Below are 56388 nucleotides of genomic sequence, written 5' to 3'. Positions count from 1 at the left end.
GTATTCGTCAGCCCGAGCGCGACTTTCTCAAGCCCATCGGCGAGGAGGAAGCGGACGCCTTGGTCTTTCGCATAGGCGACCATCTCGGCCTCCGTCGCTTGGTTCATGATCAGGCGGCGCAACCCTTCATCGATTGGCACGACCTCATGGATGGCGAGCCGTCCGCGGTAACCTGTGAAGTTACATGACGCACAGCCGTTGCCGCGCATGATCCGGTCGACCGGGACGCCTTCAGCGGCAAACAGTTCCTGTTCCCGTTTCGAGACCGGCTGTTCATGACCGCAGTCCCGACAGACGCGACGGACGAGCCGCTGGGCGACAAGTCCAGACGTCGATGCGGCGACGAGGAACGGTTCGACCCCCATGTCAATCAAGCGGGTGATCGAGCTGATGGCCGAATTCGTATGTAACGTCGACAATACCAAGTGACCGGTCAACGATGCCCGGATGGCAATCTCGGCTGTCTCGGTGTCCCGAATCTCCCCGACCATGACGATGTTCGGGTCTTGTCGCAAAATCGAACGCAGACCCGACGCGAACGTCAAGCCGACTTTCGAATTGACTTGGACTTGGTTGATGCCGTCGAGTTGATACTCGACCGGGTCCTCGACCGTGATGATGTTTTTCGATTCATCGTTCAGTTCGCGCAGCGACGCATAGAGCGTCGACGATTTCCCTGACCCGGTCGGCCCGGTGATGAGGATAATCCCGTTCGGCCGTTTCAGCATGTCGCGATACACTGCCTCGTTCTTGTCGCCGAAGTCGAGTTTCGTCAAATCGGTCAACCCTTCCGACGAGTCGAGCACCCGGATGACGATTTTCTCGCCATACATCGTCGGGAGCGTCGAGACGCGGAAGTCGTACGGGCGGCCCCGGAGCGTATATTTGATACGTCCGTCCTGTGGCAAGCGGCTCTCGGTGATATCTAGGTTACTCATGACCTTGAGGCGCGTCAGCATGACGCTTTGAATCTTCTTCGGATAGATGGCTTCGGTTCGTAAATCACCGTCGACTCGAAGACGGACATGCAGCTGCTTCTCGTGCGGATCGAAGTGGATATCTGAGGCGCGCTGATCGATCGCGCTCAAGAAGAGCTGATTGACGAGCCGGATGACCGGAGCGTCATCACGCGATGCGGTCTCTTCCCGGTCAAGTTCAGGCGCTTCTTCTTTTAAAATCTCGATGAGTGACGCGTCCATCTCGTAAAAGCGGCTAATCGTCTTACGAATCTGTTCGCGCGTGGCGATCCCGACCTCGATGTTCATCCCCGTCTGCAGACGCACGTCATCGATGGCGATCAAATCGAGCGGGTCCGCCGTCGCGATGAACAGTGTATTACCTTGTAACGAAATCGGCATGATGTCATGTTTTTGGGCGATGACTTTCGGGACGAGTTTCGTCACGGTGACATTGATGTCTTCTGAATATAATGAAATGACCGGCACGTTCAACTGCTCGTGCAACACTTGAATCAGTTGCGTCTCGGTCAAATAGTTCAATCGCATGAGCGCGTCCCCGAGTTTCTCTCCGGTCCGCTTTTGAGTAAGTGCTTCGTCTAGCTGTGTTTGCGTGATCATCCCCGCCTCGACGAGCATCTCGCCGAGCCGTTTCTTCATTCGTCTCAACTTACTTCACCATCCTCTGTGGTACCTCCTGTGCGACGTCTCGCTGTTCGATGAACGCACTGAGTGCCGCACCGCCGGCCAAACCGAGGGCGAGGAGGACCCACGCCCACCACGTCCGCTCGAGCCCTTCGACATACAGGCTATACACGCCGAGCGAGAGCACGGCGACGAGTAACGAGATGACTCCTTTCGTCTCCCGCTTCCGAATGTATGGAATCGACAAGGCGAACACGGTCAATGTGGCAAGTACCCAAAAGGCGATCAAAATCAAATAACCGATCATCCGACTGCCCCCTCACTTGGCACCGGGTCCTGTTCATACACCGGTGGCTGTTCTTCAAACTCATTCAATCCGTCATCCTCTACATCGTCATCGAACGGGTCATCTTCCAGTGATTCGTCCGGGAAAGTTGGAATCACCGGTTCGACCGGTTCAGGAGGCGGGAGCGGGACGGAACTTTTCGTCACGATCTCCGGGATCGGCTCGTAAAAATCAAATCCGAGCAGTTCGAGCGACTCGCCCGTATCCGTGATGCGGACACGATACAATTTGCCCGACTCGCCGGTCTGACCGGACTGGGTCACAGAGGAACTGCCGGCCGTGAGCGACGGCGAGAAACGGACGATGTTTTGATATGGGACGCTCGTCACGTCTTCGACGCGCGACTCGTACGCTCCAACGAATACTTTACCGAGCAATTGGACCGTCATCGCGTTCCCTTCTTCTAAGACGATGAGCGCGTATGGTGTCTGTTCCGTGTTCTGTACGGCGAAGTTCGAGCGCTCGTCGACTTTGACATCATAGCCGAGCTCGATGCCGGTCGGGAGCGTCTCATGTTGAACCCGTTCTAGGATTTGGAACGGTGTCGCCGCGAACAATTGATACATCGAGGAACCGAGCGTGCTGAGCGCCTCAAAATCTTCCCCGAACGCTTTCAAGCTGAAGATGTCCCCGGCTTCCATCTCGAAGCCATTCATCCGCTCGAGTGCCGAGCGCATCGCTGGCGTCGGACTGACCGTGATCGAAGCGACGACTTCACTCTCCGTCGCCGTCATCTCGAGGACGACGTCTGAGTTCAAATTCGAGGCGGATTCGACGAGCGGCGGTGTCACCATCGAGAGCGTCACCGGTTGGTTCTCTAAGTACGGTGTCAATCGCTCTTCGTCGACCGTCGTGACGAGCGGATATGTACCCGATTCAGTGACCGCCTTGAGTGTCGCGTCGACGTTGAACGAGACGACATCTTTGCCGACCTCGATCGCCGTCCCATCGACGAGCGTCACCGTGAACGGCGTGTTGTTGAAGTCTTTGATGGCGTTATCGATTCGGACGATCGCTTCTTCTTTCGTCATCCCCGACACGTCGATGCCGGCCACGGTCGTCTCTTTATATGTAGCAGTCGTCTTCGCCGAGGCATCGAGATAGTTCACGAGCCCGATCGTCGGCAACGACACGAGCAGGACTAGCCCCGCCAGGATGAACAGGTGCATCCCATATCGCTTCATTCCATTTCCCCCTCTATTTCAAGTCAAATGAGACTTTTGAATTACTATCCGTTCCCACTGTAACTTTAGTATAATATGCATTGTACAGAAAATAACAATTATTTCAGGTTAAAAGTCTCTTTTTTCCTATCATTAAATGAATTTTGAAAAGGAGGTCAATGCGGTGGACCGTTCCGAACAAGGTTTCACGCTCGTCGAAGTGCTCGTCTCGATTGTCGTCGTCTCGATCCTGGCATTATCGCTCATGAATATCTTCTCCCAAAGCTTGCGAATCACCTCCTCGGATCTTGACCGGACCGTGGCAAACCAAGTCGCCCAAAATACGCTCAACACGTTGAAGCGTCGGGCGGCCGAAACGCGAGACCCGATCGACATCTCGATCCTCCAGAAGACGCCGGCCAACGTCTGCGATTTGTGTGACGTTACCATCAACGGGCGCGCCTTCGATGTGACCATCCTCTCTCCAGGCAACGAATTACCCGCTGACCTCGTCAACGTCGAGATTACCGTCGCCTCGGAGACGTTGCTCAAACCCATCACATTGAAAGGAGTGGTGACGAATGCGACGCTTCAAGATAAATTCCCTGAGACGGACGTTCCAGAGCTTCCGTGACCGTGAGGACGGCGTCACGCTCGTCGAATTGTTGCTCGCGCTCGTCATCTCCGCCATCTTTGCCGGAATCGTGATCACCGTTTTCTTGACCGGCTCGCTCGGTTTCCGTCTGACGAACGACACGAGCTCGCTCCGGAGTGAGGCCGACTACTTGATTACGAGCGTCCTCCAGGACATCAACCAGACCGAGTTCGACGCCTTGACCGTCAACGGGGATACATATTCGTTCCACCGTCTCCATGCCCCGCGCATCTCGACGGAAGGCATTTTGTACCGTCAAGGCGACTATATGGAAGACGCCGTGTTCGAGCTCGCCCCGTTAAGTTTCGTGACGGACAACCCTGACGTCACCGTCCAAGCCGTCACCATCGACATTCAGGACGAAGTGACGGACGCAAGGAGCGGACGCGAGGCTTACATCGTGTCCGGACTGATGGAGATTCAAGTGACGCTCGCCTCGCGCGACGATGCCACGCTCACCAAGACGTTTACGAGTACCATCCCGTTATGAAAAGAGGGATCCAGATGAAACAAGATGAACGAGGCTACGTCCTCATCCTCGTCCTCGTGACGATGGCGGCGCTCGCCGTCCTCTCGCTCGCTGCGATTCAAGTCAACTTGGCGACGAACAAGCAGACGAATATCCGCGTCGACGAGACGCAACTCGATACAGATGTCAAAGGCGTGCTCGACGTGCTCGTCGCCGATTTGCGGACGACGTTCCCGCTCCACGATGCAGATGTTGTTCAACCGTATATGGAGAACCAAGCAGCATTTCAAGCAAAAGTCGCGACGGTGCTCCAAGCGAACACGCTCTATACGGGTGATTTGCAATCGGGCGACAACGACATCCGTTACTCCATCACCCGCTCGACGGCGGACCAGGCGAATGCGCCGTTCACGACGGTGTTGACGCTGACGGCGACCGGGACGACGAAAGCGAAACCGGAACAGCCGATGCAGACGAGCACGTATAGCCAGGAAGTATACGTGACGGCGTTACCGTCGTTCCTCTATTACGTGCTCGGGTCCGATGACACGTTGACGGTCAACGGTCCGCCGAAGATTGAAGGGAACTTGTTCGCCGGGACGAAACTTTCGCTCGACCGCGATGCGAAGTATCAACTGAAAGATCGAGTCAACACGTTGAACAATAGTGCCTCGAGCCGCTTCTATCTCGACGGTCGCATCGACCTCGGGAACGGGGCGACGTGCGACGGCTGTGACTCGCCGAACTATTTCACGAACTCAGTCACGCCAGGTGTGGACCATCAGCCTGAGGTTGGGCCGGTCGAGAGCAGTTTTTCGAATTTCAATTATGATTATTCGGTCGTCCAATACGTGAATCGGTTCATGGGTTCTTTAACGGACATCACGTATAATGATAAACCGGGTGATGAAATCTTTTTCAAATCAGGTATCACTCGAACGGACGAGCCATTCATCAAACAATATTACCGACCCGTTAATTCAACCAAACCCGAACTGTTGAAAACCAACTTGATTGATCAAGGACAGTTAGATGCCATCACCGGTATGCAAATTGTAGAGTTAGCGACTGAAACAATCGATAACTATGTGAGTAAGGACGATATCTCGATTGTCATCTCTCGATCGATTGCCAGCAATACAACCCCACTTCTATTGGATGGCGACGTGACCATCGATGCGATTGACACAATTACGATCAGCCGTCCGCTCATCATTAACGGCGATTTGACGATTCGTGGGAAAGTCGCATTCAATACGACGGTGTATACGCTCGGTGACACGTATATCGACGGGGCTGACTTGTTGCCGGCTACCGCCGGGGGGAATGACAGTTCACTTGTTCTCCTGTCCAAAGGGAAAATTTTGTTGAACCGAATCAATGAGTTCCAGAACACATCTTCCACGCTACAAGCGTTCATGTACAGTGCCTCGACAGAACCGACACGTCTCTATTCTGTTGGATCAATCGTCAACATGAAAGGTGGCCTGTATAGCAAAGGACCGCTTGAAGTGAACACGTTCCGTGGAACATTCAAATCGTTGCCGGAACAAGCAGATAAACAAGCCTCTTTCGCCCCTGGAAACGTCGATGCTTCTCCTGCAGTCGATAAGTCCCGGCTCGTCATGGAATACAACGAAGGCGTCTTCCGACAAATCGACACGCTACCGGTCACGAACCAGTTGCAACTGTTCGTCGGTCAACAATTAAAGAAATAAGAAAAGAAGCTACTCGCGCGAGTAGCTTCTTTTTGTAGCGTCATCAATAGAAATCAATTGCTGGTTCAGCCGTACCTGGGTTCGGATCAATTCCTTCTTTAACTCGGACATAGAAAGTCTGGCTGATGACTTCGGGGCCATCACCTTTCGGGAAGAAACGATCAACATTCTCAGTTACTAAACCGATTTTAGCAATACCTGGTTTCAAGAGCGTCAATACGCCATCTTTAACTTTGAGTACATCCGTACCCTCTAAAACCGTCAATCCGTACTCAGTGACGTTCGATGTCTCTGGCCAGAACTTGACCGGGTATTCGTAAGGACTGTTTGACATGTATAAGACGACGTTTGGTGTCGCGACGCGTTGCGGATATTCTTTCACTTCAATCAAAGAGGTATTAGTCTGTCCCGGATATTTTACTAGTGAAGCAATTACCGAGACGTTACCCGTGCTTCCATGCTCAGCCTGTACTGTGGCCGATGAGTTTTGACTCGACACGAGACTGAGCGCCGTTGACTTCACTTCCCACGTGGCGTCGAATGGGTTGTTGACAACTTTATCGTCCTCTACTAATTGCGTAAGATTCAACACCGCTTGTTGTTTCACTAAGCTGCCACTCTTATCTTGATAGACCCATAACACTTTATCCGTAGAATCGATTGCGAGATTAGGCAATTTGACTTTTACCGTCATCGGTTGGGATTTAGATTCATAATTATTGTTGTGGACATACACGGCTTGAATCGTCGTCGTCCCGACTTCCAACGCTTCAACGGACAAGCTTTGGTTAGCGGCACTCGTCTTTTTCACAATATCGGTGTTAACGATTTCCCAATCCAGTTCGATATTTGGCGGAATCGTTGCTTTAGCCGTCGACAACTCCGCATTTAAGTTACCTGTATCATTTAAATACAATTCCAACTCAGATGGAAGTTGAATGTTTAATTCTTCTACCAATAAAAGCGAGTCACCAATTTGATCAGATGTTAAATTGATGGACCGATTATGTTTTACAGATCCGTGACCGTTCCCAGAATGGTCGGCTGTGAGTGAGTAGTTGATGGCTCCACTATTGAATTTGTAAGTACCAGGTTTTTCAGCTATCAATTTCACGGTCACTTTCTCATAAAACGTTTCGGTAAAATGATTGTTACAAGATGGCAAACTATCTTTGCCACAGATTACATTTACTTTCCCTGCTAGCGTTCGTGACGAAGAATTATACTTCAGAGTATGAGACACCGTTGATTCATTGTTGATTGAGATACTCTCTACTTTCAAGCCATCAGGAATTTTTTCATTAAAATCTAACGACCATTGGACAGTTTTATACGAATTGATATTGGGACCTTTTCCAAAATCGATAATATTGTTTAAAGATAAACGATACTCGACGGTGACCGTGTCTCCTACTAAAACCGCTTCAGAGGAGATTTCGCGAATCACTTCGTTAGTGATGTCTTCCTTCGTTTTTATGTCTTTATCATCGTTTTTCGCCCACGTTGTCGTATACGCGAACAACAATAAGACCATCCCTACCACTATGAGGAACCCGTACTTGGATCTTAGCTGCCTCTTCATCGTTGTGCCTCCAGTCGGTTTGTCGTCACACTTCTTCAGTTAATTCATACCCCTTTTTCTTCCTGTTCACAAGCGGTTTTTTTCAAACTTTGGAAATAGGTTCTGACTTCACTGATAAAGTAGAGCGACCCGGTCACAACGAGCGTCTCGGATTTCGGTGTCTCCAGCCATGCGGCCAACCACCCCTGCCAGTCCACGTAACGGGCCCCGTCGGCAATTAGACTTTCTTTCGTCCGGGTACGTGGGAAATCGAACGTCGTCTCATAGACATCTGCCACCATCTGGAGCGACGCGATCATCGCTTCCCGGTCCTTGTCGGCAAGAATGGCCGCGAGGACGGTCACGTCACGCTCAATCTTCACTTGTTCGACGAGCGCGGCGATACCTTCCGGGTTATGCGCCCCATCGAGCACGATGCGGGGCTGTCTCGAGATGAGCTCATAGCGACCCGGGTGTTGTGCCGCCTCGAGCCCCGCTCGAATGGCTTCCGCCTTCCAGCCGAGGTGGCGCGCGACGGCGACGGCACACGCCCCGTTATACGCTTGATGGTGTCCGGTCAATCCGAGCGTCACTGGATCCAATCCATCATATGTGACGACCGTGTCGGTCCCGTCCTCGATTGATGTGACGAGTGGAGTGACGTCGTGAATCGATGCGTCCATCGCCTCTCCTTGTCGCTTGAGCAACGCGATCAGCCGTTCATCCGTCAAACTATGAAACATCGGCACGCCCGGCTTCATGATGCCGAACTTCTCGAGCGCGATCTCTTCGAGCGTGTCGCCGAGAATCCCTTGATGGTCGTGCCCGATTGACGTCACGACCGTCGCGAGCGGTCGCGTCAACACGTTCGTCGAATCAAGGCGGCCACCGAGACCGACTTCCCAAATGACGAGGTCAGGTTGTTGTTCATGGAAATAGAGCCACGCCATGACCGTCAGCAGTTCGAACTCCGTCAACGTCTCCGGTGACGCACTCGCACAGTCACGGACCCGATTGGCGATTCGAACGAGATCGTCTTCTCGGATCGCTTCCCCGTTCAACATGATCCGCTCCTCGAACTGGATGATGTACGGTGAGATGAACGTCCCGACGTTCAACCCCTCCGCGAGCGCCATCGCCCGCAAGAAAGCGACCGTCGACCCTTTTCCATTCGTCCCTGACACGTGAATCGACGGCAACTCCTCGATTTGTAGTGCGTTCAACATCCACTCGATACGTTCGAGCCCGGGCTTGATCCCGAACCGCAGCTGCCCGTTCAGCCATTCCAATACGTCTTGTCTCGTCTCCATCTTCCATCACTCCTGTTTTCACACTTCCCTCCTATCTTACCAAAATTCGCGAAGCGCTACGCAAGGAATCGGCTGTGCTATACTCGAGGCGAAGAAGGGGGAATTACTATGACCAACAGTTGGAACTTCGAGGCGACCTACCTCGATCTCCGTGACATCTTTTACGACCGGGGACCGGTCCATCCGGTCGACAAGCCCGAACTCGTCCTGTGGAACGAAGCACTCGCCAAGACGCTCGGTCTCGACGCCGAAACGTCTCAAGACGTCGCACTCTTCGCCGGTAATCGCCAGACCGACACGTCGTTCTCGCAAGCGTATGCCGGTCATCAATTCGGCCATTTCACGATGCTCGGTGACGGACGGGCGCTCGTGCTCGGAGAACACGTCGCCCCGAACGGAAAGCGTGTCGACGTTCAATTGAAAGGCTCGGGCCCGACCGATTACTCGCGTGGCGGTGATGGACGAGCTGCCGTCGGCCCGATGGTGCGTGAATTCCTCATCAGTGAGGCGATGCACGCCCTCGGCATCCCGACGAACCGGGCGCTCGCCGTCGTCACGACCGGTGAGCCGATCATGCGCCAAGGACCGAAGCATGGTGCCATCTTGACGCGCGTCGCGGCGAGCCACTTACGCGTCGGTACGTTCCAATATGCCGCTGCGGCCGGTTCGATTGATGACGTCATCGCTCTCGCCGATTATACGATTCAGCGCCACGACCCTGACCTTGCAGGACAACCGGACCGCTATGAACAGTTCCTCGGCCGCGTCATTACCCGGCAGGCGAAACTGATCGCGGATTGGCAGCTCGTCGGGTTCATCCACGGCGTCATGAACACGGACAATACGTTTATCAGCGGTGAAGGGCTCGATTATGGCCCGTGTGCGTTCATGGATACGTATCACCCGAATACCGTCTTCAGCTCGATCGACCGCGAGGGACGCTACGCCTATGCGAATCAGCCGTATATCGGGTCATGGAACTTGGCCCGCCTCGCCGAGACGTTGCTCCCGCTCCTCGCTGACACACAAGAAAAGGCCGTCGATATCGCCAACAAGCTGTTGAACGACTACACGGAAACGTATAAAGAGGCGTATTTCACTGGGCTCGCCCATAAAATCGGACTCTACGTGCGAAAAGACGGAGACGACGCACTGACGGACGAACTGCTCCGGCTCATGATGGAAACCGAGGCCGACTTCACGAACACGTTCCGCGCCCTCACGCTCGGCGACACCGAAGCACTCGCCTTCGCCAACCAGGACGATGGTAAGGCGTGGCTCGCCGCTTGGCGGAAACGCCTCGGGGAACAAGGTCTTCCTGATGAGGACGTCATCCGCCTCATGCGTCAGCACAACCCGGCCGTCATCCCGCGCAACCATCACGTCGAGGCCGCCCTCATGGCAGCCGAACGCGGTGACTTCAAGCCGACGCATGCACTGCTCGACGTATTGCGGAAGCCATACGACTACGAAGCCGACTACGGACGCTACGTCTCACCCGGACCGCCGCGGACGTATCCGTATCAGACTTTCTGCGGCACATGAACCATCTCGCTTTCGCGGGATGGTTTTTTTGGAACCTTTTGGCTATTCGCCACGTAGAATAGACAAAGTCCGTTTGGAGGTTTTATAATGCGACTACTCGCTTCACTTATTTCGTTAGGCTTTGCCTGCATGATTTCGCTCGAGCTCTGGCAAGGTCCGTTTCTAAGCAATTGGGTCTGGACGATGCCGGCTTTCTTCCTAGGTGTCTCGTTTGTCCAGTTCATGAAGCATTTGAACGAGCTCGAATGGAGTGAAACAAAATGAAAATGACACTCTTGCTCATGACAATCATCGTAAGTTCAACTTCATACCTCGTCTACAGTTTTTATCTGTCGTTGACAAGTCAGCCGATTCAGTCGCAATTGACTGGCCTTGCGATTGGTGTCCTGCTCACGTCATCTTATTTCGTGACAACCGGTCGCCTTCCGTTTTGGACAGAACCGGAGGAAGAGGACGTATGAAGGTTCTTTATTCCATCTTGCTAGGATTCGGCAGCATCCTTTATGTCGTCTATGCGATTCATCTACTCCGCATTGGACATACTCAACCGCTCATCTTTCACACCTTGATTGCCATCGCCCTATTTGGCATCATCCACATTGGACGCAAACGAACCCCCGAACATCGATGATGATGCTCGGGGTTGTTCTTCTTTATAAACTCAAAGCCCAAAATGAATCATGTCCTTCTTGTCGACTTGGGCTTGCGTGATGTTAGCAATGAGTCGATTCAGTTGTACCGACTCATTCGTGTACATCGTCGCTTTGACGACTTGATAGAACAGCGCCAGTGACTCATGTGGAATGAGCGTGATCCCACATTCTTCTAATCCGAATCCGGGACGGTCGTAGGAGTGGGAATACGTGCGCATCTGGTTCAGCTCATCGACAAAACCATCCACTAGTTCCCCATCCACCGAGACACAGTCAAATCGTTCCGGCGTATACGTATCATATGATGATTGACGGTTTGTTGAATCTAATACACCAAATTCGTGAGTGTAAGGCATGGCACTCCCTCCTCCTTTTTTTGAACTAGAAATACGTTCACTTCAGCGGAAAATCCACCGTCGACGCCTCCGGTAATGAGTCAGAGAGTTTGAGCAACACTTCTTCTGACACATCACCCGTCAAAACGATGAGCTTGCCTTGATTCAGATAAAACAAGCCTCTTCCTTCCGGTTGATCCAAGCGATACCGCTCATTTGAAACGTCTCGCCGCTCAATCAACTCTCCGTCGGCCACGCTGAACGCATCGGTCGACAAAATCGTGATGCGCTGCGTCTCATCATACAACGTCCACATCTCCACCGGTCGCTCCAGCTGATCCATCTTGAGGTGGGCGACAAAGAGCTCCTCTTCGGACAGATCCAACCCGTGACGGACTTTTACGGCCGTCTCGGGAATCGTAATATTTTGGATGCCATGCAACACCCATTCCTCGCCCCGCGAATAGTTGAACACGCCAAACGCATCGTCGCGGTTTGGTAACTGGATGGCGATGAGCCCGAGGTCATCGATGACCATTTCATAGAAGACGCCGTCTCTCGACGGTCGTTCGGACGTGCCATCCGTATATTGAAGCGTGTATTGGGCCGTGACCGCATCGAGTAGTCGAACAGTCCCTTTCGGCACGTCCTCGATGATCGAACCGAACACTTCTTTCGCCGTCGTTTCCTCAACATCGGAAACGGATGAATCCATCTCTTCTTTGTTCACGCTAACCGTGATTTTTGATTCCATCGGTTCGATCGGTTCAGCTCGTTCCGCCACACACCCACTCAATCCCATCACAGCCAAACCTAACATCATTCCGATTCGTCTCATGTCACTCCACCTTTACATCGTCTCCTCTCCTAAATTCCACCAAACGACAAAAAAACCTTCTTCGGAGAACAAGTCTCCAAAGAAGGTTTAATGCTTACTTACGCAACTCTTCCAAACGCGCACGGACTGCGTCACGTTTGTCGAGGTAGTCTTTCTCTTTCGCCTTCTCTTCGTCGATGACGTGAGCAGGCGCCTTGCCAGTGAAGCCTGGGTTGCCGAGTTTCTTCTGAACGCGCTCGACTTCCTTCTCGTACTTCGCCACTTCTTTCTCAAGACGGGCGATCTCTTCTTCGAAGTTGATGAGGTCGGCGAGCGGGATGAACAGTTCCGCACCCGTCATGATGGCCGACATCGACTTGTTAGGAGCCGCCAAGCCGCGTCCGATTTCGAGCTCGGTCGCGTTCGTGAACTTGCCGATTGTCGCTTCGTTTTCGCTCAAGTAACCTTGTGTCGTGTCGTCACTCGTCGCGATGAAGAGCTGAATCGGTTTCGACATCGGGGCGTTCACTTCCGAACGGATGTTACGGACCGAACGGATGACGTTCATGACCGCTTCGAACGCTGGTACCGAGTCCGCGAAGTGGAGCTCGTCGCGACGTGTCGGGTAGCTCGCACGGACGATCGAGTCGCCTTCGTGCGGCAAGTGCTGCCAGATTTCCTCTGTGAGGAACGGCATGAACGGATGCATGAGACGCATGATTGAGTCGAGCGTGTAGGCGAGCACTGAACGTGTCGTCGCTTTCGCCGCCTCGTCCTCACCGTAGAGCGTGAGTTTCGCCATCTCGATGTACCAGTTACAGAACTCTTCCCAGATGAAGTTGTACAAGTAACGACCGGCTTCGCCGAACTCATACTTGTCGACGAGACGCGTCACTTGGTCGATCGTGTCGTTCAAGCGTGTGAGAATCCACTTGTCGGCGAGCGTCTTCTCACCTGACAAATCGATATCCTCATACTTCATGCCGTCCATGTTCATGAGGGCGAAACGGCTCGCGTTCCAAATCTTGTTCGCGAAGTTCCATGTCGATTCGATCTTCTCCCAATAGAAGCGAAGGTCGTTCCCTGGTGTCGATCCTGTGAGGAGGAACCAGCGGAGCGAGTCCGCGCCGTATTGGTCGATGACTTCCATCGGGTCGACGCCGTTTCCGAGCGATTTCGACATTTTGCGGCCTTCCGAGTCGCGGATGAGACCGTGGATGAGCACGTCGTTGAACGGCTGCTTCCCAGTGAATTCGAGCGATTGGAAGATCATGCGCGATACCCAGAAGAAGATGATGTCGTAACCCGTGACGAGCGCGCTCGTCGGGAAGTAACGTTTGAAGTCTGCTGAGTCCGTGTCCGGCCAGCCCATCGTCGAGAACGGCCAGAGCGCTGACGAGAACCATGTGTCGAGCACGTCTTCGTCTTGGTGCCAGTTCTCACTGTCAGCCGGTGCTTCTTTACCTACATAGATTTCTCCTGTCTCGTTGTGGTACCACGCCGGGATGCGGTGGCCCCACCAGAGTTGGCGGCTGATACACCAATCGCGGATGTTCTCCATCCAACGGAGGTATGTGCCTTCGAACCGCTCTGGGACGAAGTTGACTTTCGTATCGTCATGTCCTTGTGCTTCGAGTGCTGCTTTCGCGAGCGGCTCCATGTCGACGAACCACTGTTTCGAAAGATACGGCTCGATGACCGCGCCTGAACGTTCCGAGTGTCCGACCGAGTGCGTGTGCGGCTCGATCTTGACGAGCGTGCCGTCCGCTTCCAAATCTTTCACGAGTTGCTTGCGGCATTCGAAGCGGTCGAGCCCTTCGTACTTGCCGGCGTTCTCGTTCATCTTGCCGCCTTCATCCATGACGAGGATGCGTGGGAGCTCGTGGCGGTTCCCGATCTCGAAGTCGTTCGGGTCGTGCGCCGGTGTGATCTTGACGCAACCTGTACCGAACTCCATATCGACGTAGTCATCGGCAACGATCGGGATCTCACGGTTCATGACCGGAAGCATGATCGTCTTGCCGACGAGGTGCGCATAGCGCTCGTCTTTCGGGTTGACGGCAACAGCCGTATCGCCGAGCATCGTCTCCGGACGTGTCGTCGCGATCTCGATGTGGCCTGAGCCGTCAGCGAGCGGGTACTTCATGTGGTAGAATGCGCCTTCGACTTCTTGATAGATGACTTCGATATCCGAGACGGCCGTCTTTTGCGCCGGGTCCCAGTTGACGATATATTCGCCGCGGTAAATCAAGCCCTTCTCATAGAGACGGACGAACACTTCCTGGACCGCTTTCGAGAGTCCTTCGTCGAGCGTGAAACGCTCACGTGAGTAGTCGAGACCGAGACCAAGTTTTGACCATTGGGCACGGATTGTGTCGGCGTACTCGTCTTTCCATTCCCACGTCTTCTCGAGGAACTTCTCGCGTCCGAGGTCGTAACGCATGATGCCGTCCTCACGGAGCTTCTGTTCGACTTTCGCTTGTGTCGCGATACCGGCGTGGTCCATCCCTGGAAGCCAGAGGACGTCATAGCCTTGCATGCGCTTGAGGCGTGTCAATAAGTCTTGGAGCGTCGTGTCCCACGCGTGTCCGAGGTGAAGTTTCCCCGTTACGTTCGGTGGCGGGATGACGATCGTGTACGGCTGTTTTGAATCGTCCTCGTCTGCTTTGAATACGTCGTTCTCTAACCAGTAGTCATACCATTTCGCTTCCGTCGCACTTGGATCGTACTTCGTCGGCATGGTGATTTCGTTTGTCTCGTTGGCCATATGCCCAACCTCCTCTAATAATGTGGACAAAAAAACGGCTACTCTCGTCCTTAACGCTAAGGACGAAAGAAGCCGTATCTTCCGCGGTACCACCTTAGTTCGCCAACAGGTGGCGCCCTCAAAATCGAATAACGGTCGATGGACCGGACCTTCCTACTTCGTTCAAAAGGTCAGCTCCGAGGCGACTTCCGCACCATCCTTCGCGGCCTCGCACCAAGTGGCCGCGTCTCTGAAAAAGGATGTTGATTGCGTACTATTCCTCATCGTAGCTTTTGTTCGTATCTGTTAAACAATTGTAGCGACAGAAGCTGTTTCCGTCAAGATTACAGTGAAAACTCTTGTTGCAGCTCTTTGAACGTCGCGTCGACCGCTGCGAGCGTCTGGTCGATATCTTCGTCTGTGTGCACGGTCGAGAGGAACAATCCTTCGAACTGTGACGGTGGCAAGAACACGCCGCGCGCCGCCATCTTCTGATAGTAAGCGCGGAACAAGTCAAGGTTCGCCGTCTTCGCCTTCTCGAAGTTCGTCACTTTCTCGTTCGTGAAGAAGAATCCGAACATCGAGCCGGCCCGGTTCGTGTCGTGCGGGATGTTATACTTCTCGGCCGCTTTCGTGTAGCCTTCGGCGAGACGGTCCGCTTTGCGTTCGAACTCGGCGTAGTGCTCAGGCTTGAGTTGCGACAACGTCGTGTAGCCGGCGATCATCGCGAGCGGGTTCCCTGAGAGCGTCCCCGCCTGGTAAATCGGTCCTTGCGGCGCGATTTGTTCCATAATCTCGCGTTTCCCGCCGTAGGCACCGACCGGAAGGCCGCCGCCGATGACTTTCCCGAGACATGTCAAATCCGGCGTCACACCGAAATAACCTTGGGCACAGTTGTAGCCGACCCGGAACCCGGTCATGACCTCGTCAAAGATGAGGAGCGCGCCGTATTGTTCCGTGATCTCGCGGAGTCCTTCAAGGAATCCAGGTTGCGGTGGCACGAAGCCCATGTTGCCGGCCGCCGGTTCGACGATGACCCCAGCGATGTCGTCACCGAACTTCTCGAACGCGACGCGAAGGGCATCCAAGTCGTTGTACGGCACCGTGAGCGTCTGGCTCGCCAAGTCTTTCGGCACGCCCGGTGAGTCCGGGAGACCGAGCGTCGCGACGCCCGAACCGGCCTTGATGAGGAGCGAGTCGCCGTGACCGTGGTAGCAGCCTTCGAACTTCAAGATTTTCGTCTTGCCCGTGTACCCGCGCGCGAGGCGGAGTGCCGCCATCGTCGCTTCCGTACCCGAGTTGACCATGCGCACCATCTCGATCGATGGGACGCGCTCGATGACGAGCTCGGCCATTTTCGTCTCCAGCTCAGTCGGTGTCCCGAACGTCCAGCCTTTCTCGGCTTGCTCTTGAATCGCCTTCGTGACGACCGGGTCACGGTGGCCGAGGATGAGTGGTCCCCATGAGAGGACGTAATCGATATATTCGTTGCCATCGATGTCGTAGACGCGTGAGCCTTCACCGCGTTCAGCGAAGATTGGCGTCATGCCGACTGATTTATAGGCACGGACCGGGCTGTTCACCCCGCCCGGCATGAGCGGACGTGCTTGTTCGAACGCTGCTTCTGAGCGTGTTTGTTTGTAGGTCATGAATAGTCTCCTTCCAAATAGCGACAGACGTCTTTTGCGAAATACGTGACGATGAGGTCCGCACCGGCCCGTTTAAAACCGACCATCGTCTCCATGACGATGCGTTGCTCATCGACCCAGTCGTTCAAAGCAGCCGCTTTGACCATGGCGTACTCTCCGCTCACGTTATACGCCACGATCGGCATATCGAGCGAGTCGCGCATGTCACGGATGATGTCCATGAACGCGAGCGCCGGTTTGACGATCATGAAGTCGGCACCTTGCTCGACGTCAGATTGTGATTCACGGAACGCTTCACGGCGGTTGGCCGGGTCCATCTGATAGCCTTTGCGGTCACCTTCACCAGGTGCCGATTGCGCTGCGTCACGGAACGGTCCGTAGTACGCCGATGCGTACTTGACGCCGTAACTCATGATTGGGATATGGTTGAACCCGTTCTGGTCGAGCCCTTCACGGATCGCGGCGACGAAGCCGTCCATCATCGAGCTCGGTGCGATGATGTCAGCGCCTGCTTGCGCTTGCGTGATCGCCGTCTGGACGTGAAGCGGTAGCGACGCGTCGTTATCGACGTCACCATTCTTCACGATGCCGCAGTGGCCCGTCGACGTGTATTCACATAGGCATGTGTCCGCAATGACCGTGAGCAGTGGCGCCCACTCTTTCACTTTACGGATCGCTTCTTGGACGATGCCGTGGTCATGATACGCTTCCGTACCTTCCGGGTCTTTATGTTCCGGCACGCCGAACAAGAGCACCGATTGAATGCCGAGGTCGACGATCTCCTTGATCTCGTCCTCGAGGCGGTCGAGCGAGAAGTTGAAGACGCCAGGCATCGAGCTGACTTCGCGTTTAATGTCTGTCCCTTCGATGATGAAGAGCGGGTAAATCAAATCTTCTTTCCGAACATGATTTTCACGTACGAGTGCACGCATCGACTTCGATGAACGAAGACGACGGTGACGGTCAAACTGGTTCATGAAAAATCCTCCCCTATACACTGTATTAATGCATCCATAGTATAACACTCAGGCACTCGGACCGGTAACGTCGACACTTCCCGGACGGCGCGCTCGGTCACTTCACCGATGGCGTACCACGTCCCGCGGAAGTGTTCAAGGTACGGCGTGAGCGCCCGGACGGCGGACGGGCTGAGCACGAGGAGCGCCTCGATTCCTTCGAGCGCCTCGACTTCCGTCTCTGTCAGTTCACGGCCGATCGTCTCATAGACGACCCAGTCGTGGACGTTTTCGAGTTGCGTCATATGCGCCGTGTTCGCCAAGTCGCCCCGGGCGAACAGGACGACCTCGTCTGACTTTACGACAGTCGCAAGGTCATGGAACAACGCCTCGCCCGTGTACGTCTCCGGCATGAGTGAGACGGTGAAGCCCTCGGCCTCGAGTGCTTGTTTCGTTTTCTCCCCGACGGCCGCGACTTTGACGTCACGTGGGACGTCACGGAGTGCCGGCACCGCCGTCTGGCTCGTCACGACGAGCCAATCGAACCGGTGAATCGGCATCTCGCGATGCGTCAATCTCGTCTCGATGAGTGGGACGTGATGCACGGAAAGACCGCTCGCGGCGAGCCGGGCTCGTTGCGTAGCGGTCAGTCGTTTTGTCCCTGTGTACCAGACGTCACGCATTGACCGAGGCGAGAATTTCACGCCCGCCGCGTCCAAGAAGATCGTCTGCAACCTCGTTCCCGAGTGCGACCGCGTCAGACGACGTCTTCGTCACGCGGAGCACTTCTTTGCCGTCGACCGAGGCGATGAGGCCCGTCAGTGTCACGTCGTCCCCGTCGACCGTCGCATAACCGCCGACCGGTACGTGGCAGCTGCCTTCGATCGCCTTGAGGAACGTCCGCTCCGCCGTCGCCGCTTTCGCCGTCACGTCGTGATGCAGGAGTTGCAAAACATTCGTCACTTCAGCGTCGTCTTTCCGGCTTTCGATGGCGAGCACGCCTTGACCGACCGCCGGGACCATCATGTCAGCGTCAAGCGCTTCGAAGTCGACGCGGTCCGTCCAACCCATGCGTTCGAGCCCGGCTTTGGCGAGCAAGATGGCATTGAAGTTTTCCGTCTCAAGTTTTTTGAGGCGTGTATCGATGTTGCCGCGAATCCATTGAATCTCGAAGTCCGGGCGGGCGGCGAGCATCTGCGCACCGCGACGAAGTGAGCTCGTCCCGATGACAGCACCTTCCGGGAGCGTCTCGAGCGTATACCCGTTCTCGCAGATGAGCACGTCTCGGGCGTCGACGCGTTTCGGCATGCAGCTGATAAAGAGCTCTTCCGGCAACTCGGCCGGCACGTCTTTCATGCTGTGGACGGCGAAATCGATTTCCCCGGCAATCATTTGTTGCTGGATCTCTTTGACGAACAACCCTTTGCCGCCGACTTTCGATAACTGGACATCGACGATTTGGTCGCCTTTCGTCACGATTTCCTTGATCTCGAACTCGTTTTGAGCCCCGGCTTTCTTCAATTGCTCGATGACCCATTTCGTCTGTGTCATCGCAAGTTGTGAACGGCGTGAGCCGACGATAATTTTACGCATAGTCCATATCCCCTTCATAGAAAAAGGCGACGAGATCCGCCGCCTTTTTTGATTTTGTATTAGCGCATCAAAGCGCGGAGTGGTGCTTTCGCTGACATCGCTTCTGTCTCTTCCATTTCCGGCTCGACGTCAGGAACGTCGACATCCAGGCCGAACGTCTCGACGAACTGGTTGATGCGTGTGTTCGCATCCGGTTGCGCCGCGGCGTCTTTGATGTAGTCGATCGGTTCACGAAGCATCTGGTTGATGATCGACTTCATATGTTTGCCGATGACTTTTTTATCCCGGTCCGATAGATGGTCAAGCTTACGCTCGAGGCTTTCCATCGTCTCTTCTTGAACAGTGAGGGCGCGGGCGCGCAACTCGTTCATGATCGGGACGACACCGAGTGTGACGAGCCACGTTTGGAACTCTTGAATCGCTTCGTCGATTTTGATTTCAATCTTTTCCGCTTCGACGAGACGGGCCGCCAAGTTTTTGTTGACGATCCCGTTCAAGTCATCCACATCGAACAAATGGACGCCCGGAAGCGCCCGGACCGCTGGATCGATATCTCGCGGCACGGCAATGTCGATTAACAAAAGTGGACGTTCTCGGCGAAGCAGTTGTGCGGCGGCGACATCGTCATAGGCGATGACCGCTTCTTTGGCGCCGGTCGAACTGATCAAAATATCGGCGTCGAGCAACCCACAGGCGATCTCACGGATCGAGTGGGCCCGGCCTTGGAACTTGTCGGCGACCGCTTTTGCTTTGCTCTCGGTCCGGTTAAAGACGGCAATCTGTTTCGCACCGGCCTCGAACAAGTTGAGCGTCGTCAACTCGCCCGTCTCACCGGCACCGACGACGACGACTTGTTTGTCATCGAGACGGTTGTACATCCCTTGAGCGAGCGTGACCGCTGCCGAGCTGACCGATACCGACATTTCCCCAATTTGTGTGTCGGTATGGGCGCGTTTGGCGAGCGTCACGGCCTCTTTGAACAGTTTATTGAACACCGTTCCCGTCGTCCCGTTCTCTTGGGCGCGGAAGAAGCTTGATTTCACTTGTCCTAAAATTTGTGTTTCCCCAATGATCATCGAATCGAGTCCAGACGTGACGCGGAACAAGTGGCGAATTGCCTCTTCTCCTTCACGAATCGATAAATAAGGGGTGAATTGGTCCATCTCTAAATCAAACCAGTTCGCTAAAAAGCGTTTTGTATAATAACGTCCGGTGTGGAGCTGGTCTGTGACGACGTATAGCTCCGTCCGGTTACAAGTCGACAAAATAACCGATTCAAATATGCTCTTCTCTTCGCGAAGTGCAATCATCGCGTCCACGATTTCTTGCTCCCCAAACGAGAACTGCTCCCGAATCGCGACAGGGGCTGTCTTGTTATTTAGTCCAACGACGACAATATGCATGTACCTCTTCCCCTCATCCAAAATCCACCGACGGTTGTCTCTTCTTTTTCACATCTCTACCGTACATTATAACAATTTTTATTTAGGAACTATAATCTTCTGTTCGATTTTTGTGAAATAATTTAAGAACTTTTTGTGACAGAAAAAAGTAGAAACGGACATGGAGACCATTTCTACTTGTTTAATCATTTCAGAGACGACGGATCGGTGATGATTTGACTCTCTGGTTTCTCATCTTCCTCTTCCGCTTCGAGGTAATGTTTTCGCTCCCTCAGCTTGTAAATCCGGACGATGTTTTGAACGACGACTTTTGCCACCGCATAGAACGGCACCGCGATGAGCATCCCGATAATCCCGGCCAAGTTTCCGGCGACGAGCAAGACGATGATAATCGTCAGTGGATGCACCTTGAGCGACTTGCCTTGGATGAGCGGCGAGATGACGTTCGATTCGATCTGTTGAACGATGATGATGACGACGATGACCCAGAGCACTTTGATCGGGTCTTGGATGAAGGCGACGACGACAGCCGGTGCCGCACCGAGGAACGGTCCGACGTACGGGATGATGTTCGTCACCATCATGAAGAGCGCGAGCAAGATGGCATAGTCGAGTCCAATGATCCATAGTCCGATGAGCGACGTGATCCCGACGAAGAACGCCACGATCAATTGGGCATGGACGTAGTTTTTAACCGTCGTATGCATATCATGCAAGATGTTGCGCGTCTCCTTCTCATAACTCGACGGCAACAGCTTGACGATCGAATCCGGAAGTCGTTTTCCGTCTAAGAGCATATACAAAAGCATGAACGGAATGACGACGATCGTGATGACGGCCGATGTGATAAAGCCGACGAATTGGCCAAGCGATGAGGCGATGTTCCCGAAGATGTCACCGAGGTACGTCGTGACGTTGTTCGTGAAATCGGTGAACATATCATCGTTCTCGGCGATGAAGCGTGACAAGAACTCGTTTTGCATGAGCGAGTCACGGACAGCGAACGCTTGCTCTTGCAACTCTTTGGCGATACTCGGCATCGCATTGACGAGCGACGTGACCTGCTCCCCGAGCACCGGTCCGAGGATGCTGAAGACGAGCGTAAAGATCAGCACGAGTCCCCCGAGCGTGATGCCGACGGCGAGCGGCCGTTTGCCGTTCAACCGTTTTTCTAAGAAGTCGACGATCCCGACTAAGAAATAATAGAAAAGTCCAGCAATGATGAGCGGTACCGTGACGAGCGCCAAAATAACTTGAATCGGTTCGAACACGAAAGAGATCTCCGTCCCGACCCAGATGACCAAGAAAATCGTCAGCGTCCAAAATAAGAAGCGGTACCATTTGTTTTGAAACATGATTTGCATCTTTCCACCTCGTTCTATATTCTCTTGTCTTATGTAATTAGGACAATTATACGATACTTACCCGCTCGCGTAACCCTGAAAACAAAAAAGACGAGGGGGTTCCCTCGTCTTCGCTCAATCTTCGTCTTGCGTCAACAAATCGTAAATCGCTTTCCACGCCTCGTCTTTTCCTTCGGCTGTCTCAGCCGAGAAGGCGACGAACCGGTCCGTCGATTCAAACTGTAGCTTCCGTTTGACGGCCGCCTCATGTTTTTGACGTTGCGCTTTCTTGATTTTATCGAGCTTCGTCGCCACGACGATGACCGGAATCTCGTAATGCTTCAAGAAGTTGTACATCGTCACGTCGTCGCCCGACGGTTCATGACGGATATCGACCAAGAGGACGACGCCACGGAGGGCGCTTTGCGATGTCAAGTACTGCTCCATCATGACGCCCCACTTCTCGCGCTCCGTCTTCGAGACTTTCGCATAGCCGTAACCTGGAACGTCGACGAACATGATCTCATCGTTGATGTTGAAGAAGTTCAGCGTCTGCGTCTTCCCTGGCTTGGAAGACGTGCGCGCGAGCGCTTTCCGCTGACAAATCTTGTTGATGAACGACGATTTCCCGACGTTCGAACGTCCAGCGAGTGCGACTTCCGGCAACTCGTGAATCGGATAATGGTCCGGTGCGACGGCACTCGTGACAAATTCTGCTTTAGTGATTTTCATTATTTAATTTCCTCCAAATGCTACTTCTAATACTTGATCGAGCGTCGTGACCGGGACGAACGTCAATTTCTCACGGACGGTGTCTTGAATGTCATCGATGTCCCGCTCGTTGTCTTTCGGGATGACGATGGTCGTCAAACCGGCGCGGTGTGCGGCGAGCGCTTTCTCTTTCAACCCACCGATCGGCAGGACGCGGCCACGGAGCGTGATCTCTCCGGTCATGCCGATATCACGGCGGACTTTCTTACCGGTCAATGCCGAGATGAGCGCCGTCGCGATGGTGATGCCGGCCGATGGACCGTCTTTCGGAACGGCACCTTCCGGGACGTGGATATGCACGTCTTGGCGCTCGTAGAACGTCGGGTCAATCCCGAACCGTTCCGCGTTCGAGCGGACATAGCTATACGCCGTCTGCGCCGACTCTTGCATGACGTCACCGAGTTTCCCCGTCAACTGGAGCTTGCCCTTTCCTGGCGCGAGCGCCACTTCGATCGTGAGCGTGTCGCCTCCGAACGCCGTGTAGGCGAGTCCAGTGACGGCACCGATCGAGTCTTCCGTCTCGCCTTTGCCGTAGCGGTACTTCGGTTTCCCGAGGTAGTCGCCGAGGCTCTTCAGCGAGACGGTGACGCGTTTCTTCTCGCCAATCGCGATTTGCTTCGCCGCTTTCCGGCAAAGCGAACCGATGACGCGTTCTAAGTTACGGACGCCGGCCTCACGCGTGTAACGGCGGACGACCTCGTAAAGCGCGTCTTCTTTGATCGTGAGCTGGCTCTTTTTCAAGCCGTGCTCTTTATACTGCTTCGGCACCAAGTGACGTTTGGCGATTTCGACTTTCTCGAGTTCCGTGTAGCCGCCGATTTGGATGAGTTCCATCCGGTCGAGCAGCGGAGCCGGGATTTGCGAGACATCGTTCGCCGTCGCGATGAAGAGCACGTTCGATAAGTCGAACGGTTCTTCAATATAGTGGTCCGAGAACGAGACGTTTTGTTCCGGGTCGAGCACTTCGAGCATGGCCGACGCCGGGTCGCCCCGGAAGTCAGACGCCATCTTGTCAATCTCATCGAGCAAGAAGACCGGGTTTTTGCTTTCGGCCTGCTTCAATCCGCGGATGATGCGGCCTGGCATCGCCCCGATGTACGTGCGACGGTGTCCTCGAATCTCAGCTTCATCGCGCACCCCGCCGAGCGAGACGCGGACGAAGTGACGTTCAAGTGCCGACGCGATCGACCGGGCGAGCGACGTCTTCCCGACCCCTGGAGGTCCGGCGAGACAAAGGATCGGTCCACGGAGCGAGTTCGTCAATTGGCGGACGGCCAAGTACTCGAGGATTCGATCTTTCACCGACTCGAGGCCGTAGTGGTCGTCGTCTAGGACGTCGGCCGCATGTTTGACGTCGAGTTTATCTTCCGTCTCGATGCCCCATGGGAGCGAAGCGATCCAGTCGAGATAGTTGCGGATGACCGCGTACTCCGGTGACGTCGCCGGGACGACGTTCAACCGTTCGGCTTCGCGCATGACGTTCTTCCGTGTCGTCTCAGGCAAATCGAGCGCCTCGAGTTTCTCACGGAGACGGTTCGGTTCAGACTCTTGCGACTGGTCGCCGAGCTCTTGCTGAATCGTTTTCATCTGTTCGCGCAAATAATACTCTTTCTGTGCCTGCTCAATCGTCTTTTTCGTCCGTTCGCGCAACTCTTGCTCCAGCTCGATGATCTCGACTTCATGCGTCATGATCTCGAGCAGCTCTAAGCCGCGTTTGACCGCGTCGGCTTCTTCGAGCATCGCTTGGCGAATGTCGACGTCGACATCAAGTTTAGAAGAGATATAATCGGTCAACGACTCGAGTCGCTCATACATCTCAAAGCGGCGCCGTTCGTCCGGAGACAACCCTTTGATTGTCCCGACGAGTTTGCCGAACTGTTCTTTCAATAGGCGTACGAGTGCCGTCCGTTCGACTTCTTCCCCTTCGACGAGGTCAAGCGTCTCGACGTCGGCGAACCAGCCTTCTTTCGTCTCTTCAATCGAGTTGATCTTGACGCGCTCTTTCCCGACAAGACGAACACGGACCGTCTCGTTTGACAGCTCGCTCATCTTGGCGATATGGACGCGTGTCCCGATCGCATATAAGTCTTCCGGTTCAGGTGATTCTTTGCCTGTCTCTTTTTGTGTCACGACAATCAAATCTGTCTCGTGTTCCTTTGCGGCAAGGAGTGCCCGCAGAGAGAGCGGACGCCCTACGTCGATCGTCACGCCGATGAGCGGATACACGACGACTCCACGCAAAGGAAGGATAGGTAACTGTTCCATTACAACGCCTCCTGTGCAAAAAGGCCCAAAACTCGGATGTGCCGAGTGTTTGAGCCTTTTTCGTTAAAAATTATGCTGTCTCTTTATTGTCGCCTGTCTGTTCGACAGTACCATCGCGAAGCACGTATTTCGGACCGGCAAGACCCGTAATCGTTTCATCCGTGATGATGACTTTCTCGATATCGTCGCGCGATGGGACAGTGAACATCACATCGAGCATCATTTCTTCGATAATCGAGCGGAGACCGCGTGCGCCTGTCTTACGTTTGATCGCAAGCTTGGCGATTTCAACCAATGCCTCGTCTGTGAACGTGAGTTCGACATCGTCGAGTTCGAGCATTTTCTCGTACTGACGAACGAGGGCGTTCTTCGGCTTCGTCAAGATCTCGACGAGTGCTTCCTCGTCAAGCGTCGTGAGCGTCGCCATGACTGGTAGACGACCAATGAACTCGGGAATCAATCCGAATTTCTGAAGGTCTTCCGGAAGCGCGCGGGCGAGCAAGTCTTCTTGCGTCATCTCGCGGTTTTCTTGGTCGTTCCCAAATCCGATAACTTTTTTCCCGATACGGCGTTTGACGACCGCTTCGATGCCAGCGAACGCGCCGCCGACGATGAACAAGATGTTCGTCGTATCGATTTGGATGAACTCTTGATGCGGATGCTTCCGTCCACCTTGCGGCGGTACGCTTGCGACCGTACCTTCCAAGATTTTGAGAAGTGCTTGTTGGACACCTTCACCAGATACGTCACGCGTGATCGATGGGTTTTCCGACTTACGGGCAATCTTATCGATCTCATCGATATAGATGATCCCTTTTTCAGCCTTCTCGACATCGTAGTCCGCCGATTGGATCAGCTTGAGCAAGATGTTCTCGACGTCTTCCCCGACGTAACCGGCTTCCGTCAAGCTCGTCGCATCCGCAATTGCGAATGGGACGTTCAAGACGCGGGCCATCGTTTGAGCGAGAAGCGTCTTACCGCTACCAGTTGGTCCAATCATGACGATGTTCGATTTCGAAAGTTCGACATCATCAGAACGGCCACCGGCGTTGATGCGTTTATAGTGGTTGTAGACGGCTACCGAAAGCGCACGTTTCGCCCGGTCTTGACCGATGACATACTCGTCTAAGATGTTACGAATCTCTTGTGGTTTTGGAATGTCTTTGAATTCTACTTCTTCTTCGACACCGAGCTCTTCCTCAACGATTTCATTGCAAAGCTCGATACATTCGTCACAAATGTATACGCCAGGACCGGCGACTAGTTTACGGACTTGTTCTTGCGATTTCCCGCAAAACGAGCATTTAAGTTGTCCCTTTTCCTCGTTAAATTTGAACATTCGGTACACCCCTTCTGAATGAAAATGGATGTAAGTGCGATAAATCGCCTATTTGTATTTTCAGGTGCAAAGCACTCTCGAAAAAACATTTACATCTCTGCGTTGCAATAATTGTAGCATGAACAAATCACTTCATCAAAGATAAACACATGCAAAGTGTCGTGACGAAAAAAAGGACGACTGCTGAGCAGCCGTCCTTCTGTCATCCGATTACTTCGCTTTCCCGTTTTCAACGAGAACGTCGATCGCTTTACGGAATTTGAGGTCACCTTTAAGTGTCTCGATTCCGCCTTGTGGCGCGAGCATTGTACGGAGTTGATCCGGTGCAATGTTGTAAAGTTTAGACATTTCTTCGAGTTCTTTCTCAGCATCTTCGTCAGACACTTCGATCGCTTCTTTCTCAGCGATTGCTTTCAAGACGAGACGAGCTTTAACGCGCTCTTCAGCTTGCTCTTTCATCTCTTCGCGCATCGCTTCTTCAGAAGTACCAGTGAGTTCGAAGTACATGTTGAGGTCGATTCCTTGTGAAGAAACACGTGTGCCGAACTCTTGAACCATGCGGTCTACTTCTTGGTCAACGAGTACTGCAGGTACGTCGATTGTTGCGTTAGCTGTTGCTTGCTCGACGAGTTGGTCGCGCATTGTGCCTTCCGCTTCTTGTTTCTTCGCAGTTTCTAAGCGCTCACGGATTTTCGCTTTCAACTCGTCGAGTGATGAAACTGACTCGTCGATGTCTTTTGCGAACTCGTCGTCGAGCTCAGGAACTTGCTTCGCTTTGACTTCGTGAAGTTTGACTTTGAATGTCGCTGGTTTACCCGCCAAGTTGTCAGCGTGGTACTCTTCAGGGAATGTTACTTCAACGTCTTTTTCTTCGCCAGCCGTCATGCCGATCATTTGCTCTTCGAATCCAGGGATGAATTGGCCTGAACCGATTTCGAGTGTGTAGTTTTCAGCCGTGCCGCCTTCGAATTGCTCTCCGTCAGCGAAACCTGCGAAATCAAAGACAGCTGTATCGCCGTTTTCGATTGCGCCTTCTTTGACAGCAAGCTCTGCGCCTTGCTGTTGAAGCGCGTCAAGTTCAGCTGTAACTTCTTCGTCAGTGACTGTTGTTTCAACAGCTTCGTACTCGAGACCTTTGTATTCGCCAAGCTCAGCTTCTGGCTCAACAACGAACGTTACTTTGAACGTTACAGGTTGGCCTTTTTCGAGCGTGCCGTCTACATCGATGTTTTCGAGAGCGATTGGTTCGAAACCAGCTTCTTCGACCGCACCTTGAACTGTGTCACGGTAGAGGATATCGAGCGCATCTTGATAGAGTGCTTCTTCTCCGTACATTTTGTTGAACATTGGGCGTGGCAATTTCCCTTTACGGAAGCCAGGCACGTTCAAAGTTTTGACGACATCTTTGAATGCGGCGTCAACTGCTTTATCAAAAGCTTCTGCAGGTGCTTCGTACGTGAGTACGCCTTGGCTACCTGATGTTTTTTCCCATTTTGCTGTCATGCTAAGTCCCTCCAACAATTCGTTTATACGTACAAAAATGTACAACAATCCGTATTATAGCATAAATCCGACGACTGCACACAAGGATTTAGTCTAGAAACGCCTCGGTGAAACGCATGTCCGCCTCAAGAATTTCGGCGGCGAGGCCGTCCGTTTCCTCATGTTGCAGGATGGCCGTTTTCGCTTGAGCAATCGCCGTCTCCACGGCAGACGCTTCCTCAGGCGTGAACGGGTAGTGCGTATACATGTAGTTCATGAGCAGCTGCGTCGCGATCTCGTCACCATATACCGCTCGCTGCAACCCGTTGACCATCGTCTCCCACGCTTCCGTGTGGATTTTCGCTTCGTCATGCGTCAATCGGTGCCGCGTCCCGAGGTCGGTCCATTCGATGACCGGCAGCTCGTCGAACGCCTTTTGGAGCACGATCAACTTCATCAACTTCGGCCGTTCCGCGACGAGGAGCTCTTTCAAGACGTTGTCGAGGACGTCATCGATATTGAAATGGACGTGTTCGAGCGTCTCGATTTGTTCGCCGATTCCGCCCCGGTTAAGGATTCGCTTCACTTTGGCGATCGCGGCTGGGAACTCGGTCAACTTCAACACTTGGAGCACTTGATGTGCTTGCGTGTTGACATGATCGGTCTTTTCTTGCCACTCGAGATACAGGTTGATCCAATGGGCCGCCTCGAACGGTTGGTCACGCATGATGTAATACTGGGCGATTTGAAGCCCGCCGGCTGCAGGTTCTTCTGCCACCGTCATCTGTGTCGTGACGAGCTCTTCGAGTTTCTCGAGCGTCTCCGGTTCTTCCGGTCGTTCCATCAGACATTGGAATATTTCCATGAAAATAAATGGATCGCCGGGCACTGCCTCGTACCAATCCCACAGAATCGGTTCGACCCGTTGCCGTTCCCCGGCCGCGTCTGCCTCTTGAATCATCTTCTGAAGCCGCGACCAGTTCCCTGGAAACGGGTACGCTTGCTCTTTTGCCATCTCCCCACACCCTTTCCATTCATCTCCATCTTCCTTTAGGAATCGATTCGTTGTCAATCAATACCCCGAAAAACGAAAAAAGAGACAACCTCCGTGGAGGCTATCTCTATTTTAAATGGAAGTGTCCCAAGAGGGATTCGAACCCCCGACCGACGCCTTAGCTTACCACCATGGCTTTCGCCACCAACGTGTGTTGTTTGTAGTCTGGACTATATCTTCACCATTTCAGGTGCGACACGTGTAGTCTCTACGGAACCTCACGAGCAAACTGCTCCTTCAATGGCTCTACCTCTAAAGGATGACCTTTAGTCCTTCGAACCACCTTGTCCCCGAAAGGAAATAAGTTTCCTCGGTATTACCATCAGCATCATCTGTTAAGGCTTCACCGATATAGTGTCGTCCACTCTATAGGTTTCTGTTTCCCTATAAAGGCTCCTATTTGTCTTGAAGGGCGTTGCTCTATCCAGCTGAGCTATTGGGACATTGACAAGAAAACTATAATAGAAAAATGGTTTGCTGTCAATTCCTTCTTTTCATTCCGTCACAGCTTTCCGCTCACATCGAGATCTTCGACGGCCGAACCGTCCTCTGACCGATAAAAGCGGACCGTTGCCTGTCCGTTCTCGAGATCCATCAGTACATACGTCTTGTCACTCCGTCCACGCGGCATGCGAATCGAACCCGGGTTCACGTAAAGCACCCCATCCTCAATCACAGCTCCGGCGACGTGCGAGTGGCCGAACAAGACGACGTTCGCCCCGACCTCTTCAGCCCGGTAACGCAACCGGTTCAAGTCGTACTTCACGTCGTGGTGATGGCCGTGGACGATGAGAATCGTCCCTTCAGCCGTCTCCTCGATTCGCTCGAGCGGGAGGTCGCCGCCGAAGTCGCAATTACCGCGCACCGTACGATACGGGAGCAGATGTTCATCGACGAGCGCGAGCTGGGAATCCCCACAATGGAACGCGTCATCGATTTCTTGTTCGTGCCGGTTGAAGATGATCGATAGTTCTTCTGTCAATCCGTGACTGTCACTGACTACGAGAAAACGCATACAGGTCACCCCTCCATAAACGGAATAATTTCTGCCTCTAACTTTCGTAGTGCTTGACCGCGGTGACTGACCGCCGCCTTTTCGTCGCGTTCAAGTTCTGCTGCCGTCTTGTGAAGTGACGGAACGATGAAGAGCGGGTCGTAACCGAAACCGTTCTCCCCATGAGGCGCGTAGCCGATCGTCCCTTCGATCGTGCCGCGTACCGTCAATGTCTCCCCTGTTGGTTTGGCGAGACAGAGGGCACAGATGAAGCGAGCCGTTCGGTCGGTCGCTCCGTTCAACTTCTCGAGAAGAAGCGCGTTGTTCGCTTCATCCGACTTCTCCGGTCCGGCGAAACGGGCCGAATGGACACCGGGTGCCCCGTCGAGCGCATCGACTTCGAGTCCAGAGTCATCTGCGAGGACGGCGTGGCCGAAATAGCGGGCCGCCTCCGTCGCCTTCAACTCGGCGTTCGCTTCAAACGTCGTCCCAGTCTCGTCCGTCTCTGGTGCGTCCGGATAATCTAGAAGTGATTCGACTTCGAATCCGAGCGGCGTGAGCATTCCTTCGATCTCTGCGACTTTTCCTTTATTGCGTGTTGCGACGATCAGTTTCATGTTGTTTCCTCCAATTGTTCCCCGACATACCACCACGAGGCACCGAGCGCGTCTTCGGCCGCTTTGAACAGCGTCTCGATTCCGCTTTGGGCCATGTGGAGCATCTCGTTCATCTCGAGCAACGTGAACGTCGCTTCTTCCCCTGTCCCTTGCACTTCGACGAAACGTCCGCTCGCCGTCATGACGACGTTCATGTCGACCTCGGCCGCGGCATCTTCTTCGTAGTTCAAGTCGAGGAGCAATTCGTCGGTCCGTCCGACCGAGATGGCAGCGACGCCTTCTTTGATCGGCGTGTCGTCGAGCTTGCCTTGCCGGATGAGCGCGTCGACCGCGAGGACGAGCGCGCAGAAGCCGCCTGTGATCGAGGCCGTACGGGTGCCCCCGTCGGCTTGGATGACGTCACAGTCGATCCAAATCGTCCGTTCACCGAGCCGTTCTAAATCGACGACCGAACGGAGCGACCGCGAAATCAACCGTTGAATCTCCATCGTCCGGCCCGACTGTTTGCCGCGCACCGATTCGCGGACCGTGCGGTTGCCGGTCGCACGCGGAAGCATGGCGTACTCGGCGTTGATCCAGCCTTGCTTCTTGCCGCGCAAGAAGTTCGGGACGCGTTCTTCGACGGTCGCCGTGCAGATGACTTTCGTGTCCCCGATCGAGATGAGGACTGACCCTTCCGCATGTTTATTCACATGGGGAACGATTTCGACGGGCCGGAGCTCGTCATGTTGTCTTTCGTTACGCATCGACACCGGACACCTCTACTTTCTCCGCTCTCACGGGTTGACCGAGCCATTCTGTCGCCAAACGGTCAAAGATGACGACATCCCCGGTCGCATAAAACTGGTGCACCGGGACCGTATCCAAATCGTTCTCGAGCTCTTTAAAGTCAAGGATGGCCGCTACTTCGAGCGCCGTCTCGTCACCGGACGAGATCAAATGGACGTCGGGTCCGACGACGTCTTGAATGACCGGTGCGAGCAGCGGATAGTGCGTACAGCCGAGGATGAGCGTGTCCATCTCGGAAGACTGAAGCGGACGAATCGTCTCAGCGACGATGTCGCGGACGCGCTCCCCATCGAGTTCGCCGGCTTCGACGAGCGGGACGAACGGCGGACAGGCGAGCGAATATACATCGATTTCGCCGGCCACGTGTCGGAGCGCCGTCTCGTATGAGTTGCTTTCAATCGTCATCTTCGTTCCGATGACGCCGATATGTTTATTGCGCGTTCCTTTGACGGCCGCCCGTGCCCCCGGGTCGATGACACCGATGACCGGGATATTGAGGCGTTTGCGCGCTTCTTTCAAGACGACCGCTGTCGCCGTGTTGCAGGCGATGACGATCATCTTCACGTTCTTACTTAACAGGAACTCGATCAGTTCCCACGTATAGGCTTCAATCTCATCGTGCGGGCGCGGGCCATACGGGCACCGTTCCGTGTCGCCGATATAAATTATTTCTTCTTTCGGTAGTTGGCGCATCAGTTCTTTGACCACGGTCAAGCCGCCAACTCCTGAATCGAGTACTCCAATCGCTCGTTTCATGATCATCACTTCCATTCCCATCTATCTTACCAAAAAAGCCGATTCTGAAAAAGAAACGGTCTCGTGACAAACAAAAAAGACGAGGTAGCCGATTGGCCGCCTCGTCCGTCGCTCAATTACTGAGCAAGACCTTCGCTTGTGAGCATGTCAGAAAGCGTGTTAACCGCTTCTTCTGCATCGTCACCAGCTGCAGTGATTTTGATTGTAGAATCTTTTGCGATTCCGAGTGAAAGTACACCCATGATCGACTTGAGGTTTACTGTCTTACCGTTGTACTCAAGGTTGATATCTGATTGGAATTTAGAAGCTGTGTTTACCAACTGTGTAGCTGGACGAGCGTGAATTCCTGAATCTGCAACGACTGTGAACGTTTTTTCCATGACGTGAGGTCTCCCTTCAAATTTCAATTCTACAGGCGAACCCGCAGAATAATTGTTTGTGAACTCATTATCAAATGATAGCGGATTCGCAAAAATTCTGCAAGCGATTTTTATATTCTGGAGTCCATTCGGTCGGACGACCGGATTTCGACAAGTGCACGAGGCTCGTACGCCCCGCAAACATGAGCTGGTCTCCATCATATGCCCCGTAATGAATATCACATGAAGTGTTTCCGACCGTCAAGACATTGGCATACACCACGATCGATTGCCGCGGCATCACTTGGCGAACGTAGTCGCACTGGGCGTCTGCCACGACGACAAATCCATCTTTTAACGAAAAACCTGTCGCTTCAAGCAACTCGATCCGCGCGTCCTCGAAATAGATGAACGGAATGGTGTTGTTCATGTGACCGTACGGGTCGCACTCCGAGAATCGGACTTTGACGTCTAGCGCGACCCCTGCTCTGACACGTGTTTCCCAATCGGCTTCCCGGAAGTACTTCGTCATCCGTAGCCTTACGCCTCGACCGCAGAACCGGTGCGGCCTTTGTCGCTACCGAAGAACGATTTGAAAGAGTGAAGCGTCGTCTGACGGTTCATCGCGGCGATTGATGTCGTGAGTGGAATACCTTTCGGACAAACTTCGACACAGTTTTGTGCGTTTCCGCACTGTGCGAGGCCGCCGTCTTCCATGAGCGCTTCCAAACGGTCTTCCGCGTGGAAGGCGCCAGTCGGATGCGAGTTGAAGAGACGGACTTGCGAGATCGCGGCCGGTCCGATGAAGCTCGATTTGTCATTGACGTTCGGGCACGCCTCGAGGCAGACACCGCACGTCATACATTTCGATAGTTCATACGCCCATTGACGTTTGTTCTCTGGCATCCGCGGTCCTGGTCCGAGGTCGTACGTTCCATCGATTGGGACCCATGCCTTCACTTTTTTCAACGCGTCGAACATGCGCTGACGGTCGACTTGAAGGTCACGGATGACCGGGAACGTCTTCATCGGAGCAAGACGGATCGGCTGTTCGAGCTTGTCGACGAGCGCCGTACACGATTGGCGCGGCTTGCCGTTGATGATCATCGAGCAGGCACCACACACTTCCTCGAGACAGTTCATATCCCAGTTGATCGGTGTCGTCTTGTCCCCGTTCGCATTGACCGGGTTTCGGCGGATTTCCATCAACGCCGAGATGACGTTCATGTTCGGGCGGTACGGGACGGTGAACTCTTCCGTATAAGCGGCTTGATCCGGTCCGTCCTGGCGTTCAATGATAAAACGAATATCTTTTTGTTCAGATTGCATCGGCGTCGTCATTTCGTCTTCGCCCCTTTCTTCGAGTAATCCCGTTTGCGTGGCGGGATTAACGAAACGTCGATCTCTTCATACGAGATATCGACTTCCCCTGCGTTGTAGCGTGCCATCGTCGTCTTCATGAACTTGTCGTCATCACGTTCCGGGAAGTCCGGTTTGTAATGAGCGCCACGGCTCTCGTCGCGTTTCAAAGCGCCAAGCGTGATGACGCGCGCGAGGTCGAGCATGTGGTCGAGTTGTCGGATGAACGATGCCCCTTGGTTGCTCCAGCGAGCCGTGTCGGTCGCGGAGATGTTGTTATAGCGTTCACGAAGCTCACGGAGTTTGAGGTCCGTCGCCTCGAGCTTGTCGTTGTAACGAACGACCGTGACGTTGTCGGTCATGAGTTCGCCGAGCTCACGGTGGATTTGATACGCGTTTTCCGTACCGTCCATCGCGAGGATGTCGTTGAACCGCTCGATTTCTTCACGTTCGTTGAAGTTGAAGAGCGCTTCTGCCACGCTCTCTGTCGCCTGGTCGAGACCGCGCATGTAGTGAACGGCCGCCGGACCGGCTTCCATCCCGCCGTATACGGCAGACAAGAGCGAGTTGGCCCCGAGACGGTTCGCACCGTGCATCGAGTAATCGCACTCACCGGCTGCGAACAAGCCTGGGATGTTTGTCATCTGATCGTAGTCGACCCATAGTCCGCCCATTGAATAGTGAACGGCCGGGAAAATCTTCATCGGGACTTTTCGTGGATCGTCGCCGACGAACTTCTCGTAAATCTCAAGGATCCCGCCGAGCTTGATGTCGAGCTCTTTTGAGTCTTTATGCGACAAGTCGAGGTACACCATGTTCTCGCCGTTGACGCCGAGCTTCTGGTTGACACAGACGTCGAAGATTTCACGCGTCGCGATATCACGCGGCACGAGGTTTCCGTAGGCCGGATACTTCTCTTCAAGGAAGTACCATGGCTTGCCGTCTTTATACGTCCAGACACGTCCGCCTTCACCGCGCGCCGATTCACTCATGAGACGAAGTTTGTCGTCCCCTGGAATCGCCGTCGGGTGGATTTGGATGAACTCACCGTTCGCGTAGACCGCCCCTTGACGATAGACCGCTCCAGCCGCTTGGCCGGTGTTGATGACCGAGTTCGTCGATTTGCCGAAGATGACACCTGGGCCGCCTGTCGCGAGGATGACCGCGTCCGATGGGAACGCTTTAATTTCCATCGAGCGCAAATCCTGACAGACCGCACCACGGCACACACCTGCTTCATCGATGATGGCCCGGAGGAACTCCCATCCTTCATACTTCTCGACGAGCCCTTGCGCCTCGTAGCGACGAACCTGCTCGTCTAGTGCGTACAGGAGCTGTTGCCCCGTCGTCGCACCGGCGTAAGCCGTACGGTGATGGAGCGTACCGCCGAAACGACGGAAGTCGAGAAGACCTTCTGGCGTCCGGTTGAACATGACGCCCATGCGGTCGAACATGTGGATGATCTTCGGTGCCGCTTCCGCCATCTTTTGGACCGGCGGTTGGTTGGCGAGGAAGTCGCCCCCATAGACCGTGTCATCAAAGTGTTGCCAAGGAGAATCCCCTTCCCCTTTCGTGTTGACGGCACCGTTGATGCCGCCTTGTGCACAAACTGAATGTGAACGCTTGACCGGTACAAGCGAGAATAGTTTTACCGGAACACCCATCTCAGCCGACTTGATTGTCGCCATGAGTCCAGCCAGACCGCCACCGATGACGATCAAACTTTGATTTGCCATGAACTTTTCCCCCTAATTACAAGATGCCCGCGAACGTCAAGATAGAACGGATGCCGACAAAAGATAGTGCCAAGAAGACGACGCCTGAGACATAGCTCATGAAGCGCTGTGAACGAGGCGACTGTGTGATCCCCCACGTGATGGCAAACGACCAGAGACCGTTCGCGAAGTGGAACGTAGCCGAGAGGATCCCGACTATGTAGAAGATGAGCATGAGCGGATTGTCGACGATGTTTTGCATCATCTCCGCATTCACTTCAACGCCACGCAACTTCGCCAAGCGCGTTTCCCAAACGTGCCATGCGATGAAGATGACGAGGAAGACGCCCGTGAAGCGTTGGAGCATGTACATCCAGTTACGGGCGTATGAGTAACGGTTCGTGTTAATCGAACCGAGGAACGCGTAATACACGCCATACACTCCGTGGAAGATCATCGGCAAAGCGATGATGGTGACTTCAAGGAAGTACAAGTACGGTAAGCTCTCCATAAATTTTGCTGCCTTGTTGAACGACTCCACCCCATCGACGATATAGTAGTTGACCGACAAGTGAACGATCAAAAACAAGCCGATTGGGATGACCCCAAGTAGCGAATGGACTTTACGACTGAAATAGTCACGACGCGCTGCCATTCTAGTTCCCCCTTTTCACGAGCCCTTGGCTCGTTTTGTAAATAAAAGCGTTTTCAAATGTAAATATAGCTTTCTGTCTCCTATTCTACTCTTGTGAAATTTGTATGACAAGACAACCCGACCGATTTGTGCCACATTCTTTTGCAAAATACCCGGTGACCAAAAGGTGAATCGTCGTTATAATGGTATAGAGAGAATGGAGTGATGGAAGAAGATGGAAACGATGAGCCAACCCACTTTCGCGATCGAACTGCTTCGCGATTATGTGTTGACGGATTTGCTCGGGGACGACTACGCTCAAGTCATCTATTGGTCGGGCAAACGGGTCGCACGCAAGTTCCCGGTCATGACGAACGACGAACTGAGCGCCTTCTTTATGGAGGCTGGCTGGGGGCAATTGACGCTCTTGAAAGAAAAAGGAAGTAAGTTCTTGTTCGAACTACTTCCCCCGCCTGCGACCCAAGAAAAGGCAACCGGCTACTTCCAGCTTGAGGCTGGCTTTTTAGCCGAACAAATTGCCGGTCGTTTCCAATGCGTCGCCGAGGGCTACGCCGATGTGGCGCGCCAGGCCGTCCAAATCACCGTCCAACTAGACCGAAAAGATACGTATGAATGACGAAGAGCCGATGCGAACTGACCGCATCGGCTCTTGTTTTATCTTCATTCGTCCGTCTCCTCATGAACGTATTGCAAAACGGTCTCGGCCAACTTCTCGGGCAGACCCGCTTCCTTCAACTGTTCGAGCGAGGCGAGGCGGATTTGTTTCATCGACCCGAAATGGCGGATCAACTGCTGACGTCGCTTTGGCCCGACGCCCGGGATATCGTCGAGCACCGACTTCGTCATCTTCTTCGTCCGCAAACTGCGGTGGAACGTGATGGCGAAGCGGTGGACCTCGTCTTGCATACGTTGGAGCAAATAGAACGCGCTCGAGCGCGAATTCAGTTCGACGACCCCGCCGCCTTCCCCGAACAAGAGCTGGCTCGTCCGGTGACGGTCATCTTTTTTGAGCGACCCGACCGGCAAGTCGAGCCCGAACTCGTTCTGCAGGACGTCGAGGGCGGCGTTCAATTGCCCGATGCCCCCGTCAATCAACAGCAGGTCCGGTAGACGCTTCTCTTCCGTCAACAGGCGACGGAACCGACGACGGACGACCTCTCGCATCGTCTCGTAGTCGTCCGGTCCTTGGACGGTACGAATCTTGTATTTCCGGTATTCCTTCTTGAGCGGCTTCCCGTCTTCGAAGACGACGAGTGCCGAGACGGCATCAGCCCCTTGGATGTTCGCGTTGTCGATGATGTCGACGCGTGACAAGTTCGGGATGCCGATCGCCTCACCGAGTTCACGCATGGCGAGGAGCGTCCGCTCTTCGTCGCGGGCGAGCAACTCGAACTTCTCGTTCAAGGCGATGCCCGCATTTTTCGTCGCCAAGTCGAGCAGCTGTCGCTTCGCCCCGCGCTTCGGTTGCATCACTTTCGTCCCGATCGCCTCGTTCAACAAATCGATGCGGACGATCTCGGGGACGAGCACTTCCTTCGGCAATACGTTCTGCTCGTAGAACTGGACGATGAAACTCTCGAGCTCCTCGGACGGTTCGCCGTGGAGCGGGAACAGTGATACGTCGCGCTCGATCATCTTGCCGCCCCGCATATAGAACACTTGGACGCACATCCAGCCGCGGTCGAGCGTATAGCCGAAGACATCGCGAGCTGTCGGGTCGGCCGTGATCATGTTCTGTTTGTTCATAATCGACTCGACGGCCCGGATTTGGTCACGGAGCTCAGCAGCTCGTTCGAACTGCATGTCTTCGGCCGCTCGTCCCATGTCGACTTGGAGCTTGGCGAGCGTCTCGCTCGTCTCCCCGTTCAAGAAGCGGCGAATCTCTTGGACGATGTCTTTTTGCTCGTCCGTGTCGACGGCGAGCTCGCAAGGTCCGAGGCACTGCCCGATATGGTAATACAGACAGAGCTTGCGCGGCATCGGTTGGCATTTCCGGAGCGGATACAGTTTATCGAGCAACCGCTTCGTCTCGTTGGCGGCATAGGCGTTCGGGTACGGACCGAAATAGAAGCCGCCGTCCCGCTTCAGCTTCCGCGTCGTGAGTAACCTCGGGTACGGCTCGTTCGTGATCTTGATGTATGGGTACGACTTGTCGTCTTTGAGACGGATGTTGTATTTCGGATCATGCTTTTTGATGAGCGTCATCTCAAGCAGAAGCGCCTCGAGTTCGCTCGCCGTGACGATATACTCAAAGTCGCGAATCTCAGCGACGAGGCGCATCGTCTTGATGTCATGCGCCCCTGTAAAATAAGACCGGACCCGGTTTTTCAGATTTTTCGCTTTCCCGACGTAAATGATCTCGCCGTACTCGTTCTTATGCAAGTAACAGCCGGGCTCATCCGGGAGCAGCGCCAATTTATGTTTAATGTGGTCAGAATGACTCAAATTCAATCACCTCAGTTTAAGTTCCTTCCAGACGGGAAAAATTTGATGAAGTCTCAGAGGGAGGGTTTAGTTATGAAACGGTACGATGTCATCATCATCGGCAGCGGCTCGGCAGCGAGCCAAGCCGCTAACGTATTATGCGACGCCGGTAAACAAATTGCCATCGTCGAGAATTGGACGTTCGGCGGGACGTGTCCGCAACGCGGATGTGACCCGAAAAAGATGCTCGCGGAAGGAGCAGAGCTCATTGCCCGTACGGAACGGATGAAATCACTAGGTGTCCACGGCGAGCTCACGCTCGATTGGCACGCCTTTAAACGGCGTATCGACGAGTATCGTTTCGCCATCCCGACGACGAAGATGCATCATTGGAAAGAGCACGACATCGACTTGTTCGAAGGCGAACCCCATTTCATCGATGAAGACTCGGTTGTCATTGAAGGGCATGAAATCTCGGCGCATCAGTTTTTAATCGCTTCAGGTCTCATTCCGCGACCGCTCGACATCCCGGGTGGCGACTTGGCCATCACGAGCGACGACGTTTTCGACCTCGACGACTTGCCAAAACACGTCATCATCATCGGGGCCGGCTATATCGCGTTCGAGTTCGCTCATATCCTCCGCCGCTTCGGGAGCGAGGTGACCCTCCTCATCCGATCGCGGGCACTTAAACAATTCGATCGCAAAGTCGTCAAACGTCTCGTCGATGAGACGCTTCGAATCGGCATCGATGTCCGTTACGGCATCGAGCCCGTCCGAATGGATGGGGACGTGCTGACGTTATCAGATGACTCTACCCTCGAAGGCGTCGTCCTTAACGCCACCGGGCGAATTCCGAGCATCGAACGGCTCCGTTTGGACGCGGCCGGTATCGAGTCCGACCACGGCGGTGTCCTCGTCAATGAGTTCCTGCAGACGACGAATGCGAACGTATATGCAGCCGGGGACGTCGCCAAGAGCCGCAACCCGGCCCTCACCCCGTTCGCGGGGCAGGAAGGACGCATCGCCGCTCTCAATCTGTTACGGGACAACACGCGTCCTTTACCGGAGCGCCCTGCCCCGACGGTCGTCTTCACGACACCGCCTATCGCCAAGGTCGGACTGACGGTCGAGGAGGCGAAGGCGCGCGGCATCGACTATGAGTGTAAGGACAACGACTTGTCCCATTTCTTGACGTATGAGCGCATCAACGACACGACGGCGTTTTCCCGCATTCTGCTCAGCAAAGACGGCCACGTGCTCGGGGCCCACTTGATCGGGCAACATGCACCGGAATTGATCAACTTGTTCTCGTTTATTATACAAAACAACATCACCCATCAACACATCAAACACTTGGAGTTCGCCTATCCGACGTCAGCCTCTGACGTGACGTATCTGATGTGACGCAAAAAGGCTCTTCCAATTTGACTTGGAAGAGCCTTTCGTCATTCGATTCCTTTGTCCTTATCTTCTCGAAGTGCATCTTGGAGCGATTTCTTCCAAAGCGGGACACCTTGAGAATGGGCCGCGCGGGCCACCAAGTGACTGCCGACCGGCGCCGTCAACAAGACGAAGAACAGTCCGAGCAGAAGCCGTGCGTCAAAGATGCGCTGGTCGACCCAGACGTGCAAGAGCGCCGCGAACAGGACGAACATGACGCCGAGCGTCGCACTCTTCGAGGCGGCGTGGGCGCGGGAATAGATGTCCGGGAGCCGGATCAGACCGATGGCCGCGACGACGGTGAAGAACACACCGATGATCGTGAAGACACCGGTCAAGATGTCATAAATCATTGTTGCGGTCATGTTGGATGATCTCTCCCTTCTCGAGGAATTTCGAGAACGCCACCGTTCCGATAAAGGCTAAAATCCCGAGCAAGAGGATGACCTCGAAGAACATCGTCGTATCGAGCAAAATCGATAACAACGATACGACCGAGATCAACCCGATGCCGATCGAGTCGAGGGCGATGACACGGTCCGCTGTCGTCGGCCCTTTGACGACCCGGTACAGCATACCGAGCATGGCGATCACGAGGATGGCGAGGGCGACGTAAATAATAATATTTAACATTAGCTGGTCGCCTCCTTGATGTTCGACTCAAAGTTATCGTAAATGTCTTGTTTGAGCGACTCTTTATCCGGCATATGGAGCGCATGGATATAGAGCGTCTTATTGTCGTCTGACACTTGGACGACAAGCGTACCTGGTGTCAGCGTGATGAGCATCGATAGCCAACTCACTTTCCAGCCGGCATCGAGTTCGGTGTGATACCGAAAGATGCCTGGTTGGATTTTTAGTTTCGGGCTCAAGACGAGCCGGAGCACTTCAATGTTGGCTACGACGAGTTCGCGACAGAAAATCAAGAACAGTTTAAACAGTTTCAAAACACGGGTGAAATAAAAGTCCGTGTTTTTGAAGAAGCGGCGCATCATGAAGATGACGAGTAACCCGAGCAAGTAACCGATGATGAATCCGCTCGTCGTGAACGTACCCGTGAAGAACATCCAAATGAACGCCAGGAAAAAGTTGATGAGTAGTTGGTAAGCCATCTCTAAATCACTCCTTAATCACGGCATCGATATAGATTTCGGGTTGCACGAGCGGTTCGATTGCCTGGGTAATGAACGGATGCATCGCTTCGGCACCAAACCCGTAGGCGACCGCGACGGCGACAAGCAAGAACGTCGGCACGATGAGGCGGTTCATATACGGCACGAGCGGACCGTCATAGACTCGTTTCTCTTCTCCCCAAAATCCGTACAAGAAGATTTTGATGACCGAGAAGAGAACGAACAGACTCGACAGCAAGATGAGGAGCGGCCCGAACAGGCTGCCTTCCCCGACCCCGCCTTGAACGATCAACAGTTTCCCGAAGAATCCGCTGAGTGGCGGAATCCCGGCGAGCGACAACGCTGCGATGAAGAACGTCCAACCGAACAATGGGAAGCGGGTGATCAAACCGCCCATGTCGCGCAGTTGACCGGACTTGGTGATGCCGATCATCATCCCGACGAGCATGAACAAGGCAGCCTTGATCAACATGTCATGAATCAAATAGTAGAGCGCCCCTTCAAGCGATGTCTGCGTGTTGAGTGCGATTCCGTACAAGATGACGCCGACGGCGATCATGATGTTGTAGATGATGATCAACTTGACGTCGTTATAGGCGATCGCCCCGATCATCCCGATGACGATCGTCAACACGGCGAGGATAATCAAGAAGTTCTGCATGAACGCACTTCCGCCATCAAACAGGAGCGTATACGTCCGTAAGATCGAGTAGACGCCGACTTTCGTCAACAGCGCCCCGAACATGGCGAGAATCGGTGTCGGCGCCACGACATACGAGCCCGGGAGCCAGTAATGAAGCGGCACGAGTGCCCCTTTCAAGCCGAAGACGATGACGAAGAACACACCGATGACGGTGATGACGCTTTGATTCTCCACGAGGGGAATCTTTTGCGCGAGGTCCGCCAAACTGAGCGTACCGACCGTCCCGTAAAGAAGCGCGACGGCCATGACGAACAGCGCCGAGGCGATGACGTTCACGAGCAAATACTTAATCGACTCGCGTAACTGGACGCCCTTCCCGCCGAGCACGATCAACACGTACGACGAGATGAGGAAGACTTCAAAGAAGACGAACAAGTTGAAAATATCGCCTGTCGTGAAGGCACCGTTCACCCCGACGAGAAGGAACAGCATCGCGACGTAGACGTAGTTCGATTCATAGGCGTCTGAGAAGTAATGGGTCGCAAACCAGACGATGAAAAAGACGAGCAACGTCGACGTGGCGACGAGTAGTGCCGACAGCATGTCCGAGACGAGCGTGATTCCGAACGGTGCCGGCCAGTCCCCTAAGTTGACGGTCATGATGCCGTCTTGAGACACAGTGAAGATGAGCAGCACCGTCACTGCAAACGTTACAAGTAAAGCCCCGAGTGCCACTCCGCGTTGCAGACGAACTTGCTTCGGTGCGAAGAGAAGAAAGATGGCCGCAAGCGCCGGGATGACAATCGGAAAGATCGGTAAGTTAATCATTCGATTCCGTTCCTTTCATTTCCTCAATATTATCCGTGTTCAATTCCTGGTAAGCCCGATACGCGAGCACGAGGAAGAACGCGGTCACCCCGAAGCTAATAACGATCGCCGTCAAGACGAGCGCTTGCGGGAGCGGGTCGGTATATTCCGTGACCCCATCGACGAGAACGGGTGCCGCTCCGGTTTTCAGTCCACCCATCGTCAAGACGAGCAAGTGGGCAGCGTGGCTGAGCAACCCGGTGCCGATGATGATGCGCAACAAACTCTTTGAGAGAATCATATAGACCGCGCTCATCGTCAGGACACCGATGATGATGCTAACGAAGATTTCCATTATTCACTCTCTCCAATCGTTTGAATGATCGTCATCGTCACACCGATGACCACAAGGTAAACGCCAAGGTCAAAGGCGATCGCCGTGTGAAGCGTCTGTTCGCCCAAGAGTGGCAAATCGAATTTGTCATAGGCGTGCGTCAGGAACGGACGGTCCCAAAAGATGCTATGAAGTGACGTCAGCATCGCGATGACGAGACCGAGCGCCGTCATCTTCCGATAGTCGAACGGGAGCACGTCAGCGAGCGTCTTCGAGTCAAAGGCGAGAAGCAAGAGGACGAGCGCCGCCGCTGTCATCAAACCACCGATGAAACCTCCGCCCGGCGAGTAGTGCCCGGCGAAGAACAAATTGATCGAGAACACGATGATGATGAAGAAGATGATCACCGCGGCCGTCTGTAAGATGACGTCATTGACTTGATCATTTTTTCGGTTCATGTTCGCGCGCTCCTTTCGTACGTACTGTCGTTCTAAATTTGATCATCGTATAGATCCCAATGGCCGCGATGGCAAGGACGACGATCTCGAACAACGTATCAAAGCCACGGAAGTCGACAAGGACGACGTTGACCATGTTCTTCCCGGCTGCCAAGTCATAGACGTTTTCTTTATAATACTCGGAGATTGACGACAATGAACGGTTCGACAGCGCCATGAAGCTGAGGAGCGTCACCGTCACCCCGACGAAAATCGAGACAATCGCATTCTCGATTTTAAACTTAACACGCACTTCTTTCTTGCTGATCTCCGGCATGTGGTAGAAGACGAGCAAGAACAAGGCGACCGATACCGTCTCGATGACGAGCTGCGTCAAGGCGAGGTCCGGGGCATTGAAGAAGACGAAGAACAACGCGACCGAGTATCCGACGACACCGAGCAAGATGATCGACGGCAGACGCGAACGCATGAACAGAATCGCGAGCGATGCCAAGATGACGACCGCCCCAAGGACGTATTCATACGGTGCGACAGGTTCCATCTCGCCGAACGAGAAGTCGAACAAGTCGAAGCGATACATCGAGAACAACATCATGCCTGACAAGAACAAGAAGATGTACACCAAATACGAGCGGATGAAGCCCGTCATATAGTTGTCTTTAAAGCGGTACGCCGCCTTGTTCGACCAGACGAGCGTCCCGTCGTACATGCCATTGAGCGTCAAGCGATGTGGGATATGGTTGTAGATGCCCATCCACTTGTTGATCGTGAAGAACATGAGCGTCCCGAGCAGGATGACCCCAATCGTCATATAGAGTTCAGGTGTCAATCCATGCCAGAAGTAGATGTCGACTTTCACGTCCTGCCCGCTCGCGACGAGCGTCGGATAGATCGACTCGACGGCCGGCTTGATGAGCGAGTTCGACAACACGTTCGGTACGAAACCGAGAACGACGACGAGGATAGCGAGAATCGCTGGCGGGATGAGCATCCCGATCGGTGCCTCGTGCGGCTGTTTCGGTAACCGGTCGAACTGGGCTTTGCCCATGAACGTCCGGGTGAAGATAATCAAGCTGTAGATGAATGTGAACACGCTCGCGATAAACGCGACGACCGGGATCAAGATGCCGATCGTATCGAGCGCGAAGAAGTCCATCGAGAACACTTTCGTCGTCGCCTTCAAGAACATCTCTTTACTGAGGAAGCCGTTGAACGGCGGCAACCCTGCCATCGACAACGAACCGATGACGGCGATCGTGAACGTGATCGGCATGACGGTCATCAGACCGCCGAGCTTACGGATGTCACGCGTCCCCGTCTCGTGGTCGACGATTCCGACCATCATGAACAGCGACCCTTTGAACGTCGCATGGTTGATCAAATGGAAGATTGCCGCGATCGTCGCGACCATATAGATGTTGTCATCCATGCCGTCATAATGTAGCGCCGCGGCCCCGAGGCCGAGAAGCGACATGATGAGACCGAGCTGACTGACCGTCGAGAAGGCGAGAATCCCCTTCAAATCGGTCTGTTTGACCGCGTTGAACGAACCCCAGAAGAGCGTGAACGTCCCGACCGAGGCAATGATCCATAGCCAGAGTGACGACTCTTGGAACACCGGACTCATCCGTGCGACGAGATAGAGACCGGCCTTGACCATCGTCGCCGAGTGAAGGTATGCACTGACCGGGGTCGGTGCCTCCATCGCATCCGGCAACCAGATGTGGAACGGGAATTGCGCTGACTTCGTGAAGGCGCCGAGCAAGATGAGAATCATCGCCGCGATAAAGAACGGGCTGTCGGCGATGAGTGCCTGATTGGCGACCATGTCACGGATGCTGAACGAGCCGACGATTGACTCGAGGATCACAATCCCCCCTAGCATCGACAAGCCCCCGAACACGGTGATGAGCATCGACTTACGTGCCCCGTAGCGTGAGCGTTCTTTCTCGTACCAATACCCGATCAACAGGAACGACGAAATCGATGTGAGTTCCCAGAACATGTACATGACGACCATGTTATCCGAGAGGACGACACCGAGCATCGCACCCATGAACAAGAGCAGGTACACATAAAAATGACCGAGCGACTCTTTGTCTTTATTCAAATAGTAAATCGAATAGAGGACGACGAGCGCCCCAATCCCTGTAATGAGGAGGGCAAACAATAATCCGAGCCCGTCCACGTAGGCCGTGAAGTTGATGCCGAGCGATGGCATCCATTCGACCGTCTCCGTCACGACGTCCCCCGCGCTCGTGATTCCGATGTAGCGGAAGAAGTAGACGAACAGGACGACCGGAACGATTAACACGAACCAACCCGTATGGATTCGCTTCAGCGCCCGGAACAAGAACGGGATGAACGGTGCCGCGAGAAGCGGCAATAAGATAGCTAAATGTAACACCGACAAGAAAATTCCTCCTTCGAACAGAGTCTTACAAGCGATGGGCCAATTATTAAGGTCACTTGACGCCATCATGTCTTCCTCATGAGTATAGCGTAAATTTTCAGTCTGTTTCCATGATAAAACCTTCCCGCTTTTCAGAGCCTCGTCAAAAAATACCGGACTGTTAAATATGAAGAGAGTCGACAAAAAGCGACGAAAAAAAATTCTGATCAAGCGTCGTATGTATCCGTTTTCAGATGGTACTTTTTCCGGATTCTCCGTTAAATCCGGACCGAACCTTAACCGTTGTTATTCCATGCGAAACGACTAAACTCCTTCTTCCCTAACGAGCCCAACAAAAAACAGCCGACCAGTTCCCCGGTCGGCTGTACGCATTATTTTGCTGTCGCGATAAACTCTTTGAGTGCTTCTTTTGGTTGGAAGCCCATTGTTTTCGAAACAGGTTGTCCGTCTTTGAACATCATGAGTGTTGGGATACTTTGAATTTGGAAAGCACCCGCTACTTCTGGGTTCTCGTCAACGTCAAGTTTCACGATTTGGACTTGGTCGCCCATCTCTTGGTCAAGCTCTTCGAGTACCGGTGCGATCATGCGGCACGGTCCACACCAAGCTGCCCAGAAATCGACGAGGACGACGCCCTCTTTTACTTCTTGTTCGAATGTTTGAGTCGTTGCGTGTTTAATAGCCATTTGGTAAATACCTCCCCAGTAAGATGTGAGAGCCGATTAAGAACTCTCATGCATTTCATGTTCAGAGTATACCACGGAGGGTACGTTTCCCCAAACATTCTGCATATCAGCTATTGACGAGGTGTTTGCGGAACTCTTCCGTCAAGAGCGGGACGACGTCGAACAAGTCACCGACAATGCCGTAGTCGGCCACGGTGAAGATGTTCGCTTCCGGGTCTTTGTTGATGGCGACGATGACTTTGGCGTTGCTCATCCCGGCCAAGTGTTGGATCGCCCCAGAGATGCCGCAGGCGATATACAAGTCCGGCGTGACGACTTTCCCGGTCTGCCCGATTTGTAGCGCGTAGTCACAGTAGTCGGCGTCACATGCTCCACGTGAAGCACCGACGGCCCCGCCGAGCAATTCCGCGAGCTCTTCGAGCGGCTTGAAGCCGTCCTCACTCTTGACGCCACGGCCACCGGCGACGATGACTTTCGCTTCCGTCAAATCGACTTTCCCCGTCGCCTTGCGGACGACTTCTTTGACGATCATGGCGAGGTCCTTGAGCTCCACGCTCGGTGTCTCAACCGACACACTCGCTCCAGCCGTACGCGGAAGAGCGTCGATGTTGTTCGGACGGATCGTGAAGAACATGACCGAGTCTTTGAACTTCACTTTCTCGAACGCTTTCCCTGAATAAATCGGGCGGACGAACTCGGCGTCTTTGCCTGACCCTTCGATCGAGACGACGTCACTGATGAGACCGGCGTCCAGACGAGCCGCTAGTTTCGGTGCGATATCTTTCCCGAGCGCCGTATGGCCGAGCACGATCATGTCCGGCGACTCCTGGTCGATGACTTGGCGGAGCACTTGTCCGTAACCGTCTGGTGTATAGTGTTTGAGACGCTCGTCTTCGATGACGAGGACGCGTCCCGCGCCGTATTCCCCGAGTTCATTGGCGAGTGCTTTGACATCATCCCCGATGACGACCGCCGTCACGTCGTCCGTCAGTTGCTTCGCCGCGGCGATGGCTTCGAATGATACGTTCCGTAACGCGCCTTCACGCGCTTCTGCGAGTACTAGAGCTTTCATCTATGTGTCCCCCTTAAATGACTTTTGCTTCCGTGCGAAGTAATTGAACGAGCTCGCTCACTTGTGACGACGTATCCCCTTCAAGGATGCGTCCGGCTTTCTTCTCTTCTGGCAAGAAACGTTCAATCGTCTCGATCTTCGCTTCGATCTCGTCTTCATCGAGGTCGATGTCCGACAGTTCGAGTTCTTCGAGCGGCTTCTTCTTCGCCTTCATGATACCTGGAAGGCTCGGGTAACGCGGTTCGTTCAACCCTTGTTGCGCCGTCACGAGGAGCGGGAGCGCCACTTCGATCACTTCGGTGTCCCCTTCGACGTCGCGTGTGACCGTCGCCGTCGTGCCGTCGATGTCGAGCTTCGTGATCGTCGTCACGTAGTTCATGTCCAGCAGTTCAGCGACGCGTGGTGCGACTTGGCCGCTGCCGCCGTCGATGGCGACGTTCCCGGCAAAGACGAGGTCAGGCGCTTGTTCCTTCAAGTACGTGGCGAGCACTTTTGAGATCGTCACGTGATCGGCGTCCTCGACGTCATCTTCGATTGAGATACGGACCGCTTTGTCCGCACCCATCGCGAGCGCCGTGCGAAGTTCTTTGTCCGCGTCTTCTGGACCGACCGTCACGACCGTGACTTCTCCCCCGAGATCGTCACGCTTGCGAATGGCCTCCTCGACCGCATACTCATCGTACGGGTTAATGATGAACTCAGCGCCGTCTTCTTGAATTTCCCCATTCTCGAGCTGAATCGCTTCTTCTGTATCGAACGTACGCTTCAGCAATACAAAAATATTCATCGTAGTTCCCCCTTTAAGTTGTTCGCACCATCATTCATGAATCTCCATTCATTTTTTGAGCTAGCGAGAGGGCTTACGGTTAAGCAAGCCCTTTTTTTAACATATGGTGTACTTTCGGTAACGTCGACATCAAATCATATTTGAAGCCGCTCGCCATCCAGCTCGTGACCACTTCATCAATCGTGCCGAAGATCATCTGCCGGGCGAGGCGATAGTCAAGTTCTTGGTCGAACTCGCCGGTGTCGACCCCGTGCTGTACGACCGCATCGATCAAGTTCAAGTACGGCTTCAACACTTCGCTGATCTTTTGACGAAGCGCCAAGTTCGACTGCCGAAGCTCGATTTGCGTCACGACGGCGAGGTCGTAATCGGCCGACAGTTGCTTCAAGTGCGACTCGATCAACTGATAGAGTTTGTCGCCGGCCGTCGTCTCCTGCTCGATCTGTTGCTTCGAGTAGTCGATGAACAAGCCCATCTTCGTTTGGAACAATTCAATCAACAGATGCTCCTTGTTTTTGAAGTACAGATAAATCGTTCCGTCGGCGACGCCCGCCTCTTTGGCGATGGCCGTCACCTTTGCACCGTGATAGCCATGATCCGCAATCACTTTCACTGCCGCATCGATAATGCGGTCACTTTTTGATCCATTCTTTGTCATAAACACCCAAGCTCCTTACCGCTGCAGAAAAATGAATGATGGTTCATTCATTTATTATTCTATCATGTGACACGGTTGTGTCAACTGCTTTGTTTCACTTGTTTCGCCTTCTCTTCGTCGACGAGGACACGACGTAAAATCTTACCGACGAACGTCTTCGGCAACTCCTCACGGAACTCGTACAGCTTCGGCACTTTGTACGCCGCGAGCTTCTCGCGACAGTGTTTGTCGAGCTCCTCTTCTGTCACGCTGGCGCCGTCACGCGTCACGATGAACGCCTTGACCGTCTCGCCGCGATATGGGTCCGGGACGCCGATACAGACCGCTTCCTTGACGGCCGGATGCTCATAGAGTACTTCTTCGATTTCACGCGGATAGACGTTGAAGCCTCCGGCGATGATCATGTCCTTCTTCCGGTCGACGATATAGAAGAAACCATCCTCGCCCATATAGCCGAGGTCACCGGTCGCGAGCCATCCATCCTTCAAGACGGCAGCCGTCTCTTCCGGCTTCTGCCAATATCCTTTCATGACTTGCGGGCCATGAAGCATGATTTCACCAATCTCACCGACATCCGCCGGCGTCTCCCCGTCTGCCTTTACAATTTTAGCAGATGTGTCCGACAACGGCACGCCGATCGAGCCGACGATCCGTTTATCCCATAGGAAGTTCGCGTGCGTGACCGGTGACGTCTCCGATAACCCGTACCCTTCGACGATGCGACCGCCCGTGATGCTCTCGAACTGCTCCTGCACCTCGACCGGGAGCGGCGCCGATCCGGAGATACACGCCTCGATTGACGACAGGTCATATTTCTTCAATTTCGGATCGTTGAGGATGCCGACATACATCGTCGGTGCACCTGGGAAGAAGTGTGGCTTCTTCTTGTGGATCGTCTTCAAGACGTCGGTGACGTCAAAGCGCGGGACGAGGACGAGCTCATATCCGTTCGCCATCCCGAAGTTCAGACAGCATGTCATCCCGTAGACGTGGAAGAACGGGACGACGCTCAAGACACGCTTTAGGTCGCCTCGATTATATCTATAGAAGAAGTTCGAGATTTGGTCGACGTTCGCCGTCAAGTTGAAGTGGGTCAGCATGACGCCTTTTGGCAACCCTGTCGTCCCGCCGGTATATTGCAAGACAGCGACATCCTCTTTCGGATCGATCGCGATCGGGGTAATCGGCCCGAAGTTCTTATAATCTTTGAATGCGACCGAACCTGTCGTATCGATGACGATGTTGTTCTCACGTTTCACTTTGATCGGGTACAGCTTGTTCTTCGGGAACGGAAGATAGTCGGCGATGCTCGTCGTGATGATCGTCTTGATGTCCGTCTTCTGTTTCACACGAAGCGATTTCGGATAGAGGAGGTCGAGCGTGATGAGGATGTTCGCACCTGAGTCGGTGATCAAATTCTCGAGCTCATGCTCGGTGTAGAGCGGGTTCGTCTGGACGACCGTTCCACCAGCGTACAAGACGGCGTAGAATGAAATGACGTATTGCGGACAGTTCGGGAGCATCAGGCTGACGCGGTCCCCTTTTTGCAGGCCTTTCGATTGGAGCATCGTCGCGAGTCGCTTCGCCGCGTCATCGACCTCGGCGAACGTCAACTCTTTGCCGATGAAAGAGACGGCGGTCCGGTCCGGATAATCGGTAGCGGCCCGGGATAGCGCCTCATAGAGCGGCTTCACCTCGTAATCAATCGTTTCTGGCATGTCAGCTGGATAATCTTGCAACCACGGTTTGTTCATCGATTCTCCTCCTTGGAATGAATAGTCATTCAGTTAACTCTATTATAATGCCAAGAAAACGCTTTCATCTACCCTTTACCCGATAATTTTCAGAAAATATCGAAAAAACGTGCGCGGATGAAAGTTTCCGCACACGTTCAGATTCTCTTGAAATAGGCTTCGGTCTGCTCTTGGTTGCTGATTTTCTCGTCCAAGTGATCCTTTAATTCTTTTTCCCACTTGATCGTCGAGAAGTCGATGTCGAGCCACGCCTCCATCTCCGGGCGCGAGAACGAATATGTCCGGTTCGGGAAAGCGAAGCGGACAATCTCCGTGTTTTGCACGAGTGTGAAGTACGTCGCCGCATTCCGAATCGCGAGCCGCTCCTGTTCGATCCGTTCAATCTCAGGATCACTATAACGAATCGTCAGCCCGTAAGGACGTTTTTTCGTATGCAGCTCGATCGACTTGTAGCAGTCGTGCATCGGCAACGTCTGGGCGATGCCGGCGACGGCGCTGTTGTCCCCGACGTAAGACCCTTTGTATTGGAAAGCGTTCGATCGTTCGGTGTCCCCGCATCCAGCGAGCACGATGAGCAAGACGACGAGCAGACTGAGCCGTTTCATGAAAATCCTCCTTTTATTATGATTTCAGTTTCAGGTTGAAGCGGTAAAGCAAACGTTTCGCGAGTAAATGCGCGAGGAAACCACCGATTAAGAAGCCGATGATGTACAGCGTGACACTCGTCGGGTACGAAATGACCGAGAGAATGATGCCCCCGAGCATGGCGAAACAAAGTACCATAATGACATGAACGAGCCAGAGCCAGTTCGTGAACATGAAGAAGCGCCCGTTGTTTTCTTGTGGAGCCCGGTTGAACATGACAAGTCCAAGCCCGAACGACAACCCGATGAAGAGGAGCGAGCTAAGTGGCGCGAGCGTCATGAAATTACGCCATTCCGTGTTGTCAGTGAACAAGTTGTACGTATCGACGTTCGCAATGTTCACAAGTGGCGACAAAATTCGCATCGGGAGACTCTCCATTGCTTCTGCATACCAATCGTACGAGCTATATCCTGTAAACGAATAAATCGAGCCTTGAACCAATGATAGGATGCCGATCGGGAATAAGAAGGCAACGATCGACCAAAGCACTTGGGAAATCGCCTCTCCTCCGAACGAGCCCATCCAAAGCGATAGCGTGAAGACAGAGATTCCGATCAGGATGACCAAACCGATGACCGCGGTCACTTTCAACGTCTGTCCCTCAATTAAGAAGGCATAGCGTGACGAGTGAATGAGGACGAGCATAATTGCCCCACCGATGATCGAAGAAAGGACGATGCCACTGACACCAATCAACCATTTCGATATGTAAAGCTGGTTGCGACTGAATGGGAGTGACATCGAAAAGTCGGACATTTGACTGTTGCGCTCACTGCCAATCAAGACAGATGCCATCAAGAACCCGAACACGACGTAGAGGAAGACGACCGTCTCGATCGGCAAAAGCGTACCTAATTCACCGATCATATAACCAGCCCCAGCTGTCGCACTGAAGAAGTCTTCGATCGTGAGTGTAGCGATGTCATTTGGCGTCCCTTCTTGATATTGTGAAGGATTCTGTTGAATATCACGAATCTGTTCATCGTAGTATTGCATCTCGGTCCACACCGGCATGGTATATGCGAGTGTCGCAAGCGCGATGAGCAACATCCATAAAAGTGATATTTGCTTCCAATCTTTTTTGAGCAATACGTTAGACAACATTCGACTCACCTCCTAGTTGAACTCGGAACACGTCTTCGAGCGACATCGGAATCTCTTCGACGAGCATCGGCTTGTAGCTGTCGACGAACGCCTCGAGTTCATCCGATCGTTCTCGTGCCATGAACAAGACGACACGGCCGGTCACGCTCAAAATCTCGATATCTTTACGCTCGAGCAGTGCGACAGGCACTTCTTCTTGGAAGACGACTTGCCACTTGACGCTCAAGGCACGTGCCTCATCGAGTGTCATGACCGCCTTGACTTTACCTTTTTCGATCATGATGACACGATCGGCGATGCGTTCGAGCTCGTGCAACTGGTGGCTCGAGACGATAATCGAACAGTTGCGCGCCTCGACTTGGGCGATCATCAGCTTCAAGACGTCGGATTTAGCGACGACGTCGAGTCCGTCCGTCGGTTCATCGAGCAGATAATACTTCGCTTGGACGGCGAACGCGAGCGACAGCGTCACCATCGCCTTCTGCCCTTTCGAGAGCTGGCGAATCTTCTTGTTGTCGATGTTATATCGTGTGAGCGTCTCTCTAAAAGTTGAACGGTTGAACGTCGGATAAATTGATTCGTAGAGTGCGGCCGCCTCGTTGACTGTATAATGTTTGAGCGCGTCGGCCGAATCCGGGACGAAGATGACGTCACGCTTTAACTCTGCTTTTTCAAAGATGCTCGATGGACCGTAGCGGACGTCGCCCGTGTCCGGTCGGATGATGCCGACCATCGTCCGGAGGAGCGTCGTCTTACCGGCCCCGTTCCGTCCGACGAGGGCGATGATTTCCCCGGCGCCGACGGTGAAATCGATATCATCTAGCACTTGCTGTCGATCGATTTTCTTACTCAGTTGCTGGACTGTCAGCATGGTTCTCCCCTACTTTCTTATACTCTGTCTCAAATAGCGTCAGCGCTTCAGTGAGCGTGATGTTCGCGTAATGGCAATCGATGGCGAGCTTCTTGATCGCCTCAAGGATTGGGGCGCGCGGTGAGTCCTGGTCGATCCAGTCCTCGGAGACGAACGTCCCCCGCCCGCGATGCATCTCGAGCAATCCGAGCCGCTCGAGTTCCTGATACGCCTTACTGACCGTGTTCGGATTGATGACGAGATCGGTCGCAAGTTCGCGCACCGACATGACTTTATCGCCCGGCCGTAAAATCCCACGGATGACGAGCGCCTTCGTCTGATTGACAATTTGTTCATACAAAGGTTCCGCGCTTTTCATATCAATTTTATATAACATGGGTCACACCCTCTCTTGTGTACGTGGTATAAGTGTATTATATGTATTAGTACACGTAAATACAATAGTTCTTAAAGGGCACTTTCAGTTTACAGGCATTTGGGAATAAATTGAATACGACTTTGGACCGAGGTAGTACACTTCCATTTCAGGTACATTGGTAGAGAGGTGAATCAAAAATGAGAAAACGATGGTTAGTCGCAACCGCTGTCGCCGTGACCGCGCTTGGCACGACATGGTCGACTTACGCAAAACAAGATGAGGAAGAACGATACGCGACCTATATTGAAGATACATATGGAGAAGACGTCGAGGTCACGCTAAAGCGCGACTGGAAGATGGGCGGCTATGCGGCCGAATTCACCCTGACCGATCCGATACTCGAAGGTGACTATTGGGCTGAGACGTATCAGACTGATCAAACGATCCATGACAACGTGCTCGAACATGTCTGGCAGCAAGAAGCCGAAGACACGTTCAAGGAGCGTCTCGAGCAACTCGACTTGTTGACGGAGGCGGAAACGGTTCGCGCGAGTGTACCGACCGGTGTGGATGAGGATGTTGCGACGACCGTACGCCCTACCCCGACGTCCGTCTTCGACGTCGAGTCAAAAGAGTTCTTGGACGTGTCGATCATGTTCCACGAGAAGTGGTCCAATACCGATGCGCAGAAACATCGGATGCTCGGCGTGATACGAGCTTTGGAAGATGATGTCTACTCGATTCATTTCTCATTCGACGGGACACCGTATGAGGATGACGACTTCACCGAGCGGTATTTGAACGTCGCCCGCGATTCTTTACCGGGAGAACCGGCGATGCATGAAATTCAGACAATCGAGGACTTGAATCGCCATGATCGACTGTATGGCTTCGACGAGACGACGTTCATCCATGACTACCACTTCGATGGCACAAAATATGAAGACTGATCACCATTCGCACGAGCGGATGGTTTTTTTGTGAGCATTCTCCTTTACAGCACAGCGTGAATGTTTTACATTTGACGAGTCAACAATTGACTTATCAAATGAGAGGGGTGAGACACCACAGATGGAATTACGAGATATCAGCCGACTGCTATACCAAATCAAACTGGCGGACCAACGCGTCGCGACCTCGTTCGAGAAAGAGACGGGCTTCAGCCTGACCCGCTACGAGATGCTCATGATCGTGCATGACAAGGGCGTCTGTTCGCAAAGCGAGATTCAGCAGGCGATGAAAATCGACAACGCGGCCATCACCCGCCATTTGAAGATTCTTGAAGAAAAAGGCTACGTCCGCCGGGAACGGAACACCGCGAACCATCGTGAAGTATTCGTCCATTTGACCGACGAAGCCAAGCATGACTTGACGAGCTGTGAACAAGACCACGACCGTGGCAAACATTTGATCACGAAAGTGCTGTCCGAGTCAGAAATCAATCAGCTGTCGAGTCTGCTGCAAAAGCTAAACCAACTATAACAAGAGAGAAAGAGGTAATATCCATGGCAACTACATTCGAAAACAACACATTCACTGACGTGATGCTCGGTCGCAAATCGATCCGCGTCTACGACGAGAACGTCAAAATCTCACAACTTGAAATGCTTCAAATGATCGAGGAAGCGACAACGGCCCCTTCTTCAGTCAACATGCAACCGTGGCGCTTCGTCGTCGTCGAGAGCCCAGAGGCGAAAGAAACGCTCAAGCCGCTCATCCGCTTCAACGTCCGTCAAAACGACACGTCGGCTGCGATGGTCCTCATCTTCGGCGACATGGAATGCTACGAGCTCGGTGAAGAGATTTACGACCAAGCTGTCGCGGAAGGCAAAATGCCGCAAGAAGTACGCGACCAACAGCTCGGCGCCATCCTCCCGTACTACAAGAACTTGTCGACACAAGAGATGAACGACATCGTCAAAATCGACTCGAGTCTCGCTGCGATGCAGTTCATGCTCGTCGCCCGTGCCCACGGTTACGACACGAACCCAATCGGCGGTTTCGAGAAAGACCAACTCGCGGAAGCGTTCGGTTTAGATAAAGACCGTTACGTGCCGGTCATGATCCTCTCGGTCGGTAAAGCTGCAGAAGAAGGCTACCAATCGGTACGTCTCGACGCTGAAAAAATCACATCATTCAAATAATCGGAGGACACCTACATGATCTTAATTAACGCTATTTTCGACGTGAAAGAAACGGAATTTGAAAACTTCTTGGCGGACATCAACAAGCTTATCGACTCATCGAAACAAGAAGCCGGTTGCTTGAGCTATGAGCTCTTCCAATCGACGACGTCGGAGAACCGCTTCGTCATGATCGAGAACTGGGCCGATCAAGCGGCCGTCGAACAACACAACCAAAACCCGGACCTCATCGCGTTCGCCCAAAACGTAGGTAACTACGTGACGGCGAAACCGGTGCTCCATGTGACGGAAGTCGCGACGGCCAACTAACATGTCCGGGCTCACCTTCGTCCTCGGAACGCTCGTCGCATTCGAGTTCTTCTACATTATGTATTTAGAGACGTTCGCCACTCGTTCGAAAACGACGGCCCGTGTCTTCAACATGACGGAACAAGAGCTCGCGCGTGATTCCGTGTCGGTGCTGTTCAAGAACCAAGGCGTCTATAACGGGTTGATCGGCGTCGGCTTGCTGTACGGTCTGTTCGTCAGCCAGTCGATCGAGATCGTCACGATGCTTCTTATCTATATCGTGCTCGTCGCGTTGTACGGCAGTATCACGAGCAATAAAAAAATTATCCTCACGCAAGGTGGATTGGC

Annotated in this window: 59 protein-coding genes and 1 other annotated feature (2 of these 60 only partly in view); of the genes, 14 read left to right on the top strand and 45 right to left on the bottom strand. The window is 53.5% G+C overall.

What is annotated here, in order from left to right; translation table 11 throughout:
* The 3 genes in view from AC13H5_RS04945 to AC13H5_RS04935 are tightly spaced (at most 1 nt apart) and all read right to left on the bottom strand, a layout consistent with a single transcriptional unit that may run on beyond the window.
* Window positions 1-1625, bottom strand: partial view of a GspE/PulE family protein gene (locus tag AC13H5_RS04945; RefSeq protein ID WP_483546421.1) — the 5' portion only. It extends 34 nt beyond the left edge of the window; 1625 of the gene's 1659 nt are visible here — the first part of the coding sequence; the start codon lies at window positions 1623-1625; its stop codon lies off the left edge, out of view.
* Window position 1626: 1 nt separating this feature from the next.
* A complete protein-coding gene (locus AC13H5_RS04940; protein ID WP_483546420.1) occupies window positions 1627-1908 on the bottom strand; it encodes a hypothetical protein in 282 nt (93 codons plus the stop codon).
* Entirely contained in the window at window positions 1905-3131 is a 1227-nt protein-coding gene (locus AC13H5_RS04935) for a G5 domain-containing protein (RefSeq protein ID WP_483546419.1), read from the bottom strand. The genes AC13H5_RS04940 and AC13H5_RS04935 overlap by 4 nt, the downstream gene beginning before the upstream one ends.
* 163 nt (window positions 3132-3294) lie before the next feature.
* On the opposite strand from AC13H5_RS04935, the gene AC13H5_RS04930 reads away from it, so the two are divergent.
* From AC13H5_RS04930 to AC13H5_RS04920, 3 genes are read left to right on the top strand one after another with little or no spacing between them, the layout of a single operon-like run.
* Complete coding sequence (locus tag AC13H5_RS04930) at window positions 3295-3744, top strand: prepilin-type N-terminal cleavage/methylation domain-containing protein (protein ID WP_034809733.1); 450 nt, start codon at window positions 3295-3297, stop codon at window positions 3742-3744.
* Entirely contained in the window at window positions 3692-4255 is a 564-nt protein-coding gene (locus AC13H5_RS04925) for a pilus assembly FimT family protein (RefSeq protein ID WP_483546418.1), read from the top strand. Before AC13H5_RS04930 ends, AC13H5_RS04925 begins: the two co-directional genes overlap by 53 nt.
* Window positions 4256-4269: 14 nt before the next feature.
* Window positions 4270-5952, top strand: coding sequence for a hypothetical protein (locus AC13H5_RS04920; protein ID WP_483546417.1), 1683 nt, complete (start codon window positions 4270-4272; stop codon window positions 5950-5952).
* A gap of 43 nt (window positions 5953-5995) precedes the next feature.
* Here AC13H5_RS04920 and AC13H5_RS04915 read toward each other — a convergent pair whose 3' ends face one another.
* Both AC13H5_RS04915 and AC13H5_RS04910 read right to left on the bottom strand, forming a co-directional pair.
* Window positions 5996-7534 carry a hypothetical protein gene (locus tag AC13H5_RS04915; RefSeq protein ID WP_483546416.1) on the bottom strand — a complete coding sequence of 513 codons (1539 nt, stop codon included), beginning with the start codon at window positions 7532-7534 and terminating at the stop codon, window positions 5996-5998.
* A gap of 44 nt (window positions 7535-7578) precedes the next feature.
* Window positions 7579-8823, bottom strand: a complete 1245-nt coding sequence (locus AC13H5_RS04910; RefSeq protein ID WP_483546415.1) for a bifunctional folylpolyglutamate synthase/dihydrofolate synthase — start codon at window positions 8821-8823, stop codon at window positions 7579-7581.
* A 108-nt stretch (window positions 8824-8931) separates the two neighbouring features.
* Here AC13H5_RS04910 and AC13H5_RS04905 point away from each other — a divergent pair, with 108 nt between their 5' ends.
* The 4 genes from AC13H5_RS04905 to AC13H5_RS04890 all read left to right on the top strand — a co-directional run bounded on the left by AC13H5_RS04905 (window position 8932) and on the right by AC13H5_RS04890 (window position 10999).
* Entirely contained in the window at window positions 8932-10368 is a 1437-nt protein-coding gene (locus AC13H5_RS04905) for a protein adenylyltransferase SelO (RefSeq protein WP_483546414.1), read from the top strand.
* 87 nt (window positions 10369-10455) lie between these two features.
* Window positions 10456-10632, top strand: coding sequence for a hypothetical protein (locus AC13H5_RS04900; protein ID WP_167491820.1), 177 nt, complete (start codon window positions 10456-10458; stop codon window positions 10630-10632).
* The gene (locus AC13H5_RS04895) at window positions 10629-10829 is read left to right on the top strand and encodes a hypothetical protein (protein ID WP_483546413.1); all 201 of its coding nucleotides are present in this window, start codon (window positions 10629-10631) and stop codon (window positions 10827-10829) included. The genes AC13H5_RS04900 and AC13H5_RS04895 overlap by 4 nt, the downstream gene beginning before the upstream one ends.
* On the top strand, window positions 10826-10999 hold the full coding sequence (locus tag AC13H5_RS04890) for a hypothetical protein (protein ID WP_483546412.1): 174 nt from the start codon (window positions 10826-10828) through the stop codon (window positions 10997-10999). The genes AC13H5_RS04895 and AC13H5_RS04890 overlap by 4 nt, the downstream gene beginning before the upstream one ends.
* Before the next feature lie 30 nt (window positions 11000-11029).
* Here the strand turns inward: AC13H5_RS04890 and AC13H5_RS04885 are convergent, their stop codons facing one another.
* The 23 genes from AC13H5_RS04885 to AC13H5_RS04775 form a co-directional block, all read right to left on the bottom strand.
* Window positions 11030-11377 (bottom strand): short-chain dehydrogenase, encoded by a 348-nt coding sequence (locus tag AC13H5_RS04885; RefSeq protein WP_483546411.1) that lies wholly within the window; start codon window positions 11375-11377, stop codon window positions 11030-11032.
* Between the two features lie 37 nt (window positions 11378-11414).
* A complete protein-coding gene (locus tag AC13H5_RS04880) occupies window positions 11415-12194 on the bottom strand; it encodes a hypothetical protein (RefSeq protein ID WP_483546410.1) in 780 nt (259 codons plus the stop codon).
* 94 nt (window positions 12195-12288) lie between these two features.
* The gene (locus AC13H5_RS04875) at window positions 12289-14940 is read right to left on the bottom strand and encodes a valine--tRNA ligase (protein ID WP_483546409.1); all 2652 of its coding nucleotides are present in this window, start codon (window positions 14938-14940) and stop codon (window positions 12289-12291) included.
* A 55-nt stretch (window positions 14941-14995) separates the two neighbouring features.
* Window positions 14996-15216: a binding site (T-box leader), on the bottom strand.
* A 47-nt stretch (window positions 15217-15263) separates the two neighbouring features.
* Entirely contained in the window at window positions 15264-16568 is a 1305-nt protein-coding gene (hemL, locus tag AC13H5_RS04870) for a glutamate-1-semialdehyde 2,1-aminomutase (RefSeq protein WP_215190303.1), read from the bottom strand.
* On the bottom strand, window positions 16565-17545 hold the full coding sequence (hemB, locus tag AC13H5_RS04865; protein WP_483546408.1) for a porphobilinogen synthase: 981 nt from the start codon (window positions 17543-17545) through the stop codon (window positions 16565-16567). Before hemB ends, hemL begins: the two co-directional genes overlap by 4 nt.
* Window positions 17542-18228 (bottom strand): uroporphyrinogen-III synthase, encoded by a 687-nt coding sequence (locus AC13H5_RS04860; protein WP_483546407.1) that lies wholly within the window; start codon window positions 18226-18228, stop codon window positions 17542-17544. Before AC13H5_RS04860 ends, hemB begins: the two co-directional genes overlap by 4 nt.
* A complete protein-coding gene (gene hemC, locus AC13H5_RS04855) occupies window positions 18200-19117 on the bottom strand; it encodes a hydroxymethylbilane synthase (RefSeq protein ID WP_483546406.1) in 918 nt (305 codons plus the stop codon). Before hemC ends, AC13H5_RS04860 begins: the two co-directional genes overlap by 29 nt.
* A 59-nt stretch (window positions 19118-19176) precedes the next feature.
* Complete coding sequence (gene hemA, locus AC13H5_RS04850; protein ID WP_034776818.1) at window positions 19177-20520, bottom strand: glutamyl-tRNA reductase; 1344 nt, start codon at window positions 20518-20520, stop codon at window positions 19177-19179.
* Between the two features lie 185 nt (window positions 20521-20705).
* Window positions 20706-21884 (bottom strand): AI-2E family transporter, encoded by a 1179-nt coding sequence (locus tag AC13H5_RS04845; RefSeq protein ID WP_034776817.1) that lies wholly within the window; start codon window positions 21882-21884, stop codon window positions 20706-20708.
* A gap of 114 nt (window positions 21885-21998) precedes the next feature.
* Complete coding sequence (gene yihA, locus AC13H5_RS04840; protein WP_034776812.1) at window positions 21999-22595, bottom strand: ribosome biogenesis GTP-binding protein YihA/YsxC; 597 nt, start codon at window positions 22593-22595, stop codon at window positions 21999-22001.
* Window positions 22596-22598: 3 nt separating this feature from the next.
* On the bottom strand, window positions 22599-24899 hold the full coding sequence (lon, locus tag AC13H5_RS04835; RefSeq protein ID WP_034776810.1) for an endopeptidase La: 2301 nt from the start codon (window positions 24897-24899) through the stop codon (window positions 22599-22601).
* 70 nt (window positions 24900-24969) lie between these two features.
* Complete coding sequence (gene clpX, locus AC13H5_RS04830; RefSeq protein WP_034776808.1) at window positions 24970-26238, bottom strand: ATP-dependent protease ATP-binding subunit ClpX; 1269 nt, start codon at window positions 26236-26238, stop codon at window positions 24970-24972.
* A 210-nt stretch (window positions 26239-26448) separates the two neighbouring features.
* A complete protein-coding gene (gene tig / locus AC13H5_RS04825; RefSeq protein ID WP_483546405.1) occupies window positions 26449-27741 on the bottom strand; it encodes a trigger factor in 1293 nt (430 codons plus the stop codon).
* A gap of 88 nt (window positions 27742-27829) precedes the next feature.
* Window positions 27830-28735: a hypothetical protein gene (locus AC13H5_RS04820; protein ID WP_214797120.1), complete on the bottom strand. Its 906-nt coding sequence runs from the start codon at window positions 28733-28735 to the stop codon at window positions 27830-27832.
* Window positions 28736-29276: 541 nt separating this feature from the next.
* Window positions 29277-29789, bottom strand: coding sequence for a metallophosphoesterase family protein (locus tag AC13H5_RS04815; protein ID WP_034776800.1), 513 nt, complete (start codon window positions 29787-29789; stop codon window positions 29277-29279).
* A 5-nt stretch (window positions 29790-29794) separates the two neighbouring features.
* On the bottom strand, window positions 29795-30385 hold the full coding sequence (locus AC13H5_RS04810) for an XTP/dITP diphosphatase (RefSeq protein WP_034776799.1): 591 nt from the start codon (window positions 30383-30385) through the stop codon (window positions 29795-29797).
* Complete coding sequence (gene rph / locus AC13H5_RS04805; RefSeq protein ID WP_034776797.1) at window positions 30382-31131, bottom strand: ribonuclease PH; 750 nt, start codon at window positions 31129-31131, stop codon at window positions 30382-30384. The genes AC13H5_RS04810 and rph overlap by 4 nt, the downstream gene beginning before the upstream one ends.
* Window positions 31124-31930, bottom strand: coding sequence for a glutamate racemase (gene racE, locus AC13H5_RS04800; protein ID WP_138859767.1), 807 nt, complete (start codon window positions 31928-31930; stop codon window positions 31124-31126). The genes rph and racE overlap by 8 nt, the downstream gene beginning before the upstream one ends.
* Before the next feature lie 116 nt (window positions 31931-32046).
* Window positions 32047-32310, bottom strand: coding sequence for a phosphocarrier protein HPr (locus AC13H5_RS04795; RefSeq protein ID WP_021066838.1), 264 nt, complete (start codon window positions 32308-32310; stop codon window positions 32047-32049).
* Between the two features lie 70 nt (window positions 32311-32380).
* Window positions 32381-32821 carry an acyl-CoA thioesterase gene (locus AC13H5_RS04790; RefSeq protein ID WP_034776794.1) on the bottom strand — a complete coding sequence of 147 codons (441 nt, stop codon included), beginning with the start codon at window positions 32819-32821 and terminating at the stop codon, window positions 32381-32383.
* 8 nt (window positions 32822-32829) lie between these two features.
* On the bottom strand, window positions 32830-33618 hold the full coding sequence (sdhB, locus tag AC13H5_RS04785; RefSeq protein ID WP_200881496.1) for a succinate dehydrogenase iron-sulfur subunit: 789 nt from the start codon (window positions 33616-33618) through the stop codon (window positions 32830-32832).
* A gap of 8 nt (window positions 33619-33626) precedes the next feature.
* Window positions 33627-35384: a succinate dehydrogenase flavoprotein subunit gene (gene sdhA, locus AC13H5_RS04780; protein ID WP_138859768.1), complete on the bottom strand. Its 1758-nt coding sequence runs from the start codon at window positions 35382-35384 to the stop codon at window positions 33627-33629.
* Between the two features lie 16 nt (window positions 35385-35400).
* Entirely contained in the window at window positions 35401-36018 is a 618-nt protein-coding gene (locus AC13H5_RS04775; RefSeq protein ID WP_034776788.1) for a succinate dehydrogenase cytochrome b558 subunit, read from the bottom strand.
* Window positions 36019-36241: 223 nt separating this feature from the next.
* Here AC13H5_RS04775 and AC13H5_RS04770 point away from each other — a divergent pair, with 223 nt between their 5' ends.
* The gene (locus AC13H5_RS04770; RefSeq protein WP_251132917.1) at window positions 36242-36634 is read left to right on the top strand and encodes a YslB family protein; all 393 of its coding nucleotides are present in this window, start codon (window positions 36242-36244) and stop codon (window positions 36632-36634) included.
* Between the two features lie 44 nt (window positions 36635-36678).
* Here the strand turns inward: AC13H5_RS04770 and uvrC are convergent, their stop codons facing one another.
* Window positions 36679-38463: an excinuclease ABC subunit UvrC gene (gene uvrC, locus AC13H5_RS04765; protein WP_483546404.1), complete on the bottom strand. Its 1785-nt coding sequence runs from the start codon at window positions 38461-38463 to the stop codon at window positions 36679-36681.
* A gap of 72 nt (window positions 38464-38535) precedes the next feature.
* On the opposite strand from uvrC, the gene AC13H5_RS04760 reads away from it, so the two are divergent.
* Complete coding sequence (locus AC13H5_RS04760) at window positions 38536-39849, top strand: dihydrolipoyl dehydrogenase family protein (RefSeq protein ID WP_483546403.1); 1314 nt, start codon at window positions 38536-38538, stop codon at window positions 39847-39849.
* 41 nt (window positions 39850-39890) lie between these two features.
* On the opposite strand, the gene mnhG is transcribed toward AC13H5_RS04760, so the two are convergent.
* The 16 genes from mnhG to AC13H5_RS04680 form a co-directional block, all read right to left on the bottom strand.
* Window positions 39891-40250, bottom strand: a complete 360-nt coding sequence (gene mnhG, locus AC13H5_RS04755; RefSeq protein WP_034776781.1) for a monovalent cation/H(+) antiporter subunit G — start codon at window positions 40248-40250, stop codon at window positions 39891-39893.
* Window positions 40228-40518, bottom strand: a complete 291-nt coding sequence (locus AC13H5_RS04750) for a Na(+)/H(+) antiporter subunit F1 (protein WP_034776778.1) — start codon at window positions 40516-40518, stop codon at window positions 40228-40230. The genes mnhG and AC13H5_RS04750 overlap by 23 nt, the downstream gene beginning before the upstream one ends.
* Window positions 40518-40997 (bottom strand): Na+/H+ antiporter subunit E, encoded by a 480-nt coding sequence (locus AC13H5_RS04745; protein WP_034776777.1) that lies wholly within the window; start codon window positions 40995-40997, stop codon window positions 40518-40520. Before AC13H5_RS04745 ends, AC13H5_RS04750 begins: the two co-directional genes overlap by 1 nt.
* Before the next feature lie 7 nt (window positions 40998-41004).
* A complete protein-coding gene (locus AC13H5_RS04740) occupies window positions 41005-42489 on the bottom strand; it encodes a Na+/H+ antiporter subunit D (RefSeq protein WP_483546402.1) in 1485 nt (494 codons plus the stop codon).
* Window positions 42482-42823, bottom strand: coding sequence for a Na(+)/H(+) antiporter subunit C (locus AC13H5_RS04735; RefSeq protein WP_021066825.1), 342 nt, complete (start codon window positions 42821-42823; stop codon window positions 42482-42484). The genes AC13H5_RS04740 and AC13H5_RS04735 overlap by 8 nt, the downstream gene beginning before the upstream one ends.
* Complete coding sequence (locus tag AC13H5_RS04730; protein WP_034776773.1) at window positions 42823-43260, bottom strand: Na(+)/H(+) antiporter subunit B; 438 nt, start codon at window positions 43258-43260, stop codon at window positions 42823-42825. Before AC13H5_RS04730 ends, AC13H5_RS04735 begins: the two co-directional genes overlap by 1 nt.
* Window positions 43244-45673, bottom strand: a complete 2430-nt coding sequence (locus AC13H5_RS04725) for a Na+/H+ antiporter subunit A (protein ID WP_483546401.1) — start codon at window positions 45671-45673, stop codon at window positions 43244-43246. The genes AC13H5_RS04730 and AC13H5_RS04725 overlap by 17 nt, the downstream gene beginning before the upstream one ends.
* A 371-nt stretch (window positions 45674-46044) precedes the next feature.
* Complete coding sequence (gene trxA / locus AC13H5_RS04720) at window positions 46045-46359, bottom strand: thioredoxin (protein WP_034776769.1); 315 nt, start codon at window positions 46357-46359, stop codon at window positions 46045-46047.
* A 106-nt stretch (window positions 46360-46465) separates the two neighbouring features.
* Window positions 46466-47431 carry an electron transfer flavoprotein subunit alpha/FixB family protein gene (locus AC13H5_RS04715; protein ID WP_034776767.1) on the bottom strand — a complete coding sequence of 322 codons (966 nt, stop codon included), beginning with the start codon at window positions 47429-47431 and terminating at the stop codon, window positions 46466-46468.
* A gap of 13 nt (window positions 47432-47444) precedes the next feature.
* A complete protein-coding gene (locus AC13H5_RS04710) occupies window positions 47445-48218 on the bottom strand; it encodes an electron transfer flavoprotein subunit beta/FixA family protein (protein ID WP_483546400.1) in 774 nt (257 codons plus the stop codon).
* A gap of 79 nt (window positions 48219-48297) precedes the next feature.
* Window positions 48298-48876 (bottom strand): fatty acid metabolism transcriptional regulator FadR, encoded by a 579-nt coding sequence (locus AC13H5_RS04705; protein ID WP_034776763.1) that lies wholly within the window; start codon window positions 48874-48876, stop codon window positions 48298-48300.
* An 80-nt stretch (window positions 48877-48956) separates the two neighbouring features.
* On the bottom strand, window positions 48957-50630 hold the full coding sequence (locus AC13H5_RS04700; RefSeq protein WP_483546399.1) for an AMP-binding protein: 1674 nt from the start codon (window positions 50628-50630) through the stop codon (window positions 48957-48959).
* A 137-nt stretch (window positions 50631-50767) separates the two neighbouring features.
* Window positions 50768-51235 (bottom strand): DUF4825 domain-containing protein, encoded by a 468-nt coding sequence (locus AC13H5_RS04695; protein ID WP_483546398.1) that lies wholly within the window; start codon window positions 51233-51235, stop codon window positions 50768-50770.
* Window positions 51236-51251: 16 nt separating this feature from the next.
* Complete coding sequence (locus AC13H5_RS04690; protein ID WP_483546397.1) at window positions 51252-52379, bottom strand: ABC transporter permease subunit; 1128 nt, start codon at window positions 52377-52379, stop codon at window positions 51252-51254.
* Entirely contained in the window at window positions 52369-53250 is an 882-nt protein-coding gene (locus AC13H5_RS04685) for an ABC transporter ATP-binding protein (protein WP_483546396.1), read from the bottom strand. Before AC13H5_RS04685 ends, AC13H5_RS04690 begins: the two co-directional genes overlap by 11 nt.
* Window positions 53225-53626, bottom strand: a complete 402-nt coding sequence (locus tag AC13H5_RS04680) for a GntR family transcriptional regulator (RefSeq protein WP_483546395.1) — start codon at window positions 53624-53626, stop codon at window positions 53225-53227. Before AC13H5_RS04680 ends, AC13H5_RS04685 begins: the two co-directional genes overlap by 26 nt.
* 179 nt (window positions 53627-53805) lie before the next feature.
* Between AC13H5_RS04680 and AC13H5_RS04675 the strand changes: the two genes are divergently transcribed.
* From AC13H5_RS04675 to AC13H5_RS04655, 5 genes are all read left to right on the top strand, one after another.
* On the top strand, window positions 53806-54558 hold the full coding sequence (locus AC13H5_RS04675) for a hypothetical protein (RefSeq protein ID WP_483546394.1): 753 nt from the start codon (window positions 53806-53808) through the stop codon (window positions 54556-54558).
* 121 nt (window positions 54559-54679) lie between these two features.
* Window positions 54680-55090, top strand: a complete 411-nt coding sequence (locus AC13H5_RS04670; protein WP_034776750.1) for a MarR family winged helix-turn-helix transcriptional regulator — start codon at window positions 54680-54682, stop codon at window positions 55088-55090.
* Between the two features lie 23 nt (window positions 55091-55113).
* On the top strand, window positions 55114-55752 hold the full coding sequence (locus tag AC13H5_RS04665; protein ID WP_058763170.1) for a nitroreductase family protein: 639 nt from the start codon (window positions 55114-55116) through the stop codon (window positions 55750-55752).
* 15 nt (window positions 55753-55767) lie between these two features.
* Complete coding sequence (locus AC13H5_RS04660) at window positions 55768-56061, top strand: putative quinol monooxygenase (protein WP_214752481.1); 294 nt, start codon at window positions 55768-55770, stop codon at window positions 56059-56061.
* 1 nt (window position 56062) lies between these two features.
* Window positions 56063-56388 carry the 5' portion of a DUF1304 domain-containing protein gene (locus AC13H5_RS04655; protein ID WP_483546393.1) on the top strand. Its footprint extends 31 nt past the window's final position, so the window shows 326 of its 357 coding nt (coding positions 1-326); the start codon lies at window positions 56063-56065; its stop codon lies off the right edge, out of view.

The organism is Exiguobacterium sp. FD-YE-25-4, from assembly GCF_057004685.1.
Note: the sequence above shows the minus strand (reverse complement) of the source record. Positions and strands in the feature narration are given on the sequence as shown.

Excerpts from the sequence above, each read along its gene's own strand:
- AC13H5_RS04885 (WP_483546411.1), bottom strand. The coding sequence starts at position 11,377 with ATGCCTTACACTCACGAATTTGGTGTATTAGATTCAACAAACCGTCAA.
- AC13H5_RS04735 (WP_021066825.1), bottom strand. The coding sequence starts at position 42,823 with ATGGAAATCTTCGTTAGCATCATCATCGGTGTCCTGACGATGAGCGCG.
- rph (WP_034776797.1), bottom strand. The coding sequence starts at position 31,131 with ATGCGTAACGAAAGACAACATGACGAGCTCCGGCCCGTCGAAATCGTT.
- AC13H5_RS04745 (WP_034776777.1), bottom strand. The coding sequence starts at position 40,997 with ATGGCTTACCAACTACTCATCAACTTTTTCCTGGCGTTCATTTGGATG.
- AC13H5_RS04675 (WP_483546394.1), top strand. The coding sequence starts at position 53,806 with ATGAGAAAACGATGGTTAGTCGCAACCGCTGTCGCCGTGACCGCGCTT.
- AC13H5_RS04695 (WP_483546398.1), bottom strand. The coding sequence starts at position 51,235 with ATGAAACGGCTCAGTCTGCTCGTCGTCTTGCTCATCGTGCTCGCTGGA.
- AC13H5_RS04935 (WP_483546419.1), bottom strand. The coding sequence starts at position 3,131 with ATGAAGCGATATGGGATGCACCTGTTCATCCTGGCGGGGCTAGTCCTG.
- clpX (WP_034776808.1), bottom strand. The coding sequence starts at position 26,238 with ATGTTCAAATTTAACGAGGAAAAGGGACAACTTAAATGCTCGTTTTGC.
- AC13H5_RS04665 (WP_058763170.1), top strand. The coding sequence starts at position 55,114 with ATGGCAACTACATTCGAAAACAACACATTCACTGACGTGATGCTCGGT.
- AC13H5_RS04685 (WP_483546396.1), bottom strand. The coding sequence starts at position 53,250 with ATGCTGACAGTCCAGCAACTGAGTAAGAAAATCGATCGACAGCAAGTG.
- AC13H5_RS04810 (WP_034776799.1), bottom strand. The coding sequence starts at position 30,385 with ATGAAACTGATCGTCGCAACACGCAATAAAGGAAAAGTCGCAGAGATC.
- AC13H5_RS04660 (WP_214752481.1), top strand. The coding sequence starts at position 55,768 with ATGATCTTAATTAACGCTATTTTCGACGTGAAAGAAACGGAATTTGAA.
- AC13H5_RS04770 (WP_251132917.1), top strand. The coding sequence starts at position 36,242 with ATGAGCCAACCCACTTTCGCGATCGAACTGCTTCGCGATTATGTGTTG.
- mnhG (WP_034776781.1), bottom strand. The coding sequence starts at position 40,250 with ATGACCGCAACAATGATTTATGACATCTTGACCGGTGTCTTCACGATC.
- lon (WP_034776810.1), bottom strand. The coding sequence starts at position 24,899 with ATGGAACAGTTACCTATCCTTCCTTTGCGTGGAGTCGTCGTGTATCCG.
- trxA (WP_034776769.1), bottom strand. The coding sequence starts at position 46,359 with ATGGCTATTAAACACGCAACGACTCAAACATTCGAACAAGAAGTAAAA.
- AC13H5_RS04875 (WP_483546409.1), bottom strand. The coding sequence starts at position 14,940 with ATGGCCAACGAGACAAACGAAATCACCATGCCGACGAAGTACGATCCA.
- AC13H5_RS04820 (WP_214797120.1), bottom strand. The coding sequence starts at position 28,735 with ATGGCAAAAGAGCAAGCGTACCCGTTTCCAGGGAACTGGTCGCGGCTT.
- AC13H5_RS04890 (WP_483546412.1), top strand. The coding sequence starts at position 10,826 with ATGAAGGTTCTTTATTCCATCTTGCTAGGATTCGGCAGCATCCTTTAT.
- AC13H5_RS04795 (WP_021066838.1), bottom strand. The coding sequence starts at position 32,310 with ATGGAAAAAACGTTCACAGTCGTTGCAGATTCAGGAATTCACGCTCGT.
- AC13H5_RS04940 (WP_483546420.1), bottom strand. The coding sequence starts at position 1,908 with ATGATCGGTTATTTGATTTTGATCGCCTTTTGGGTACTTGCCACATTG.
- tig (WP_483546405.1), bottom strand. The coding sequence starts at position 27,741 with ATGACAGCAAAATGGGAAAAAACATCAGGTAGCCAAGGCGTACTCACG.
- sdhB (WP_200881496.1), bottom strand. The coding sequence starts at position 33,618 with ATGCAATCTGAACAAAAAGATATTCGTTTTATCATTGAACGCCAGGAC.
- AC13H5_RS04670 (WP_034776750.1), top strand. The coding sequence starts at position 54,680 with ATGGAATTACGAGATATCAGCCGACTGCTATACCAAATCAAACTGGCG.
- yihA (WP_034776812.1), bottom strand. The coding sequence starts at position 22,595 with ATGAAAATCACTAAAGCAGAATTTGTCACGAGTGCCGTCGCACCGGAC.
- AC13H5_RS04705 (WP_034776763.1), bottom strand. The coding sequence starts at position 48,876 with ATGACAAAGAATGGATCAAAAAGTGACCGCATTATCGATGCGGCAGTG.
- AC13H5_RS04715 (WP_034776767.1), bottom strand. The coding sequence starts at position 47,431 with ATGAAAGCTCTAGTACTCGCAGAAGCGCGTGAAGGCGCGTTACGGAAC.
- AC13H5_RS04845 (WP_034776817.1), bottom strand. The coding sequence starts at position 21,884 with ATGCAAATCATGTTTCAAAACAAATGGTACCGCTTCTTATTTTGGACG.
- AC13H5_RS04710 (WP_483546400.1), bottom strand. The coding sequence starts at position 48,218 with ATGAATATTTTTGTATTGCTGAAGCGTACGTTCGATACAGAAGAAGCG.
- AC13H5_RS04730 (WP_034776773.1), bottom strand. The coding sequence starts at position 43,260 with ATGAACCGAAAAAATGATCAAGTCAATGACGTCATCTTACAGACGGCC.
- hemC (WP_483546406.1), bottom strand. The coding sequence starts at position 19,117 with ATGCGTAAAATTATCGTCGGCTCACGCCGTTCACAACTTGCGATGACA.
- AC13H5_RS04900 (WP_167491820.1), top strand. The coding sequence starts at position 10,456 with ATGCGACTACTCGCTTCACTTATTTCGTTAGGCTTTGCCTGCATGATT.
- AC13H5_RS04680 (WP_483546395.1), bottom strand. The coding sequence starts at position 53,626 with ATGTTATATAAAATTGATATGAAAAGCGCGGAACCTTTGTATGAACAA.
- sdhA (WP_138859768.1), bottom strand. The coding sequence starts at position 35,384 with ATGGCAAATCAAAGTTTGATCGTCATCGGTGGCGGTCTGGCTGGACTC.
- AC13H5_RS04910 (WP_483546415.1), bottom strand. The coding sequence starts at position 8,823 with ATGGAGACGAGACAAGACGTATTGGAATGGCTGAACGGGCAGCTGCGG.
- AC13H5_RS04880 (WP_483546410.1), bottom strand. The coding sequence starts at position 12,194 with ATGAGACGAATCGGAATGATGTTAGGTTTGGCTGTGATGGGATTGAGT.
- AC13H5_RS04760 (WP_483546403.1), top strand. The coding sequence starts at position 38,536 with ATGAAACGGTACGATGTCATCATCATCGGCAGCGGCTCGGCAGCGAGC.
- AC13H5_RS04815 (WP_034776800.1), bottom strand. The coding sequence starts at position 29,789 with ATGCGTTTTCTCGTAGTCAGTGACAGTCACGGATTGACAGAAGAACTA.
- AC13H5_RS04925 (WP_483546418.1), top strand. The coding sequence starts at position 3,692 with ATGCGACGCTTCAAGATAAATTCCCTGAGACGGACGTTCCAGAGCTTC.
- AC13H5_RS04740 (WP_483546402.1), bottom strand. The coding sequence starts at position 42,489 with ATGATTAACTTACCGATCTTTCCGATTGTCATCCCGGCGCTTGCGGCC.
- AC13H5_RS04895 (WP_483546413.1), top strand. The coding sequence starts at position 10,629 with ATGAAAATGACACTCTTGCTCATGACAATCATCGTAAGTTCAACTTCA.
- AC13H5_RS04905 (WP_483546414.1), top strand. The coding sequence starts at position 8,932 with ATGACCAACAGTTGGAACTTCGAGGCGACCTACCTCGATCTCCGTGAC.
- AC13H5_RS04790 (WP_034776794.1), bottom strand. The coding sequence starts at position 32,821 with ATGACGAAGTACTTCCGGGAAGCCGATTGGGAAACACGTGTCAGAGCA.
- hemA (WP_034776818.1), bottom strand. The coding sequence starts at position 20,520 with ATGCATATTGTCGTCGTTGGACTAAATAACAAGACAGCCCCTGTCGCG.
- hemL (WP_215190303.1), bottom strand. The coding sequence starts at position 16,568 with ATGACCTACAAACAAACACGCTCAGAAGCAGCGTTCGAACAAGCACGT.
- AC13H5_RS04700 (WP_483546399.1), bottom strand. The coding sequence starts at position 50,630 with ATGAACAAACCGTGGTTGCAAGATTATCCAGCTGACATGCCAGAAACG.
- AC13H5_RS04690 (WP_483546397.1), bottom strand. The coding sequence starts at position 52,379 with ATGTTGTCTAACGTATTGCTCAAAAAAGATTGGAAGCAAATATCACTT.
- AC13H5_RS04750 (WP_034776778.1), bottom strand. The coding sequence starts at position 40,518 with ATGTTAAATATTATTATTTACGTCGCCCTCGCCATCCTCGTGATCGCC.
- AC13H5_RS04775 (WP_034776788.1), bottom strand. The coding sequence starts at position 36,018 with ATGGCAGCGCGTCGTGACTATTTCAGTCGTAAAGTCCATTCGCTACTT.
- hemB (WP_483546408.1), bottom strand. The coding sequence starts at position 17,545 with ATGAACCAGTTTGACCGTCACCGTCGTCTTCGTTCATCGAAGTCGATG.
- racE (WP_138859767.1), bottom strand. The coding sequence starts at position 31,930 with ATGAAACGAGCGATTGGAGTACTCGATTCAGGAGTTGGCGGCTTGACC.
- AC13H5_RS04920 (WP_483546417.1), top strand. The coding sequence starts at position 4,270 with ATGAAACAAGATGAACGAGGCTACGTCCTCATCCTCGTCCTCGTGACG.
- AC13H5_RS04915 (WP_483546416.1), bottom strand. The coding sequence starts at position 7,534 with ATGAAGAGGCAGCTAAGATCCAAGTACGGGTTCCTCATAGTGGTAGGG.